General features: G+C 34.5%; 64 protein-coding genes, 5 pseudogenes and 2 riboswitches (2 of these 71 running past the window's edge). Of the genes and pseudogenes, 10 read left to right on the top strand and 59 right to left on the bottom strand.

The features are described 5' to 3' along the window. The 33 genes and pseudogenes from AC1Q8N_RS23670 to phaZ form a co-directional block, all read right to left on the bottom strand. On the bottom strand, positions 1 to 596 hold the 5' portion of the coding sequence (locus AC1Q8N_RS23670) for an SMI1/KNR4 family protein (RefSeq protein ID WP_404519667.1). 61 nt of this gene lie to the left of the window's left edge; 596 of the gene's 657 nt are visible here — the first part of the coding sequence; it begins with the start codon at positions 594 to 596; its stop codon lies beyond the left edge, outside the window. 307 nt (positions 597 to 903) lie between these two features. Continuing rightward, positions 904 to 1320 carry a hypothetical protein gene (locus AC1Q8N_RS23665; protein ID WP_098069154.1) on the bottom strand — a complete coding sequence of 139 codons (417 nt, stop codon included), beginning with the start codon at positions 1318 to 1320 and terminating at the stop codon, positions 904 to 906. Between the two features lie 137 nt (positions 1321 to 1457). Then, positions 1458 to 1853, bottom strand: a complete 396-nt coding sequence (locus AC1Q8N_RS23660; protein WP_098069155.1) for an immunity 22 family protein — start codon at positions 1851 to 1853, stop codon at positions 1458 to 1460. Between the two features lie 105 nt (positions 1854 to 1958). After that, positions 1959 to 2237, bottom strand: coding sequence for an immunity protein Imm33 domain-containing protein (locus AC1Q8N_RS23655; RefSeq protein ID WP_098069156.1), 279 nt, complete (start codon positions 2235 to 2237; stop codon positions 1959 to 1961). A gap of 99 nt (positions 2238 to 2336) precedes the next feature. After that, positions 2337 to 2751 (bottom strand): annotated as a pseudogene (locus AC1Q8N_RS23650) (SMI1/KNR4 family protein). A 153-nt stretch (positions 2752 to 2904) separates the two neighbouring features. Next, positions 2905 to 3360: an immunity protein YezG family protein gene (locus tag AC1Q8N_RS23645; protein ID WP_098069157.1), complete on the bottom strand. Its 456-nt coding sequence runs from the start codon at positions 3358 to 3360 to the stop codon at positions 2905 to 2907. A 226-nt stretch (positions 3361 to 3586) separates the two neighbouring features. Further along, entirely contained in the window at positions 3587 to 4057 is a 471-nt protein-coding gene (locus AC1Q8N_RS23640) for a DUF6985 domain-containing protein (protein WP_000700046.1), read from the bottom strand. A 400-nt stretch (positions 4058 to 4457) separates the two neighbouring features. Next, positions 4458 to 4973, bottom strand: a complete 516-nt coding sequence (locus AC1Q8N_RS23635; protein ID WP_170957022.1) for a SecY-interacting protein Syd — start codon at positions 4971 to 4973, stop codon at positions 4458 to 4460. A gap of 441 nt (positions 4974 to 5414) precedes the next feature. Beyond that, positions 5415 to 6422: a DUF7018 domain-containing (lipo)protein gene (locus tag AC1Q8N_RS23630; RefSeq protein ID WP_404519665.1), complete on the bottom strand. Its 1008-nt coding sequence runs from the start codon at positions 6420 to 6422 to the stop codon at positions 5415 to 5417. A 570-nt stretch (positions 6423 to 6992) separates the two neighbouring features. After that, entirely contained in the window at positions 6993 to 7205 is a 213-nt protein-coding gene (locus AC1Q8N_RS23625; RefSeq protein ID WP_098079962.1) for a polymorphic toxin type 15 domain-containing protein, read from the bottom strand. A 244-nt stretch (positions 7206 to 7449) separates the two neighbouring features. Next, the gene (locus AC1Q8N_RS23620; protein ID WP_098079964.1) at positions 7450 to 7917 is read right to left on the bottom strand and encodes a DUF6985 domain-containing protein; all 468 of its coding nucleotides are present in this window, start codon (positions 7915 to 7917) and stop codon (positions 7450 to 7452) included. Positions 7918 to 7934: 17 nt separating this feature from the next. Beyond that, positions 7935 to 8735, bottom strand: coding sequence for an HNH endonuclease (locus AC1Q8N_RS23615; protein WP_141520063.1), 801 nt, complete (start codon positions 8733 to 8735; stop codon positions 7935 to 7937). Positions 8736 to 8970: 235 nt separating this feature from the next. Further along, on the bottom strand, positions 8971 to 9480 hold the full coding sequence (locus AC1Q8N_RS23610) for an Imm6 family immunity protein (protein ID WP_000526867.1): 510 nt from the start codon (positions 9478 to 9480) through the stop codon (positions 8971 to 8973). Positions 9481 to 9495: 15 nt separating this feature from the next. Then, on the bottom strand, positions 9496 to 10008 hold the full coding sequence (locus AC1Q8N_RS23605; RefSeq protein ID WP_016118296.1) for a hypothetical protein: 513 nt from the start codon (positions 10006 to 10008) through the stop codon (positions 9496 to 9498). 92 nt (positions 10009 to 10100) lie between these two features. Continuing rightward, entirely contained in the window at positions 10101 to 11336 is a 1236-nt protein-coding gene (locus tag AC1Q8N_RS23600) for an IS110 family RNA-guided transposase (protein ID WP_404519664.1), read from the bottom strand. 158 nt (positions 11337 to 11494) lie between these two features. Then, positions 11495 to 12214 carry a recombinase family protein gene (locus tag AC1Q8N_RS23595; RefSeq protein WP_493521398.1) on the bottom strand — a complete coding sequence of 240 codons (720 nt, stop codon included), beginning with the start codon at positions 12212 to 12214 and terminating at the stop codon, positions 11495 to 11497. 585 nt (positions 12215 to 12799) lie between these two features. After that, positions 12800 to 13294: a hypothetical protein gene (locus AC1Q8N_RS23590; RefSeq protein ID WP_000873545.1), complete on the bottom strand. Its 495-nt coding sequence runs from the start codon at positions 13292 to 13294 to the stop codon at positions 12800 to 12802. Further along, the gene (locus tag AC1Q8N_RS23585; RefSeq protein ID WP_493521402.1) at positions 13291 to 13803 is read right to left on the bottom strand and encodes an AHH domain-containing protein; all 513 of its coding nucleotides are present in this window, start codon (positions 13801 to 13803) and stop codon (positions 13291 to 13293) included. The genes AC1Q8N_RS23590 and AC1Q8N_RS23585 overlap by 4 nt, the downstream gene beginning before the upstream one ends. 77 nt (positions 13804 to 13880) lie before the next feature. Continuing rightward, complete coding sequence (locus AC1Q8N_RS23580) at positions 13881 to 15116, bottom strand: IS110 family RNA-guided transposase (RefSeq protein WP_098079966.1); 1236 nt, start codon at positions 15114 to 15116, stop codon at positions 13881 to 13883. A 158-nt stretch (positions 15117 to 15274) separates the two neighbouring features. Beyond that, positions 15275 to 16057 (bottom strand): recombinase family protein, encoded by a 783-nt coding sequence (locus tag AC1Q8N_RS23575; RefSeq protein ID WP_098635548.1) that lies wholly within the window; start codon positions 16055 to 16057, stop codon positions 15275 to 15277. Positions 16058 to 16672: 615 nt separating this feature from the next. After that, the gene (locus AC1Q8N_RS23570; protein WP_001233226.1) at positions 16673 to 17161 is read right to left on the bottom strand and encodes an SMI1/KNR4 family protein; all 489 of its coding nucleotides are present in this window, start codon (positions 17159 to 17161) and stop codon (positions 16673 to 16675) included. Beyond that, positions 17158 to 17985 (bottom strand): HNH endonuclease, encoded by an 828-nt coding sequence (locus AC1Q8N_RS23565; protein ID WP_404519662.1) that lies wholly within the window; start codon positions 17983 to 17985, stop codon positions 17158 to 17160. The genes AC1Q8N_RS23570 and AC1Q8N_RS23565 overlap by 4 nt, the downstream gene beginning before the upstream one ends. A gap of 122 nt (positions 17986 to 18107) precedes the next feature. After that, a complete protein-coding gene (locus AC1Q8N_RS23560) occupies positions 18108 to 18821 on the bottom strand; it encodes a pentapeptide repeat-containing protein (protein WP_048544639.1) in 714 nt (237 codons plus the stop codon). A 19-nt stretch (positions 18822 to 18840) separates the two neighbouring features. After that, on the bottom strand, positions 18841 to 19620 hold the full coding sequence (locus tag AC1Q8N_RS23555; RefSeq protein ID WP_048544637.1) for a hypothetical protein: 780 nt from the start codon (positions 19618 to 19620) through the stop codon (positions 18841 to 18843). 42 nt (positions 19621 to 19662) lie between these two features. Beyond that, positions 19663 to 21540 carry an ADP-ribosyltransferase gene (locus AC1Q8N_RS23550; protein WP_404519659.1) on the bottom strand — a complete coding sequence of 626 codons (1878 nt, stop codon included), beginning with the start codon at positions 21538 to 21540 and terminating at the stop codon, positions 19663 to 19665. Positions 21541 to 21573: 33 nt separating this feature from the next. After that, entirely contained in the window at positions 21574 to 21900 is a 327-nt protein-coding gene (locus tag AC1Q8N_RS23545; RefSeq protein ID WP_001198193.1) for a hypothetical protein, read from the bottom strand. Then, positions 21900 to 22619 carry a DUF5081 family protein gene (locus AC1Q8N_RS23540; RefSeq protein WP_404519657.1) on the bottom strand — a complete coding sequence of 240 codons (720 nt, stop codon included), beginning with the start codon at positions 22617 to 22619 and terminating at the stop codon, positions 21900 to 21902. The genes AC1Q8N_RS23545 and AC1Q8N_RS23540 overlap by 1 nt, the downstream gene beginning before the upstream one ends. Positions 22620 to 22641: 22 nt before the next feature. Then, complete coding sequence (locus tag AC1Q8N_RS23535; RefSeq protein ID WP_098078221.1) at positions 22642 to 22947, bottom strand: WXG100 family type VII secretion target; 306 nt, start codon at positions 22945 to 22947, stop codon at positions 22642 to 22644. 26 nt (positions 22948 to 22973) lie between these two features. Beyond that, on the bottom strand, positions 22974 to 23396 hold the full coding sequence (locus AC1Q8N_RS23530; RefSeq protein ID WP_098078218.1) for a hypothetical protein: 423 nt from the start codon (positions 23394 to 23396) through the stop codon (positions 22974 to 22976). Positions 23397 to 23703: 307 nt separating this feature from the next. Further along, positions 23704 to 23904: an NETI motif-containing protein gene (locus AC1Q8N_RS23525; RefSeq protein WP_000166305.1), complete on the bottom strand. Its 201-nt coding sequence runs from the start codon at positions 23902 to 23904 to the stop codon at positions 23704 to 23706. Further along, positions 23888 to 25084, bottom strand: coding sequence for an MFS transporter (locus AC1Q8N_RS23520; RefSeq protein WP_404519655.1), 1197 nt, complete (start codon positions 25082 to 25084; stop codon positions 23888 to 23890). The genes AC1Q8N_RS23525 and AC1Q8N_RS23520 overlap by 17 nt, the downstream gene beginning before the upstream one ends. A gap of 114 nt (positions 25085 to 25198) precedes the next feature. After that, a complete protein-coding gene (locus AC1Q8N_RS23515; RefSeq protein WP_098078214.1) occupies positions 25199 to 25432 on the bottom strand; it encodes a hypothetical protein in 234 nt (77 codons plus the stop codon). A 61-nt stretch (positions 25433 to 25493) separates the two neighbouring features. Then, positions 25494 to 26411, bottom strand: coding sequence for an intracellular short-chain-length polyhydroxyalkanoate depolymerase (phaZ, locus tag AC1Q8N_RS23510; protein WP_116443062.1), 918 nt, complete (start codon positions 26409 to 26411; stop codon positions 25494 to 25496). 174 nt (positions 26412 to 26585) lie between these two features. On the opposite strand from phaZ, the gene AC1Q8N_RS23505 reads away from it, so the two are divergent. The 3 genes from AC1Q8N_RS23505 to AC1Q8N_RS23495 all read left to right on the top strand — a co-directional run bounded on the left by AC1Q8N_RS23505 (position 26586) and on the right by AC1Q8N_RS23495 (position 29578). Further along, positions 26586 to 27002, top strand: coding sequence for a MarR family winged helix-turn-helix transcriptional regulator (locus tag AC1Q8N_RS23505; RefSeq protein ID WP_000343678.1), 417 nt, complete (start codon positions 26586 to 26588; stop codon positions 27000 to 27002). A gap of 15 nt (positions 27003 to 27017) precedes the next feature. Beyond that, the gene (locus AC1Q8N_RS23500) at positions 27018 to 28217 is read left to right on the top strand and encodes an MFS transporter (protein ID WP_098069028.1); all 1200 of its coding nucleotides are present in this window, start codon (positions 27018 to 27020) and stop codon (positions 28215 to 28217) included. Between the two features lie 101 nt (positions 28218 to 28318). After that, the gene (locus AC1Q8N_RS23495) at positions 28319 to 29578 is read left to right on the top strand and encodes a serine hydrolase domain-containing protein (protein ID WP_048544621.1); all 1260 of its coding nucleotides are present in this window, start codon (positions 28319 to 28321) and stop codon (positions 29576 to 29578) included. Positions 29579 to 29998: 420 nt separating this feature from the next. Here AC1Q8N_RS23495 and AC1Q8N_RS23490 read toward each other — a convergent pair whose 3' ends face one another. The 3 genes from AC1Q8N_RS23490 to AC1Q8N_RS23480 are packed head-to-tail and all read right to left on the bottom strand — an operon-like array spanning position 29999 to position 31925. Beyond that, the gene (locus AC1Q8N_RS23490) at positions 29999 to 30787 is read right to left on the bottom strand and encodes an ABC transporter permease subunit (RefSeq protein ID WP_048544619.1); all 789 of its coding nucleotides are present in this window, start codon (positions 30785 to 30787) and stop codon (positions 29999 to 30001) included. After that, the gene (locus tag AC1Q8N_RS23485; protein ID WP_098047980.1) at positions 30784 to 31689 is read right to left on the bottom strand and encodes an ABC transporter ATP-binding protein; all 906 of its coding nucleotides are present in this window, start codon (positions 31687 to 31689) and stop codon (positions 30784 to 30786) included. The genes AC1Q8N_RS23490 and AC1Q8N_RS23485 overlap by 4 nt, the downstream gene beginning before the upstream one ends. Continuing rightward, entirely contained in the window at positions 31686 to 31925 is a 240-nt protein-coding gene (locus AC1Q8N_RS23480; RefSeq protein ID WP_000690908.1) for a PLD nuclease N-terminal domain-containing protein, read from the bottom strand. Before AC1Q8N_RS23480 ends, AC1Q8N_RS23485 begins: the two co-directional genes overlap by 4 nt. Before the next feature lie 122 nt (positions 31926 to 32047). Here AC1Q8N_RS23480 and AC1Q8N_RS23475 point away from each other — a divergent pair, with 122 nt between their 5' ends. After that, positions 32048 to 32593, top strand: coding sequence for a transcriptional regulator (locus AC1Q8N_RS23475; RefSeq protein WP_098069027.1), 546 nt, complete (start codon positions 32048 to 32050; stop codon positions 32591 to 32593). 97 nt (positions 32594 to 32690) lie between these two features. Here the strand turns inward: AC1Q8N_RS23475 and AC1Q8N_RS23470 are convergent, their stop codons facing one another. Both AC1Q8N_RS23470 and AC1Q8N_RS23465 read right to left on the bottom strand, forming a co-directional pair. Then, entirely contained in the window at positions 32691 to 33152 is a 462-nt protein-coding gene (locus tag AC1Q8N_RS23470) for a hypothetical protein (protein ID WP_493521401.1), read from the bottom strand. A 17-nt stretch (positions 33153 to 33169) separates the two neighbouring features. Beyond that, on the bottom strand, positions 33170 to 33841 hold the full coding sequence (locus tag AC1Q8N_RS23465; protein WP_098631502.1) for a hypothetical protein: 672 nt from the start codon (positions 33839 to 33841) through the stop codon (positions 33170 to 33172). 262 nt (positions 33842 to 34103) lie between these two features. On the opposite strand from AC1Q8N_RS23465, the gene AC1Q8N_RS23460 reads away from it, so the two are divergent. Further along, on the top strand, positions 34104 to 35450 hold the full coding sequence (locus tag AC1Q8N_RS23460) for a short-chain fatty acid transporter (protein ID WP_098078209.1): 1347 nt from the start codon (positions 34104 to 34106) through the stop codon (positions 35448 to 35450). Positions 35451 to 35490: 40 nt separating this feature from the next. On the opposite strand, the pseudogene AC1Q8N_RS23455 reads toward AC1Q8N_RS23460, so the two are convergent. The 6 genes and pseudogenes from AC1Q8N_RS23455 to AC1Q8N_RS23430 form a co-directional block, all read right to left on the bottom strand. Continuing rightward, positions 35491 to 35690: pseudogene (locus AC1Q8N_RS23455) on the bottom strand (hypothetical protein); the annotation flags it as partial. 141 nt (positions 35691 to 35831) lie between these two features. Beyond that, on the bottom strand, positions 35832 to 36944 hold the full coding sequence (locus tag AC1Q8N_RS23450; RefSeq protein WP_098047982.1) for an RNA-guided endonuclease TnpB family protein: 1113 nt from the start codon (positions 36942 to 36944) through the stop codon (positions 35832 to 35834). A gap of 253 nt (positions 36945 to 37197) precedes the next feature. Further along, positions 37198 to 37338, bottom strand: a pseudogene (locus AC1Q8N_RS23445) (group-specific protein); the annotation flags it as partial. Further along, the gene (locus tag AC1Q8N_RS23440) at positions 37335 to 37910 is read right to left on the bottom strand and encodes an NAD(P)H-dependent oxidoreductase (RefSeq protein WP_098069024.1); all 576 of its coding nucleotides are present in this window, start codon (positions 37908 to 37910) and stop codon (positions 37335 to 37337) included. The gene AC1Q8N_RS23440 and the pseudogene AC1Q8N_RS23445, both read right to left, overlap by 4 nt. A 23-nt stretch (positions 37911 to 37933) precedes the next feature. Then, positions 37934 to 38323, bottom strand: coding sequence for an SWIM zinc finger family protein (locus AC1Q8N_RS23435; RefSeq protein ID WP_098047983.1), 390 nt, complete (start codon positions 38321 to 38323; stop codon positions 37934 to 37936). 253 nt (positions 38324 to 38576) lie between these two features. Next, complete coding sequence (locus tag AC1Q8N_RS23430) at positions 38577 to 38894, bottom strand: hypothetical protein (protein ID WP_002096439.1); 318 nt, start codon at positions 38892 to 38894, stop codon at positions 38577 to 38579. A gap of 40 nt (positions 38895 to 38934) precedes the next feature. Beyond that, positions 38935 to 39033, bottom strand: a riboswitch (SAM riboswitch). A gap of 122 nt (positions 39034 to 39155) precedes the next feature. On the opposite strand from AC1Q8N_RS23430, the gene AC1Q8N_RS23425 reads away from it, so the two are divergent. Further along, positions 39156 to 39347, top strand: coding sequence for a hypothetical protein (locus tag AC1Q8N_RS23425; protein WP_000545003.1), 192 nt, complete (start codon positions 39156 to 39158; stop codon positions 39345 to 39347). A gap of 168 nt (positions 39348 to 39515) precedes the next feature. Here AC1Q8N_RS23425 and AC1Q8N_RS23420 read toward each other — a convergent pair whose 3' ends face one another. The 6 genes from AC1Q8N_RS23420 to rraA all read right to left on the bottom strand — a co-directional run bounded on the left by AC1Q8N_RS23420 (position 39516) and on the right by rraA (position 46170). Next, positions 39516 to 40217, bottom strand: coding sequence for an ECF transporter S component (locus AC1Q8N_RS23420; RefSeq protein ID WP_048544603.1), 702 nt, complete (start codon positions 40215 to 40217; stop codon positions 39516 to 39518). Next, positions 40190 to 41845, bottom strand: a complete 1656-nt coding sequence (locus tag AC1Q8N_RS23415) for an ABC transporter ATP-binding protein (RefSeq protein ID WP_098633694.1) — start codon at positions 41843 to 41845, stop codon at positions 40190 to 40192. The genes AC1Q8N_RS23420 and AC1Q8N_RS23415 overlap by 28 nt, the downstream gene beginning before the upstream one ends. Next, positions 41824 to 42702: an energy-coupling factor transporter transmembrane component T gene (locus AC1Q8N_RS23410; RefSeq protein WP_098047986.1), complete on the bottom strand. Its 879-nt coding sequence runs from the start codon at positions 42700 to 42702 to the stop codon at positions 41824 to 41826. Before AC1Q8N_RS23410 ends, AC1Q8N_RS23415 begins: the two co-directional genes overlap by 22 nt. A gap of 22 nt (positions 42703 to 42724) precedes the next feature. Next, a complete protein-coding gene (locus AC1Q8N_RS23405) occupies positions 42725 to 43540 on the bottom strand; it encodes a DUF4430 domain-containing protein (RefSeq protein WP_493521397.1) in 816 nt (271 codons plus the stop codon). Between the two features lie 57 nt (positions 43541 to 43597). Further along, positions 43598 to 45352 carry a DUF4430 domain-containing protein gene (locus AC1Q8N_RS23400; protein ID WP_098847446.1) on the bottom strand — a complete coding sequence of 585 codons (1755 nt, stop codon included), beginning with the start codon at positions 45350 to 45352 and terminating at the stop codon, positions 43598 to 43600. A 338-nt stretch (positions 45353 to 45690) separates the two neighbouring features. Beyond that, positions 45691 to 46170 (bottom strand): ribonuclease E activity regulator RraA, encoded by a 480-nt coding sequence (rraA, locus tag AC1Q8N_RS23395; protein WP_098069020.1) that lies wholly within the window; start codon positions 46168 to 46170, stop codon positions 45691 to 45693. A gap of 200 nt (positions 46171 to 46370) precedes the next feature. Here rraA and AC1Q8N_RS23390 point away from each other — a divergent pair, with 200 nt between their 5' ends. Continuing rightward, positions 46371 to 47801, top strand: coding sequence for a YfcC family protein (locus tag AC1Q8N_RS23390; protein ID WP_098847448.1), 1431 nt, complete (start codon positions 46371 to 46373; stop codon positions 47799 to 47801). 142 nt (positions 47802 to 47943) lie between these two features. On the opposite strand, the gene AC1Q8N_RS23385 is transcribed toward AC1Q8N_RS23390, so the two are convergent. The 7 genes and pseudogenes from AC1Q8N_RS23385 to AC1Q8N_RS23355 form a co-directional block, all read right to left on the bottom strand. Beyond that, positions 47944 to 48771: an endonuclease I family protein gene (locus AC1Q8N_RS23385; RefSeq protein WP_048544587.1), complete on the bottom strand. Its 828-nt coding sequence runs from the start codon at positions 48769 to 48771 to the stop codon at positions 47944 to 47946. Between the two features lie 473 nt (positions 48772 to 49244). Further along, entirely contained in the window at positions 49245 to 50123 is an 879-nt protein-coding gene (locus AC1Q8N_RS23380) for a 5'-methylthioadenosine/S-adenosylhomocysteine nucleosidase (RefSeq protein ID WP_404519645.1), read from the bottom strand. A 175-nt stretch (positions 50124 to 50298) separates the two neighbouring features. Then, positions 50299 to 50402, bottom strand: a riboswitch (purine riboswitch). A 195-nt stretch (positions 50403 to 50597) separates the two neighbouring features. Then, positions 50598 to 50933: pseudogene (locus AC1Q8N_RS23375) on the bottom strand (alpha/beta hydrolase); the annotation flags it as partial. Then, positions 50932 to 51063 (bottom strand): annotated as a pseudogene (locus tag AC1Q8N_RS23370) (helix-turn-helix domain-containing protein); the annotation flags it as partial. The pseudogenes AC1Q8N_RS23375 and AC1Q8N_RS23370, both read right to left, overlap by 2 nt. Positions 51064 to 51412: 349 nt before the next feature. Beyond that, complete coding sequence (locus AC1Q8N_RS23365) at positions 51413 to 51871, bottom strand: DUF2262 domain-containing protein (protein ID WP_048544578.1); 459 nt, start codon at positions 51869 to 51871, stop codon at positions 51413 to 51415. Positions 51872 to 51998: 127 nt separating this feature from the next. Then, entirely contained in the window at positions 51999 to 53219 is a 1221-nt protein-coding gene (locus AC1Q8N_RS23360) for an MFS transporter (protein WP_098048035.1), read from the bottom strand. A gap of 49 nt (positions 53220 to 53268) precedes the next feature. Next, positions 53269 to 53844: a TetR/AcrR family transcriptional regulator gene (locus AC1Q8N_RS23355; protein WP_048544577.1), complete on the bottom strand. Its 576-nt coding sequence runs from the start codon at positions 53842 to 53844 to the stop codon at positions 53269 to 53271. Between the two features lie 215 nt (positions 53845 to 54059). Between AC1Q8N_RS23355 and AC1Q8N_RS23350 the strand changes: the two genes are divergently transcribed. From AC1Q8N_RS23350 to AC1Q8N_RS23340, 3 genes are all read left to right on the top strand, one after another. Then, positions 54060 to 54203, top strand: a complete 144-nt coding sequence (locus AC1Q8N_RS23350; RefSeq protein WP_001183897.1) for a hypothetical protein — start codon at positions 54060 to 54062, stop codon at positions 54201 to 54203. A 65-nt stretch (positions 54204 to 54268) separates the two neighbouring features. Further along, positions 54269 to 55027 (top strand): MerR family transcriptional regulator, encoded by a 759-nt coding sequence (locus AC1Q8N_RS23345; RefSeq protein WP_000581359.1) that lies wholly within the window; start codon positions 54269 to 54271, stop codon positions 55025 to 55027. A 12-nt stretch (positions 55028 to 55039) separates the two neighbouring features. Further along, on the top strand, positions 55040 to 55696 hold the full coding sequence (locus AC1Q8N_RS23340; protein ID WP_048544572.1) for a GAP family protein: 657 nt from the start codon (positions 55040 to 55042) through the stop codon (positions 55694 to 55696). A gap of 194 nt (positions 55697 to 55890) precedes the next feature. Here the strand turns inward: AC1Q8N_RS23340 and AC1Q8N_RS23335 are convergent, their stop codons facing one another. Together AC1Q8N_RS23335 and AC1Q8N_RS23330 are read right to left on the bottom strand one after the other, a co-directional pair. Then, positions 55891 to 56850, bottom strand: a complete 960-nt coding sequence (locus AC1Q8N_RS23335) for an alpha/beta hydrolase family protein (protein WP_098653445.1) — start codon at positions 56848 to 56850, stop codon at positions 55891 to 55893. 16 nt (positions 56851 to 56866) lie between these two features. Continuing rightward, a protein-coding gene (locus tag AC1Q8N_RS23330; RefSeq protein WP_098078191.1) for a helix-turn-helix domain-containing protein crosses the window boundary here: on the bottom strand, positions 56867 to 57671 show its 3' portion. Its footprint extends 320 nt past the window's final position; 805 of the gene's 1125 nt are visible here — the last part of the coding sequence; the start codon falls outside the window, past its right edge; its stop codon occupies positions 56867 to 56869.

Raw genomic sequence — 57671 nt, 5'->3', positions numbered from 1 at the left:
TCCGTTATTTTCTTTCCTTCTTCCTTCATCTTTTTTACTTTTATCTCCATTGTTTGCTCATATTCTTCTGCAATATCAAATAATGGATTTAATAAAGAGTGCCATATTTCAAAATCAGTAAATTTATTTCTTTCCAAAAACTCATTTAGCAATATTTCCAATTCTTTAGTTTGTATCATTCTTTTACCTTCTAACACTTGTTTCTCAGTAAGAAAATCGCCTATATCTTTCATAAAATTAATAAATGAGTCCATGGAATCTGCAAGAAAATCGCCACCACTCCAACTGTCCATTCCGTGCATGAGTGAAGATATAGGGTATCCTTCCTCACTTAAATCAATAATAATTGGATCTCCACACATAGTTTCATATGCAATAACAATCCAATTTGCGTCCCAAGTATCTTCCTCATCGGTTACAAGGGAGTTTCCATCGGTGTCAATACTGTATCCTACTTGAAATTCATCTAATTGCTCAAAAGAACATACATCAAAATTTACATACTCTCTAATTTTTTTATGTTCTAAGTTAATAAGTTCTAAATTTCTCTTTATCTCTACTTTTTGATGATAAGAATTAAATTGTATCATTGTCATTTTTACTACATCCCTATTCATACTTTATATGTATTCTTTTGTATCTGGTTGTTTACTAACAAACTAAGCCAAGAATATTAATAATAGATATTGTTATTTTTTCTTTACCTCATATGAAGATTCTGTATATACAGTCAAAATAAAGTAATTTATATCCGAATATGTATTTGCAGGACTACTATGCCGAGGGTATAAATAAATTGTTTATAAGATCTGTGAAACCTCCTTTAATATTTCATCTTCCTAACTTAGAAACTCCCGATATCATTTTAAAATCCTTCAATTTAGTCGATTGGAGATTATTTCATTAACTCTTTAAAAAAATCAAATACTCTCCATCCTCTGTACTAAAACATCTACCTCTAGATTTCTTATTAGCTATCTCTAAATACCCTCTAGCTTTAGAGAAATCTCCTACTTCATAAGCCACCTTGCCAGCCCAAAATTCTCGTTCGCCTGTATCTCCTCTTTCAGGATCTGCGACAAATATTTTATCAACCCATTTTTTCATCCGTTCAACATCACTTAATAAAATCGAGATATCTAAAATACCCCATATTATTAAAAAACTTTCATCATAAGTTATTTTATCATTTGGAAGCTCTCCCCATGCTTGCTCCAATAAAAAAACAGACTCTTCTAAATTCCCTTTATCAAACTCTTCATTACTCTTATCCATTAATTTTTGTATAAAGATACCTTTTTCACCTGTTACATAAGCCATTCCTATCTACCTCCAAAATTACCTATGTAAAAAAGCACCTTTTGTCTTTTGAAAAGAAAGGCTTTTCTTTACTTCAAAAAATACTTTAATACATTTAATCCGGTGTAATATATATACGTGGTCATTACATTAAATTTCTAATCTTCATAAATTACCGATCCTATATACTTAAAGTTCCTACTATCCAGTTTTGCTTCTTCAACAAGTTCTTCATACTCAAAATCATATAACCTAATGACAGTATTGTATTGTTCTTCTAAATTTTCACCATAAAAATCTATAAGTTCACTTATAATTAATTCAGAATACGAAGCATTCTGTAGTAATTCAGACAAAGACGATGTAACATGTTCATTATATGTACATTCTAATAAGTCTTGGTTATACTCAATGAAATCTATTTGAAAATCAGTCATAAAACGCGAAGGAATCCTGTTCCCCTCATTATCATATTTTATTTCTACATACTTTCTTAACACCATTTTGCTAGTACAATTTCCAGACCAAAGAGAAACAACTCCTGGACTTTCCATATTAATCCTCCTTTCCAATTTTTCTATGTTCTAATAGTAATAAATTAGGCACACTGTTACAGATATAATGTAATCAGCTTCTTAAATTCTTTTTTAATGTTTCAATTATTCACCAGTTAAATTATTAATAAATCTTATTTTTCCATTTTCAGAAACTAATTGTAAATCACTACCTATTGGTAGCTCGTATATTCCCAGAATGGCCAGTTCAATATTTGCTACGGCATTAAAATCACACAACGCTAAATTTTCAGAATCATCAATGGAATTATCATCATCAAATTCCGAAACGAATTTCCAACTATCATCTGCTGCTTCTATTAAATTCTCTCTCAATATCCGTTTCAATTTTCCTGTTTTATTAATTATATTTTTTGAAACAATACAGGCACCAGTTTTTTAATAATTTAATAGTTTTTTTTGATTCATTTTTCCCCATTCCTCTAATTAATTATGATATAACCCTTTCATTTTAACTTTCTATTAATCATGTAATTTACTTAAGAACTCTGTGAACGTATTAGCAACAAAAAATACATTTTCCCTTGCAACTTTCTCTGCTTCTTCTGTTGTAATCCCTTCACTTTTTATTAACACTTTTTTCTCCCATGCGCTTTCATGCTCCCAATAGATGACAATTGGATTTTCTTCATGATTTTTATAATCAAAACAGATCAAATTTCCTGAAGGATCAATTGCAAAAGGAATAACCTGATTAGGAATTGTTCCTTTATAATTTTCATAAATCTTTAATATATTCTCTATGCGTTTTTCATCATAAGAAAGTAACGAGCCAAATACCCGCTCTACTTCGTTTACATCAAAAGCTTCGGGCTACCTCTAGCACATAATGCCGACTAACAAGTTTATCTGGGTTATCCCATTCTATATGACTCATCTAATACCATCTCCCCATAATTTATTTTCATCTAAGTGGTTGATACCAATTGCACTTTATCTGGAATTTGGTATTATCGCTATTCTACAAATGAATGCTCAAACTTTCATGAGTTATTAATTCAATTTAAATATATCTATTAATTTTGATTTTTTAAAGGTTATTATTTTTCACTTCCTCAAACCACTCATCAGCAAAATCATCCGCCGTTTTTATATCATCACTTGTATGGATTAAATCATACTCATATTCAGCTTTAAACTTACCACTCTTAGCATCGTATATTAATTTCATCTCAGTTGGCATATCTTTTTCGTATTCTTTGCATAACATTTCAATTCCTTCGATATCTTCACTTATAATTTGTAGAACCTGAAACATTTGTTCTGGAGATACATCATATCTTTTTTCTCCATTTTCCAATGCATCATTAACCTTGTGACACTCTACATACTTATTGTTAATGAAATAAAAGAAACTACTAGAAATCATATCTTCTTCACATGAAGCGTACACATATACTTTATCCGCTCTATCTTTAACATATTCCATGCATATGGATACCATATCAGCTTGCAATTCACTAAATCTATCTTCAAACTCTTTCATACTACATTTCCCTCCTTTTATAAAATTTTTAATTTTGCATTACCTGGCTTACCATCTATATTGTAAGTAACTATAAATTTGTATAGACTCATATCATTCCCAAAGTATATTACATCAACCTTAACTGTTACTTCTTTTGGTGATTTTACTTTTAAAGCTGCAGCTCATATATTACGAATGAATAATTAAACAATATTATTGTCTCTATAAAAATAGGCTTCAAAATTTAAAGTACAACATCCTGATAACCTACCTCTGTTACTTCACCTTTCATAAGACAAAGACCTAATCCATTTTCCATATCCCACGTACAGTCAAATGTAAGTCCAATATCAAGAAAATCGATAAGATCATTATCCGGAATAAAAATTCCAACTAAGGTTATTTTTTCAAGAACTTGAGTAGCTGTTTCTATTAAAGGATAACTTTCGTTAGGCTCAACATCGTAACCAAGTTCATCTCTTTTTTGTTTATAATAATCTAATATAGACTCTAAAATACTTTGTTGTAATTGTAGCCATCTTTCTATTAAAAAGTTATATGCCGTATATTGTTCTTTCTCAAAATGACCATCATCTTCTCCCCTAACTATTAACGTCACCTTAACTTCGTTCCCAAAAAAATCAATGTTTTTATATCCAATCCAATCATAATTATTAAACTCAAGTTCGCCAAAATCGGCATCATTTATTTTCATTACATATCTCCTTTATTGTTTACTCTTTCTCCCGAAGTTCGTTCCACCCTATTTACGTGTACTTCCATTAAGTAATGTTTCTTGATCTTTTATGAAGAATGGGGTATTTTCCATGTCTTTTGCTAATATATTTTTAATTATATAATATTAGCAAATTTTGTTAACTTGAATTCATATAAAATAATTTTATAGCATTGCATGCACTAATAAAAAAAGCACTTGTTGCCTTAAGTAGACAATCAAGTGCATTAATTTCATATGTTTTTTAAATAGCATAAATTTTGTAGGTCTTAGCTTGATCTTAATCATATCTTTCTATAAAATACTGCAGTCCAATTGTATCTAACACTCGGTCTACACTTCATATCAGACATTTTTTCATATAAATGTTCTTAGTATATTATTTTTGTAACTTTAAATTAGAAATTAACTCATCTAGACTATCCGAAAGCGCTTCAAACGAACCTCGTTCAAACCCCTCCAATTCAACCTTACCACTTACATTATCTAATACAACTATTAAACCGTTCCCTTCTACACCTATTGGAGTCTTATCAACCTTATTATGATTGTTTTTATACCCTTCTAAATTACTTTCGAAGGAATCCAATTCGATATTTGGTAATACAGGTTCTAACCTAATATAATGATTATCAATAAATCCATCTAAATCAGCAAACCAATAAGAATTAAAATAATCATCAATTGAAGTGTGCAATTTAATTTCAAATTTTTCCTCAATCGTCGTTAAATCATTCTTATTATTTTTTTCAATAGGTTTCCATGAAATTTCTTCTTCATCATCCATTTCACCTATATATATAAATGAATCCACTTCTTCGTTATATGGCGTTTTAAATAAAAAATCTAACCCTTTATCAAAATATTCTTTTCTTAAATTAAAATATTTGCTCATAGCATCCTTCATTACCAAAATAATCACCCTTACTTTTCTAATAGTTCAGCATATTTTTGGTCATTTCCCCAAAGTCTTGGTTGAGGAGGAATCCCATTTAAATCGGGTTTATCACTTGATATTATCACAACAGGACTGCCGTTTTTCGAAACGATTGTTCGTTTCTAGTACCAACCAAAAACATACTTGGGGCGTTACCATAAGGTGGCATGAATGCTAGAGCGTCAAACTTCCTAGCGATAGACGAAAAGACCTAGCGTCCTAACTCAAGCCCCCACTGAAATGTTTCATCTCAGTGGGGGTAGTTGATAATCTACAGCTACTTGCAAACTATCAGTCTTCTTTTCTTCTGCAATGTCTTTGCTAGAACAAGCTACTCCTGACAATGACATGATTGGAACAACTAAAGATAACAATTTACGTTTTATTTACATATTCCCTTTATTGTTTTGATTTATCTGCAATACCCTTTGTTGCTTCATCAAATATCTTTGCACCTATATGCGTCTTACCCATTGACTCATGAAGTTTAGCTTGGTCTTCTTGCTCTATTGCATCAAATAGAAGTTGGAAAGCATCTTCATAATATTGCATGGATTGTTTTATCTCGTTTTGTTCTCCCTCAAATCCTGAAGGTGCTTTTAATTCCTTTAGTTTCTTAGCATTTGCTTTTGCTCCACCTACACTTAGTTGGATTTCACTTTTCTTCTGTACATAAGCCTTGATGTCTGAACCTGCTATTCCTTCAATTAAGTGCATTGTATCTGCAATTGCATTCGAACTGTCTATAATGTCTTGCTTATACTTCGTAACTTCTTCTAAATTAGATACATCGTTTGACTTAGGGGCATCATCTGTTCTTTTTATCGTGTCAGAGTCTGTATCCCCCAATGCACTCTGCTTATCCTTTACAGCTTTATTTGCATTCACAGCGCCTACTCTAGATGTTTCGTCTTGGACAGGTTGGAATCCTGATATCCAATACTTATTACCTCGTTCGATTAACTCTGTGATTTCCTGTTTCTTATCAGGGTCTATATCCTTCTCATTTGCTTTAAAATACTTAGCTTGTTTTGAGTAAGCTTTACTATAACAATCAACTGCTTTTAGTAAATCTTTATGTGATTTTGCATACTCTTTTGGTGGTTCAATCTTATCAAATTTAGCAATGATTGTTTGTAACTCAGATTCTTGTTTTAGGACTTCTTTCTTTAAAGTTTTCTCATCCTTTTCTTTATTCATTGCTACTTCTACTATATTCGTGATTTTTCCCATTAACTCAGATGATAAGCTAGTCATACGTACTGGATAAATGTCTTTCGATAACTTCTCTTTTGTTTCTGCTTTAGACTCTACTTTATCCTTCGCTTTTGAGTCTACTTTATCTGTCCCACAACCTACTAATAACATAACTGGAATTGCTAACATTACGAGTTTCTTTGCTTTCATTATGTATACTCCTATTTAAAAGTTTTTTAATTGACTACCATATGGAACTGTAACATAAAATAAATAAACAAATATAAGCTCATTTTTGCTCTTAAAGGAAATTTTAGGGATTTTAATAATATGATAACATGTATTACGGTTGTAGAGAATCCCCCTTTGTATACCTTTATTCCAAATTTATCCTTATTCATCCCGAAACAAAAATATATGTGATTTTTAGAATGGGTTGTTATAAAAATCTTAAGTCGATGGGCTTGGACTTAGACTTCCAAATATTGTGCGTTCTCATCAAATAACAAACATAAAAAGGATAAATCCTCTCCAAACTTCTCGCCATTATTCATAACGTATTCTTCATTTAATATTTTATCTTCCAAATTTAGAAACCTCCGATATCATTTCAAATTCCTTCAATTGCTCTTCATTCACACTCGAAGATATTTTTCAAATTTGTTCATCTAGAACATTTATTCAATCCTCCATTGAGAACATAAATACTAAATCTCCCCAGCGACTTGACCTGGATTATATAAGACCGCTTGAGTTTTCATTCATTCACTTCTTTAAGTGTTAATCCTTATTCAATTTATCTCTTAATACTCTTTCTCCTGCTGCTTGTTGTGCTACATTTCCTCCTATTGCTCTACCTTCATCAATAAATCGCTTCCGATTTTGCTGGTACTCATATACATTTAATGCATTCATACCTTTTTCTTGATCCTTTAACTGTCTTGCAAATTCTTCTGAATCTAATTTAGTTTTATAATTACAGTTTACTTCCATTTCATCAATTCGCGGAACGTTATGTAGGTCCTTTACTTCACACGTACCCTTATCAGATGGATTTACAAATAGGAAAAGACCTCAATGGTATGTACGATAGGAATAACCTTCAATATTAATTCTTCCATTTGCATAAAAAAACAGCAGAGATTTCTAGTACCTATCTCTACTGTTTTTTCATTAACTTCCAAAACGAACTAATTTTTCATACTCTGTTATGTGTATTTATAACAAATAGTAATGCTTAAATTGCAACATCTTGGTATCCTACCCTAGCTACTTCTTCATTTATTAGACGAATACCTACCCCATTTTCCATGTCCCATGTACAGTCAAATGTTAGTCCAATATATCTGCCTTCAAAGCGTCTAGCAGATGGGACATAAATCTCCACTAGCCTGATCCTTTCAAGAAGCTGATCAATCGTTTCAATTAAAGGATAATTTTCATTATATGAAACATCATACCCAAGCTCATGTCGTTTTTGCTTGTAATAATCTAAAATTGGTTGCAAAATACTTTGTTGAAGATGCCCCCAATTTTGTATTAAAGAATTATACGAAGCATACTGTTTTTCACTAAATTCACCATCTTCTTCACCATCTATCATCAAAGCAATATCGGCTTCTTTGCCGCAAAACTCAATGGTAGTATCTCTACTCCAGACATAATCATATTCAAGCTCACCAAAAACTTCATCATTTATTTTCATTTTAAATTTTCCCCTTTCTATTTATTGGCAAATTCCCCTGACTTAAACGCTCCTGCATTTATCTCTCCTACGCCGCCAAGATGTCCAAATTTGCCATTTATTTCTGATGGTACAAGTTGGATAGTCTTCACATCATTTAATTCGTGCCACGTTAACTTGTATTCTTCTCGATAATCTGCAATGTCTCCCGCTTTAATTTTCCCAGGAGTCATTCCAAATTTGCTTGCCAACTCTGGTGAATTGTTAAGCTGTTCAGCCAACTTTTGATCTGCTTGTTTAAAATTAATAGTTCTAGCTTTTGTTCCGTGCTTGCCGGTCCCGCCTAACATGTATTCAATTTCAAATTGCGCTTTTGCTACTGGTGAAAAATCAGGAACTCCATTTTTATACTCAATTCCATTAATACCAGCTTCATTTAAGATTTTCTGTAACGTAGGATCTGGTGGTGGTTTTAGGGTACATAAAGACTCACCTCTAACCCCTTCAAAAACGACATTTGAATTCGTTTCTGCGGGTGTTTGCTTGAATCTTGATTCATATGTACTGGCAAATTCCTCTTGCTTGAAGGCTGGTGGAACTTCAGCCTCTCTATTACCCGTACCCTTAGTACCACCACTTCCCCGTATCTCCGCAAGCGAAGCTCTAACACTATCAATCTCATCTTGTATCTTCTGATTACTATCAATGCAGTGCCCATGTACCCAGCCTTCTACGTTAGTTCCAACACGTTCGAGAGTTCCGTTATCATTTGTTCTGTAAACAGGAACCTTGACACTTGCTAAGACAAAATTAAAAGGAATGAATCCTACACAATACAAGATTCATTCCTCACTAGATGCTTATAATATTTGTCTAACTTTTTGGGTTCACTTCACAATCAAGTGTTTTTTTAAACTTTAAGTGCAGTTTAACAAAAAAATATTAAGAAACCTATATCAATTTATTACAAATAGCAATGCTCTATATGTCTAATATATGCAAACTAGCTTAATTATTCTTTATAAACAAACCAAGAGCTAAATATTATAAAAAATCCCCAAATTTATTACTTACTTAAAATATATTTATAAAATCTTCTCTTTTTGTTGGAATTTCAGTATTTGTACTCGAGTAATTATTAATAACTGTTTCCATTTCTTTGATTTCCTCTACAGTAATAAAGCTGGTTTCCACTGCACTATTTAAGAAAATTGTAATACTATCGGTAGTAATACTTTCTAATGACTGTGGTAAATATTTTACTTTTTCATTTTTATAGGCTTCCCAAGAAGTATAAGCGACAGCATCAACTAATAGTGACCAGATCCTAGCAATATTCAAATCTTCTTCTTCCTCTGCAAATTCTGAAATTCCTGTAAAGTCTGCGTTATCAATAAGCTCATATAATTCATCCCCAGTAACAGCATGAGATTCAATCCATAACCAACATTTGTCCAAGGCTTCCCTTCCATCCGGATATCTTTCATCATCCTTGCTGATTATAGAAAATACTCTTTCAGCAACTGCTAAAACAAAGCCTACTTTAACTTCTTTTTGTAAATTCTCGATTAATATATTACCCATGATTTCCTCCTTAAATTATTCAATGATCTTTCCATCTTTTAAAACAAAAGATAACAATCCATTAGTTTTAACACTGCCATCAATCTCCGATGTTACTTCTATTGTTAAGTTAGGATATTTTTTGCTAGCTTGATAAAATATACCACTCTTTTCAATAGGATGTGGTTTCAGTAATCCTTTGCTACACTTATTACATACACCTCTTGGGTTAGATTGATGAATTCTAAGTGTACCCGTTACTTCCGTTGGTTCGATTCCTGCTTTTTTTATAGCATAATCAAACTCATTTAAAACTCCTTCTTCAGCATGTCTTGTAAACTGTGCTAACTTAGGATTTTTTAAATGGTCATATGGAGCCCTAATCTCCCTATTTGGTAAGATTGTATCCAATGAAGGCAGTCCAGCTTCTTTTCTAACTTCTGGAGACCCTCCTTCAAAAGCCAAATCCCTAAGGCCTTTTACATCTGTTTTACCAACTGCTATTGTATTAGTCTCTGGAACATTCCACTTTTTCCGTAAAGCATCCAAATCTTCTTTACCTAATTGGATTTTACTATTACCCGTACCCTATGTTGTAATCTTAAACCCTCACAATAAAAAAACAAACCACGTAAACCTTATTAAACTTCTTCTTTTTCTTCCACTACCGGCAATTCATAAGCTGTTTTATATTTCATCATGCCATAAACAATGTTTACAAGCCTTCTCATAATACATACCAATGCTTGTCCCTTTGTTTTTCCTTCTTTTAGTTTCTTCTGATAGTACGCATGAAACACTGGATTTCGTGGCATCTTACTTCTTTTCGCTACTTGCACTTGCTGTACAGCTAAATTATAAAATAAAGCGTGTAACGCCCTGTTTCCTTGTTTGCTTTTATGTGTCTTACCTTTTCCGCCAGAACCAAAGTAAACCGGCGCAATCCCCGCAAATCGTGCTAATTTATTGGCATTTGGAAATCGTCTTACATCCCCAATTTCTGCAATTAATGCTGATGCCGTCACAAGTTCTATTCCCGGCATCGTCTCTAATTGATAATCTAGTAGTTTTACTAGCTGTTTTAATTCTCTTTCGATGTATTTCATTTCCTTCTTTTTAAACTCAATGTCCCTTACAATACTTCTTACTAAAAAATCTCGCGTTTCCTGATACTCTTTCATTGTTTGTCTATCTTCTTTTACAAGTTTTAATATGTCGCTTGCTTTCTTTACTGAACATGTATTGTTGCTAACATCTAATAAAAAAGCTGTTAATTGCTTTATATTCGTCCCCTCTAAACAAGAGGATGACGGATATTGCTGCCAAAACGCTAATGCTGTTTTCCCATCTAACTCTGAGAAAAACTTTTTATAGCTTGGATAATGATGATTTAATTGAATATGTAGTTGATTCTTTAACGCACTTTGTGCTTTTACTAATGCATTCCTTCTTGATACTAGTTGTTGTATCGACCAAAATAAATCGTTTGGCTTTGCATCTGGCAATTGATTAAATTTGTTTACCAATATGCGTGCTACACATTCCGCATCCCAACTATCACTTTTTTGTGTCGTCACATGGCTTTTTCGCTCTAAAAATGATAAAGCTGGATTTACTTCTTTCACTACTTGTTCATGATTTACTAAATATTTCGCTAACGCTCTTCCGTAACCACCAACATCTTCTAAACCAAATACAACAGTTATCCCATCACACACATATGTCTCTACTTCTAATAAGAACTTCGAAAATGCAGATGGTTTATTCTCAAATTGTATTTCTCCTAGTTTCTCTTGCCAACAATTAATAATAACAGCCGTATGATGCTCCTTATGTAAATCTACTCCTACATACAAATAGTTCTGTCTATTATGCATAACTCATCCCTCTATTCAATGATTTAGTCATATATAAAAATGTCGGCAACCTTAGTTCGAGCGTTCATCTTCCGATGCGCATAGGTACGCAAGCCTATCCATTTTCATAATTTCATAAGTACTTATAGTAAAATGAGCGATTTTTTTAAGTACGACTGTTATATAATTGCTGCATGTTGTCCTTTTGTTTGTATTTTCCCGTATTTATACATGCCACGATAAAAATTCTCTCTATCTAACATGCGTTTCACTTGTACTTTCGTAAATTGTTTACCTTTCGCTGTGCAGTATCCTTCTACATTCAATTGTTCTGCCAATTGGGTAAGTGACCAATGTTTAAAAATGTGTCTTAACTCAAATAGTCTACGTACAACTACTGCTTTCCCAGCATCTACTTCTAACACCTTTTGTCCTTTTTTGGCCTTGTAGCCAAAAAGTACGCCACCACCTGCATATCCACCTCGTTCAGCCTTCTTCTTTCTACCTCTACTTAACTTCAACGCAATTTCAAGTCGTTGATATTGGTCTAATAGTTCTAACATGCCATTCACCAAAAAGTCATTTGGATCATGTGTGTAAATACTATAGCTTGATTGTTCAATTGCCTTCACATCCACTTCATGTTTCTTTAGTTCTCGTTGTATTAATACTTTCGCCATATCCGACAATAGCTCTTGTAGTCCATCACGTTCAACTGTTAATCCCTCTTCATCAACAGTCGCTCCGCTTAATCCTCTATCTTCATACACACGAAGTAGTTCTAAATTATTTTCGTTACAGTAACGTTCAATCTCTTCTATTTGATACACTAAACTATACCCATCACGTACTTGTCCTTCCGTTGAAACTCGTATGTAACCAACTACTTTCTTTCCCATCATAAATCCCCTCCCGTTACAGTAATTTGAGTCCCTGTAACGTTTATCCGTTTTTTTGCGGATAACGTGTTCGTAACGTAAATCCGTTAAAACGTACTTTACGATGACTTCAAAACATAATACAACCCTTTATTTTTACAATAGTTTTTTCTCTAGTAGTGTCGTACACTGTACAAAGCCACTACAGTTTATAAAATTTAACACTTAATACATTTATAAAATTATACGTTTACCAACTTATTTCTACTCTAAAATGCAAAAAGCACTTGTTGCCATAATTGACAATCAAGCGCTTTAAGTTCATCTGTTTTTAAGTAGCTTTAATTTATAAGTTTTATAATAATAGTATGACACCTTATATATATCGTGACAAATATTAATTTAAAACTAACGAGCTTGTACGAGTTCGTTAATTTTATGTCTCTTCCATGCGTTTATATTCATCTTTCGGTAAAATGTCATCTCACCTAAGCTCGCACCTCGTTTTCTGTTCTATCATTGTACGTAATACTCCATGATGGTACAACCATCATGGGTCTCTACTTTTAAACCACTTATTGTTTTTCTTTCCACTACAAATATACTTTATTTTTTATCTGGTGAATATACAATTATTCTCCCTTGTGGATATTCACCTTCCCATCCACAAGGCCATCCCCCAAGCTTATAAACCTCAAAGATTCTTTCATAAAAATTATCAACTTTTCCATTTACTAAACGATTTAGTGCACACATATGTAAATCTCCAATTATTTCTTCAAAAATATCAATATATTGTAATACAAAATCACCTGGATAGTTCTCAGATGATTGAATAATCTCCCTTATAGGACGCTCCATAGAGTTTAAATCATGCTCATATAATTGTCCTATTATTTCCCCACCTTCTGAGGATTTAATATCTTCCCAAACGTTTTCAACCTCATCCAAATCTTGAGACCATGCCAATTCTTGTGCTCTTTCATACTCATTAACCATAACAACATCACGATTTAGAAGGTTTTCATTATGAAAAAGTTGTAAATTTGTAATAAAATTAATAACCTCTTCGACTAATTGAGTGTTTTTTCCGTACTTCATTTATTTATCCACCTTTCCCAAAGTTCTTCAGTAGCACCGCCACCTCTTTGCCAAATCTTTATTTCTTCATTTAATTTTGTTTTGTAAAACTTCTCAATACCAATTTCTAATACCTTTGATTTGTATAATGGCAAGCCACTTTCTGTACCTTTTTTTAATTTTTGTTGCAATTCAAATACTTGTTGTTCCAACTCCTTAATACTTTGATTGATATTTAATTTATCTAACTGATCTTTAACCACATTATTATATACACTATGAAATCCTCTATGCCTAGACAAAGCACTTGGATCTTTTGCTGGTATCGGTAAAAATATCCCGTTATCAGCATGATCCATATCCATTCCAATTTTCTTTAATACCGGATGATTTCTTAAATTTTTAGGTATTATATGTTGCGCCTGATATCCTTTCCGTGATGCAGAACGTGGAAGCCCCATGGATTCCAATAAATTTTGCCCTAATTTTGTAGAACTACCTCCTGTAACCTTTCCAGGGGGACCTGGAATAAGTCTAGTAGCTTTACCCGTACCCTATGTTGTAATCTTAAACCCTCACAATAAAAAAGCAAACCATGTAAACCTTATTAAACTACTTCTTTTTCTTCCACTACCGGCAATTCATAAGCTGTTTTATATTTCATCATGCCATATACAATGTTTACAAGTCTTCTCATAATACATACCAATGCTTGTCCTTTGGTTTTGCCCTCTTTAAGCTTCTTTTGATAGTATGCATGAAACACTGGGTTTCTAGGTAACTTACTTCCTTTCGCTACTTGCACTTGCTGTACAGCTAAATTATAAAATAAAGCGTGTAACGCCCTGTTTCCTTGTTTGCTTTTATGTGTCTTACCTTTCCCACCAGAACCAAAGTAAACAGGCGCAATCCCCGCAAATCGTGCTAATTTATTGGCATTTAGAAATCGTCTTATATCTCCTATCTCAGCTATTAATGCTGATGCCGTCACAAGTTCTATTCCCGGCATCGTCTCTAATTGATAATCTAGTAGATTTACTAGCTGTTTTAATTCTTTTTCGATGTATTTCATTTCTTTCTTTTTAAACTCAATCTCCCGTACAATACTTCTTACTAAAAAGTCTCGTGTGTCTTGATATTCCTTCATTGTATGTCCATCTTCTTTTACAACTTTTAATATGTCGCTTGCTTTCTTTACTGAACATGTATTGTTGCTAACATCTAATAAAAAAGTTGTTAATCGCTTTATATTCGTCCCCTCTAAACAAGAGGGTGACGGATATTGCTCCCAAAATGCTAATGCTGTTTTTCCATCTAACTCTGAGAAAAACTTTTTATAACTTGGATAATGGTGGTTTAATTGAATATGTAATTGGTTCTTTAATGCACTTTGTGCTTTTACTAATGCATTCCTTCTTGAAACCAATTGTTGTATTGACCATAATAAATCGTTTGGCTTTGCATCTGGTAATTGATTAAATTTGTTTATCAATATGCGTGCTACACATTCCGCATCCCAACTATCATTTTTTTGTATCATCACTTGACTTTTTCGTTCTAAAAATGATAAAGCTGGATTTACTTCTTTTACTACCTGTTCGTGATCTACTAAATATTTCGCTAATGCTCTTCCATAACCGCCAACATCTTCTAAACCAAATACAACAGTTATCCCATCACACACATATGTCTCTACTTTTAATAAGAACTTCGAAAATGCAGATGGTTTATTATCAAATTGTATTTCTCCTAATTTCTCTTGCCAACAATTAATCATAACAGCCGTATGATGCTCCTTATGTAAATCTACTCCTACATACAAATAGTTCTGTCTATTATGCATAACTCATCCCTCTATTCAATGATTTAGTCATATATAAAAATGTCGGCAACCTTAGTTCGAGCGTTCATCTTCCGATGCGCATAGGTACGCAAGCCTATCCATTTTCATAATTTCATAAGTACATATAGTAAAATGAGCGATTTCTTTAAGTACGACTGTTATATAATTGCTGGATGTTTACCGTTTACTTGTATTTGCCCGTATGTATATATCCCTCGATAAAAACTCTCTCGGTCTAACATGCGTTTCACTTGTACTTTCGTAAACAGCTTTCCTTTCTCTGTACGATAGCCTTCCGTATTCAGTCGCTCTGCCAATTGAGTAAGTGACCAATGCTTAAAAAAGTGTCGTAGCTCAAATAGCCTACGTACAACGATTGCTTTACTAGCATCTACTTCTAACACTTTTTGTCCTTTGTTTGCCCTATAACCAAACATCACACCGCCCCCTGCATATCCACCTTGTTCCGCTTTTTTCTTTCTGCCTCTACTTAGCTTCAACGCAATCTCGAGACGTTGATATTGGTCTAATAGCTCTAACATGCCATTTACTAAAAAATCATTTGGGTCATGTGTGTATATACTGTAATTGGGTTGTTCAATTGCTTTCACATCTACCTTGTATTTCTTTAGCTCTCGTTGTATTAACACTTTTGCCATATCAGAGCGCCATAACCGAGATGTATTTAGTACAATCACGTGGCTCACTTGATGATATGTCATATCTGACAATAATTCTTGTAAACCTTCACGTTCAACTGTTAATCCATCTTCATCTACTGTCGCTCCGCTAATTCCTTTATCTTCGTATATGTGAAGCAGTTGTAATTCATTCTCGTTACAGTACCGTTCAATTTCTTCTACTTGATACGCCAAGCTGTACCCTTCACGTACTTGACCTTCTGTTGAAACTCGTACATAACCAACTACTTTCTCTTCCATATTGAGTCCCTTCCCGTTACAGCAATTACAATCCCTGTAACGTTTACCCGTTTTTTGCGGATAACGTGTGCATAACGTCCATCCGTTAAAACGTACTTTACGATGACTTCAAAAAATAACACAACCCTTTATTTTTCCCTCTACTATCGTCGTACACTGTACATAGCCATTACAATCTATAAAACAACAATAAAAATTTAACACTTAATGCACTTATAAAATTATAATGCTCTTTTAAATTTCTACGCTAAAACGCAAAAAAGCACTTGTTGCCTCTAGTTGACAATCAAGTGCTTTAAGTTCATCTGTTTTTAAGTAGCATTAAATTTGTAAGTTTTATGGCAACAGTATGACACCTTTTATATGTCGTGACAACTACTACAGTAAAAATTACGAGCTTGTACGAGTTCGTTAGTTTTATGTCCATTCCATGTCTTTGTATTCGTCGCACAGTAAAATGTCATATCGCCTAAGCTCGTACTTCGTTTTCTATTCTATCATTGTACATAGTACTCTATGATGGTACAACCATCATGGAGTATCTATTTTCAAACACCCTATTATTTTTTCTATCCACTTCACATAAAATTTATTTTTCATTCATCATTATATTTTTTAATCGTGTAATTTACTTAAAAAATCAGTAAATGTATCTGCAATGTAAAATACATTTTCTCTTGCGATTTTCTCTGCTTCTTCTGCCGTAATCCCTTCACTTTCCATCAGCGCTTCCTTTTCCCATGCATCTTCATGTTCCCAAAAAACAACAATTGGATTTTCTTCATGATTTTTATAATCAAAGCAAATTAAATTTCCTGCTGGGTCAAATGCAAATGGAATTAATTCTTTAGGTAATGTATCACTAAAGTCATTATATACTTCAACTATATATTCGTCACTATTTTCATCAAAAGATAATAAAGTCCCAAAAACTCTCTCATGATTATTCACATTAAATATTTCTGGTTCCACATTAGCACCATTATTCACAGCTACACATTTTATATAATCGTTTGGAAATTTAACACCTATTTCATTACCAATTTCCCCTACAAAATCTTCACTTACAGTTGCATCAGCAAATTGCCACTCTACTTTTCTCATCTAATTCCATCTCCCCATAATTTATTTCCACCTAAGTGATTTACTTTATGTACTTTTGAAATAACTAATTGCATCTTGCCAGGGACTTGATGGTGATGCCAAGTTAATCCTTTTATTCTTGCCTTACCAGCATTTATTTGAGCTAATTGATCTGGAGAAAACAATTCTTTTGGAATCTTGCCTGAATCAATCGCTTCTTTTAATTTCCTTGTACATTCCTTAAACTGTGCCTCATCTGGACTAATATGTAAATTCTTATCTAGTCTCATTGTAAATTTAACATCGTCCCCTTTAAATATTGGGAATCCTAAAATATCAAAATCTACTCCTTTTTTCACATGTGTTCCTCCTGCTAAAGGCTTATTTAATATATTATTTTTCGTTTTAGTATTCAAATATGTTTCTGTTAGTCCCACGACTTCTTTAAACTCTTCAACACTATCATACCCAAATTCTTTGATAGTAGTATCATCTACTTGTTTTAAGAAATCTTCAACACTATCATATCCCTTAGGCACAATTGATCTATTAATCAAATTTCCGTCTTTATCGTAATTATTTTTAATTACTTCGTCAATTTCAGATCTATGAACAGTATTACCCGTACCCTTAACCCCACCACTCTCCAAATTCGAGATCCTACTCTGAATACTCGCCTTTGAGGCATCATGGGCTTCTTGGAATTTCCCGCTATAGTTCGTTCCAGATCTAACGACACTTCCATCTGGCATGATTTCTACACCTTTAGCGAATGGGGTTACGGAGTCCACACCTTTTACTAATTTTTCAATTATATAATATTCACGACTTAATCTATCTAACAATCCTTAAAAATAATCTATATTGATTTTTACTTATTTATCAATCTCTAATATCTCTAAGAAAAAAGCACTCGCTACCAATCATAGGTTTTCGAGTGCTTAAATGTATATACTTCCCATCATATTTAAATCATTTTTAAGACTTGTTCCTTAACATCTTCGTCAAACTTGGCTCCTTCTACCTTTGCTCCCTTCCAAACTACATTGTCAAGTTTAGCACCGGTAAAATTCGCATCCGTGAAATTCCCATTTAAAAGGATTGCTCCTGTTAAATCTGCGTTTGTAAAATCAGCATTTCTAGCATTTACTTCTGATAAATTTGAATTTCCTAAATATGATTTTTCAAAATGGCCTTCTGTAAGATTCGCGCTGCTGAAATCCGTTCCCGTACAGTCGGCCTGTTTTGCATCTATTTTATATAAATTTGCTCGTCGAAAAGTAGCATGATTTAATATCGTTCCAACTAATTCTCCATATGAAAAATCAACTTCATCAAAACATGTTTCAAAACAACTACTTATATTTACCTTTGCATATTTCATATTGGCTTTAGAGAAATTAGCTTCACCAAATCTACAATCTGCAATATGTATTTCCTCTAAATTACAGCTTCTGAAATCAGCAAACTCAAAATCACAATCAAAAAACGATGCTCTCATTAGTGAAGAAGCTCTTAAATGGACTTGTTTTGCCATGATACCCTCTGCCATCACCTCTGACAAATCAGAAAAAGTAAGGTCTAAATTGCTCATATCTAGCCCATCTATAATTTCATCATTGTATTGAGATTGATTTAATATTTCCATGACTCTTATTCTATCATTATTTTTCTCATCCATGATTAAAAATTCCTTTCATTTAACTTTCCAGATACTCCTTCCAAGCAACATTTGGAGAATAAGTTACAACCATTCGACTTTCATGAAAACTTGGCATGGCCATTACTTGAGCTGGTTCTAAGTATTTCATTACATGTAACCAACTATCAAGTAACATATCTATATCGGCTTCTAATGGATTTTGTAAAAGATCTATACAAATCCCACCCCAATCCAGCTCTGATACGACAGCTGGGCTATTTAGTAATAATTCCTTATCAAACATGTCTAAAATATGACCACTCAAATATGTTCTAGCGCCTATCCCCAAAGGACCGTTAGGAAGAAACCTTACCGGTATAGGTAAGGCAGACATATTCATCCACATATGTAACCGTTCACGTTCAGTATTCCATGGATAAGACGCTTTCCAAAAAATTTGCGACACCCCAAAACGTGGTTTTACAATTTCTGCGATTTGATCGGATAGCTCAAAAAAAGCAGACCATAAACTTTTAGGTATTGATTTATGAAACTCAAACTCAAGATATGACCTATGACTCCAGTTAACTTTAAAGCTTCCTCTATAGTGCACTGCTTTATCACGATACAAGTGTACTTCTGATACTTTACGTTCCAAAATCACCTTTTCAAGAATTTCCCCACGATTATATTCTACACGTACGGTTTCACTGTTACCCCAATGAGTAGGAGCAAATTTTTCATTCGAATCAAACACGTCCAAAAGACGACCTAGTATCTCTTCCTGATTAATCGATACTGTAGGATACATTGCAATTGTAAAATAATTAGGTTTCATTTAAATCCCCCTTAATACTAAAAAGTAAAGTTACATACTTATCTATATTTTTATCCATATACCTCCACCTGGGATATCTGGGTGTGTTTCCCACTTATGTGTCACTTTACCACTATTCGGATCAGTATAGAAAATGTCACTCTCCTTCGCTAAAGGTCCACTTGGTCTTGGATGAGGAGGAATTCCATTCAAATCGGGTTTATCACTTGATATTGTCACAATATGACTTCCACTTTTATCTTCGAGCATCTCTCTTTCAGCACGCATTTGACTGTCATTATGAATAACGTGTTCTTTGTCACTTATTTTGTGTTTGTGATCATGAACTAAATCGATTTCATCCTTAGCATTACGACCTATACTATCTGGACGCGTAAGATGCCCTTCACTGGATGTATACGTAACAACCTTGCCAGAGTTATTGTCCTCTAATGTACGATTTAGGTGTTCTCCCAAAGCTTTTCTCCCTTTTATTTCTTCTTCTCTTCCACGCTCTTGGCTCTTTCTTAAATTTTCAGTCCTAGCATCCCAATCTTTACGCTCTAAAGGTTGTCTCGTTTCTTCACAATGACGATCATATCTAATATCATCTGCTGCTTTATAATCTCCTCGCGCTTTAGCTTCATCTATTTTCTTTCGATAATATTTTTCTCTTTCCTGAGTTAGCGTAATTTTATTTGGGTTTACGTTACTACCCGTACCCTTAACCCCACCACTCTCCAAATTCGAGATCCTACTCTGAATACTCGCCTTTGAGGCATCATGGGCTTCTTGGAATTTCCCGCTATAGTTCGTTCCAGATCTAACGACACTTCCATCTGGCATTATTTCTACACCTTTAGCGAATGGGGTTACGGAGTCCACACCTTTTGCCACTAGACCTTTAATGAAGTAGTCTGCATCATTAATCTTACCTACGGTTTTCCAGCCTTGTATTTTTAAATTTTTTAATAGATTATTTTCCTTAAGCGATTGTACCACATTTCCACCCAAATTTGGATTAAAACCAGGCATTCCTTCTTTGTATTTTAATAATTTCGCTAAATCAGCCAATTCACTCGTGTCTTTGAATGCTTTTACTCCTTTTCCTACTGCTCCAACAACTGGGATTGCGTCTAATCCGCCAAAAATGATGTTTCCTACCCGCTCTTCTTGGCTCAATTTCCGGTGTGTTCCCCAGTCTTCTCCGTCGATACCACTTTTGATTTGTACAGCGCCGTATACAACTGCCGCAGCGGTTCCGAGTGGTGGGCAAAGGATTGTTGTGATGATGATTCCTACGCCTATTCCTATGTCTCGCACCATTTCTAGTTTTTTCTGTTCATCTTCTATCGATTTGTATTCAAATCCTCGTGTGGATGGGACTACTTTCTTGTATTCTTCATAATTTAATTTTGCATCTGGGTTTTGTTTTTTTAGTTCTTTGTATTCCTCTCTCAGTACGTTATCAAATGCAGGTGAATCTCTAAAAATATCTTCTACTGTTATTTTATCTTTTTTTGTTTTTATTGTTTGTGGTACACTTCCGTACCCTGCGTGCGCATCTGGTAATACTGTCGTTGTTGTGGAGCCAATTCGGTTATCTGTTTCGAAACTGAGAATAGATGTATCTCTCATTTTTTGAGCGAATTTATCCATTTCTACTAAAAAAGGTTTATCTATATGTTCAGAGACCAATCGCCCTGCTTCTCCGCAATATCTTTGTAATGTCGAATAGCTATCAAGTAATTCCCCGATTTTTTGCGATTGATCTTTTGGGTTAAAATGTATACTGCCATCTGAGTCTAAATCTCGTATTCTTCCATCAATTTTTTTCAATAATTCATTTGCGCGCTGTAATTTTATGAGTGCATCTTTTGTAATTCGATTCATACCATCCCCCATGTTTTGCCATGGTTCAGGTCTATATTTCACATCCATTTCGTTTTCATCCCCCCAGCCGTATGGTGATTTCTACAACTTACTTAATATTTCACGTAATTGTTCGTCCTTTTCAAGCATTTCTACACATGCGACCCTTACAAGTCTCGCCGACCTAGAATAGTGTTCAGCAAATTCAAGTGTTTTGTGTAATATATCAGGATATTTTTCAATTACTCTCATCGCTTCACCTTTTTGATAAAAATCACTGCTTAATAAACTCTCAATATTCGTTCCAATGACGTCTACATGGATTTTATATATATCTTCTAATTTCATTACTATATCAAGTAGTTCTTGAAAATTAACTAATACTTCTTCTCCACCACCAGAACCACCGTCTCCCATTGATACTTGCATTATTCAATACCTCCTAACGAAAATTGTCTCGGGTCAATTAATTTTTTATACGGCATTTTTAACACGTCATACAATTTCTTATTCACCGCATAGAGGCTCACCCAGTCATATCGATTACGTTCTACATCTATTTGAACGTAATCTTCTCCTTCAGTGAAATATAAGAAACATTCCCATTTTCCTCCTCTATTACTACGAGGCCTCTTATACGTTTCTATCGCTATAACATCTTTATTTGATAAATCTTTTTCCTCAAATGTTTGTTGTTCTGTTTCTGTCATTCTCTTTGAGAAAAATGTATCTTCTATGTCCCTCGGTTCTCTCAATAAGAAAGGGATGCGTGTTAATAAGGAAAAATATACGTCTGGCTTTGGTATGTAGTCGATCTCGTATTTTTTATTTGGTTCTATTTCTGTTAATACAGCCACTCGGTCTTTATCATCTTTCAAAAAGCCAATTAATACATTATTCATTCTCGTGTATTCATGACAATTTTCATATTCCTTTAATAGCTCAATTATTTGAAAAGCTGCAGGGGTAATTCCATTTTCACTTGTAAGTAAGCCTTTTTCTTTTAAACTCGTAGTTGCTTTCGTGACACATTCTTCATCAAGTAAAATAATTACGTCACGGTTTGGCAATCCAAATATATCCGTAACCCCAGCTGCACCCGCGAGAACATATAATTCAGCAGGTGCAAAAACCATTTCTTTTCTCATTCTTTTATCCCTCATTTCTCCATCACAATTTTTTTATCGCCCTTACTTCCGATATATCGCCATACGTTTGAATACTTTTCTCTAACTCTTTCAAAGCTTTCGTATGTCCTTCAAATGCCTCTACCATTTCTGAGTTATATTGAATGATTAAATCTAGATAACTTAAAAAGGCATCTCTCGTTTTTCCATTCCAGTTCGCACATGTAACGTACGCTTTTAAGTTTTTCGCTTGATTTAAAGAATCCTTCATACCATTTTCAATATTTTGCGCGTAAGAAATGGCACTTGCTGTGTTACTTCCTATAATTTCAACCTCTTTACCACTCATGTGGATTCCCTCCATTCTTCTTATGCTTAATGGATAAAGTTTTCAAATTCCTTTTTCTTTTCTTCAAAAGCCTTGTTCGCTGCAGCGTATGCTGACGCTTTCTCCGCTTCTGCTTTCGCTTTATATTCCAAATACTTTGCATAAGCTGTACTTTTTGCAGATCCAACATCGCTTAATGCACTTTTAAAATAGGATAATACTGTATGTAAGTCTTCATCCTTTTCATGACGTTTTTGTTCAAATTCAACTGCCGGAATTTTATTAGCTTCTAAGCCATTACTTTTACTCTCATAATCTCTTTTCGCTGATTCAGCCTCTTGAATGAATTGTTTTAACTCTCTTTCTTGATCTTTTAAATAATCATGTAAATCATCATATCGATCTCGTTTCCTCGCGCTTTCTGTAAAACCCGATGCATTTAAAAAAGCATTGTACAATTCATCTAACATCTTTCTCCCCCTTTAGCACAATAACTACGTAGTTAAATTCGTATATTTAAACATGAATATTCATTACATTGAGAATTTATAAATAATTATTTTTGCATATTGCTATTTTATCAAAGGGGTTTTAACATTTCCATATTTTATAAAAAGCTTTCGCATTTTTCTTCAATTTTATGTAGTTAATTCCTATCTATACTACCTTTACAAATGAAGATCGTTTAGCCTAGTCTTTCATTAGTCAGTTAAAAAAAGCCACCCAACTCAAATGAATTGGGTGGCTCTATACTATAAAGAGAATTTGCTATTCGGATTACTTCAATTTCCCCTCAAAGACAATCTTTCTACCGCACGGTTCAACTTCTGTTTTGCCGTTTTTCTTCACTTCATGAAAGATTGGTTCTTCCATACGACGAGATGGTGCATAGCCTTCTTGTTCCATACGTGCTAAGCAGTCTGTAATTGTTTCGTTTTCGAGTACTTCAAATTTCTTTTTATTAGGTTGTTTTGTCATGCCCTAACCTACTTTCTATTTTTCTTGATGCGAATTGATTCTTCATGTAGATCATATATACCATTGCGAGAATTCCCATTATAATCATAACCGCAATAAAAAAGCTTGTATACTGTATTTTTTCTATAAATACGCCTCCTAATACAGGTCCCAGTATACTTCCTAAACTAAAGGCGATTCCAGATAATATATTACCTGCTGGCAATAAGTGTCTCGGTAATAAATCTGTCATAAATCCAAGCCCTAAAGAGAAGCACGATCCAATGACCATACCCGCTAACAACATGCAGGCAAAGACGATCCAGTAATATTGATCAAATACGGCTGCCAGCAAGAAAATGCCCGTACTTACGCTGAACGTCCACGTTAAAATACGGTCCCTTCCGTATTTATCACTCAATATCCCGAGCGGAATTTGTGTAATAATGCCCCCAACTGCAAATGCTGGTAATAAGAAGGATACTTCTGAAACAGACCATCCTTTACGAAGCGCGTATACTGGTAAGTTACTGTTTAGCATTGCTTCCAGTACGCCATATGCAAGTGGTCCCAGTAGCGCAATCCATCCTAATCCAACAACTTGTTTATAACGAGAAAATGATGATTCGCTCTTCACTTCTCTTTCATCTTGCGCTGGGAATGCATTTTTCGTTGGAAGTAATAGGAGCCAACCTATTAAACAAAGTATAGTAGATATAATAAACGGCGTTGCAAGACCATACTGCACAGTGCTTGCTAAATACGGGCCGACGGCAAAACCAATTCCGAAGAATACACCGTATATCGATACTTGTCTACCTATTTTACTTGGGTCTGATGTTGTCGTAATCCATGTTTGTGTTCCGACATGAAGCATATGATCTCCGACTCCAACTAGAAATCTAAGTACGAACCATACCCAAAATGAAAAAATTTGTGTAAAGAAGAATAATGAAATAATAACGAGAAACCCACCAATAACGATAATTGGCTTCATTCCAAACTTTTGCATCGGTTTTTCAAGAAACGGCGAAATAACTAATATCCCAATGTATAATGCCGTTGCATGAATACCATTAATACTTGAGCTAACCCCTTCTTGTTCAAAAATCATTGCAATGGCCGGTAAGAGCATCCCTTGTGACAAACCCGAGATTGCTACAATCCCAACCATAATCCAAAATGTAAAACGCAGTGACATCCCTTTCCCTCTCCTTCTCACGCTTTCCACCTTTCATTATAAACTGTTTCTTCAAACGCGTGTACGAATATTCAAAATAAAAAAAGAAGCTAAAAGAATGATTCTTTTAGCTTCTTATCCTTCCCAAACTTGTGCTTTCACATTGTTATGGAATTGCTTGAAATATGGATGTTTATAAAAATCCGTTTCATACACGTATTGCTGTGCACTAGCAATTGGTGGCTGCGGGTATTGCATTTGTAAAGGAACTACAGCTGGTGAAACTTGCATATACATCGGAGCTATCATTATTTTTGTATATATATGATGATTATATGGCGAATAAGCGATTAAAAATGGTTTATGCATTAATACTCTCCCCTTTTACATACAAATGTTATAGTATATGCAACATTTCTCATTTCGGGGATTATTTCTCTTCTAACCAATCCTCCACATGTTTTATAAATACATCTAAACAATCAATAAACGGTGAATGACCGCAATCCTCTAACACTTTCAACTCTGCATTCGGCAAATGTTTTGCTAATTCCTCACCGACTACTTGCGGTACGACGTAATCTCTGTCACCTTGTATGACAAGTGTCGGCGCTTTAATATGATGAATTTGCTTATTTCCCTCTACAACCCCGTTATGTTCATCCGAAATGTTAAATGTAATGAGCGCATAATTTACATCTACGAAATTACGCTGTGTTAACATATCATCTAAATACTTTTCGTAACGATCCGGTTCAGGTTGATTATGTGTATATATTAATAAATTCCATATTGTACGGTAATATAATTTATTCATATTTTTTATCGCGTCTAGTACTGGAGCAATTTGTACGGGATCTTGTGCGACCTCTTCTTTCGTCTTTACTAAACTTGATACGATCGGCTGCCCGTTAATATCTTTTTTAAAAATTGGATATCCCTTCATGCCCACTGATTCTACTAAAATTAACTTTTCGACAAACGTTGGATGATTCGCTGTAAATTGCATCGCAACACCACCGCCCATTGACCAGCCCATTAATGAAAATTTTTCTAGTTTTAATTGATCAATAAATAGTTTTACATCTCTTGCAAAGTCTTGTAATGAATCTATCGATTGATTATACGTTGATTGGCCAAATCCTCTTAAATCAAGAGCGTAAATATGGTATTGATCTTGCAGCTTTTCAATTACTAAATCCCAATGTTGTGACGATGTCATGTTTCCGTGAATGAGTACAAGACTTTCTGCATTTTGCCTTCCAACTTCCTGATACGCAATCGTTTCTCCATTCGATAGTGAAACAAACTCCATTGTTGCAGGCTTAATCATCACAAGTTCCCCCATTCTATTTAATAGAAAGAAAATTCTTTACTTACTTAAAGAATAGCATGCAGAATATATGTTCGCAACATAAAACCTATACGAATTTTTTACATAAATCAACATGTCTATTACTAGACAATTATAATGAAAAAGTATATAGTTAGCTAGGTAACTAATTTGAAAGGATCAAAATACATGGACGAAAAACAACATTTTTTTCACATTGTCAGCCAGACTTCTCGAAAATTCACAAAGAAATTTAATGAACGCGTATCTCCAACTGGGTTATTTAGTGCGCAATGGGCTGTTATTTTCCGCATCAATCAAACTGGTTCTTGTACGCAAACAGAATTATGTCAGTATTTAAATGTTGAATCACCAACGATGACTCGTACGTTAACACGTATGGAAACGATGGGATGGATTATTCGTACAGAAGGAAAAGATCGCCGTGAAAAGCTTATTTCTTTATCAGAAACAGCGATAAAAATGATTCCGGTATGGCAAGAAGAAGTTGATACTTTTGAAGAAAAGACGCTAGAAGATATTAACGAAGATGAGTTACATCAAGCATTTCAAGTGTTACAACAAATTATTAAAAATTTAGATTAAATTGGAGGGATGACGATGCAAAGTGAGAAACTTTGGACGAAGGATTTCCTCGGAACTTGTTTTAGTAGTCTATTTCTCTTCTTAACATTTTATATGCTTATGACTACTTTGCCTGTCTACGTTATAGACAACCTAAAAGGAAAACCTGAGGAAATCGGTTTAGTTGCAACTGTATTTCTTATTTCATCTGTTTTATGTCGACCATTTACAGGAAAATGGCTCGATGATTTAGGAAGAAAGAAAATATTATTTATTTCACTTTCATTATTTTTAGCCGCTACTGTTATGTATTTCGGTGCGCAAAGTTTATTTTTATTACTTTCCCTTCGCTTCTTACATGGTATTGGGTTCGGTATGGCAACGACAGCAACAGGTACGATTGTCACAGATGTTGCGCCAGCTCATAGACGCGGCGAAGCACTTGCCTATTTCGGCGTATTCATGAGTCTGCCGATGGTAATTGGTCCTTTTTTAGGTTTAACAATTATTTCTCATTTTTCATTTACTGTATTATTTATCGTTTGTTCCGTATTTTCATTACTTGCATTTTTATTAGGACTACTTGTAAATATTCCGCATGAAGCACCAATAAAGAAACAAAGACAAGAAAAAATGAAATGGAAAGACTTACTTGAACCATCTTCTATTCCGATCGCTCTTACAGGATTTGTTTTAGCCTTTTCTTATAGTGGCATTTTATCCTTTATTCCTATTTATGCAAAAGAGCTCGGTTTAGCTGACATTGCAAGTTACTTCTTTATTTTATACGCACTTGTTGTTGTAATTTCTCGTCCATTTACAGGTAAGATTTTTGATCGCTTCGGTGAAAATGTACTTGTTTACCCAGCTATCCTTATTTTCACAATTGGGATGTTCATTTTAAGTCAAGCACAAACTTCATTTTGGTTCCTTGGCGCAGGTATGCTAATCGGTTTAGGCTACGGGACATTAATTCCTAGCTTCCAAACGATTGCAATTTCTGCCGCTCCAAACCACCGACGTGGTTCTGCGACAGCTACTTACTTCTCATTCTTTGATAGTGGTATTGGCTTTGGTTCTTTCATTTTAGGTATCGTCGCAGCGAAATCCAGTTACCATAACATGTATTTTATCGCAGCTATTATCGTTGCCTTCACTTTACTTCTATATTATGGATTACACGGACGAAAACAAAAATTCAAGAAACAGCATACAGATGGAAAAGTTTCCGCTTAACATGAATAAGGAAAGTAAACTTCCCCGTTTACTTTCCTTATTTTGTATTTCTTTTAATAGAAGCGTATACTTATAATAGAAATAAAAAAGGAGGGACCGATATGAAACTTAAAAAATCTCCCCTACTCTTACTCATAATCACATTCATATTTGTAATTACAGGGCTCGGTTTTACATACTTCAAACATAATAAAACAATCCCGTCGAAAAATAACGTGACGAAGAAAAATTGGTTAGATGATCCTTACTTACGTTGGTCGTACACACATATGAAAGAATTCACTTTAATTAACGAGGTAAATAATAACCCGGATCACGTTTCCCACTTCTCTACCGCATCACAAAACTTAGACGATTTTGCTGTGGAGCGTAGATTTGGACATACAACTCCTCTAAAAAAACTTTTAGACGATAATAAAACGGATGCTTTTGTCGTTGTACATAATGGACAACTTGTTTATGAACGATATTTCAATGGATATAACGAGAGTGAACCTCATGGCATGGCATCATTAGCAAAGGTTTTTACCGGTGCAATTATACAATCTCTCGCTGAAGAAAATCGTATTGACTTAGAAAAAACAGCTGACACATATATAAAAGAATTAAAAAATACACCGTTCGGTAATGCCTCGCTTCAGCAATTATTGGATATGCAAGTTTCTGTAGAATACCCTACTCACGGATACGAACATCCAGCGTTAGAAAATCAAGATGCACAACTATATTTAGCGAGCAATATTTTACCTAGAGGTAAAAACTACGACGGTCCGATGAAAATTTATGATATGTTACGAGAAGCAGAAGAAACTGCACCGCCTGGTTCCGATTTTTCTTACGATAACGGATCAGCTGAAACACTCGCTTGGGTGATTCGAAAGATCACTGGTAAATCATTAGCTGAAAATGTTAGCGAGCGCATATGGTCTCAAATTGGTATGGAAGAAAATGCTTATTATGTCACCGATGAAACAAAAGTTGAACAAGCTAGCGCTGGTTTAAATGCAACTGCTAGAGATATGGCTAGATTCGGGCAATTACTATTAAACAACGGGGAATATAACGGAAAACAAATTCTCCCTTCTACTATTACTGAAGATATAAAAAATGTCCAAGAAGGTGAACTTGCAGTTGGCCCTGGAGCTTCCATTTCTTATCATAATCAATGGTGGATTCCGCACAATGAACAAGGTGCTTTCGAAGTGTTAGGCAGTTATGGACAAACACTTTACATCGATCCGAAAGCAAATATGGTCATTGTCCACTTCTCTTCTAACGCTACACCAAGTAATGAAATCCATTCAATTTACTCAAATATGTATATTGATATTGCACATCATTTAGAGAAGCTTCCACAGTAGTGGAAGCAGGAGTTTAAACCTTACATTTATGACTATTTGATTGAACACACGATCTGTTGTGTTGAAACATCAATATCTCTAAAAAAGGAGCTCTCTTGATAAAGAGAGCTCCTTTTTTTATTTCTTCTTCTTTTCTGTCGGTTGACTTTGTTTAGCGAAATTAGATGAATCATCGAAATTTGGTTGCTTTTTACCAGCATTATTACTTCTACCTTTTCCCATATGTAATGCACCTCCCCTCATCCTTACTATTCCCAATAAAAAAATCCTCTTGCATCCAGAATTTTTTTATTGCCCCTTATTCATAAGGCACCACTGTTCTCGTAGTACTTCCAACACTTTCAATTCGAAAAGCTTCCACAGTAGTGGAAGCTTTTTCTTGTTGGGGTGTTTTACTTAAAACCATTACCCTCATCACGGTTATTCATCATTAAACTTTTTACTAGCAATCCAATAATACGTTACGAAGAGTGTAAATAAAATCCAAACTATAGTTAGTAATCCAGTAATTATTGCGTTTGAATTTACTCCCCCCGTAACTAACGTTTCCATTGCATACTTACTCATACTGGCTGGATTAAGCTGATCCATTATTGGATTCAAACCGACGATTACTCTACAGGCTAAAAGGAAAACAATTGAAATTAACGCAATCATACCTTGACTGTGAAAAATAGCACTTATCATTGTTGTGAAAGATACGATAAAAAGAACCCAAATTAGATAAAATAGTAATCCAGTAATTAGTTGTGCAAATGGAACAGCAGTAAAAAGATAATTTACATATAGATAAGAAGTAACGTATCCAATTGTTACACTAAACGCTACCATTAAATAGTTCGACACTATTTTCCCACCTACATATGAAGTAACAGTAACGGGTCTTGTTAAAATAAAAGCCAACATACCATTTGCTTTATCTGTTTGAATAGTACCCATCATAGAAATCACTAGAATCATAAGTCCAAGCTGATCAAACTGAGATCCCAAAGTACTCGCTAATACTTCACCCCCTTGTTGCGCTGCCATATTCGGATCAATAGTAATTCCCTGTCCTCCACCTAACGCTTCTAAAATTGATGGCAAATAATGAGTTACTATCGGTTGTGTTGCGCCTAAAAATATAAAAACAATTGGTAGCCAAATAATCTTAAAATCACGTAACATTTGAACACATTCTTTTTTTATCAATACAATTGAGTTATTCATTTTTGCACCACCAATTTCAAGAAAATTTCTTCTAAAGTATCGTTGCTCATTTCAAATTTAACGATGTCCACTTTATGTTCGAGTGCATTTTGCAATAACATATTTTTATTTATTTCAATACTTTCAACCTTCACTTTGATTTTAAGCCCAACCACTTCAACGTCCTTCACATACGGTAATTTTTTTACAACTTCAATCCACTTTTGATCTTTAGCTGTTATTTCAATCATTAATTTATTTTCACTATTCCGGTGTAAAAGTTCAGTAATTGTTGTATCTTCTATCTTTGTTCCATCTTTAATCATGACAAATCGTTCACAGATTTCTTCTGCATCACTTAATATATGGGTTGATAATAAAATAGTCGTATCTTTTTTTATTTCTTCAATGAGATTTAATACTTCCCTTCTACCGATTGGATCTAATGCGGATACCGGTTCATCCATGACAATCAGCGAAGGTTTATGCAGTAATGCTTGTGCAATACCGAGTCTTTGTTTCATTCCTCCAGAAAAGGTACTCACCTTTGAACCTTCTTCTCCACTTAATCCAACTTTCTCCAAAATTTCTGGTATAGACTTTGACAACACTTCTTTTTTCACCCCTGAAAGTTGCCCCATAAACATAAGGGTTTCTCGCGCCGTCATCCAATGAAAAAAATTAGGGTATTGCGGTAAGTAGCCAATTTCTCTTTTCATTTTTGATATTTTTATCCCATTCAATAACACTTCACCAACATCTGGATTAATAATATCCGAAATCACTTTTATTAATGTGGATTTCCCTGCTCCATTTGGTCCGATTAACCCTACACATTCCCCTGATTGCAGTTCCATCGAGAAAGTATTGACAGCAATTTTCCCTTTAAATGATTTTGTTACATTTCTAATCTCTAATTTCATAATTTCTCACTGTCCTTTCTCCCTATAACAAAGTACAGAATAGGTCCCAATACGTTAACAAAAATAATAATTAGCGTCCATACAAGTACATTTTTTCTTGTTTTTCTATTTCGGTATAAATCAATTAATGCAATGAAAACTAAAAGTGCCCCGACTGCAATAACTGGCAATATAATGGGTAGAAAAGCCATAATATCAATGTCTTTAAGATCATTCAATCCATAATGTATTTTCATTGTCATCACTCCTTTCAAATCTCATTATCATTATTGATAATGATAAAATAAAAACGGATGGATTGCAATCATTATTCTCATTATTTATAATGAGAATAAAAAACAATACATAAGGTGATATAATGAGTAATAAAGTTGAAATTTTAATGCATCCTGTAAGAATGAAAATTTGCCAAGTGTTAATGAGAAATAAGGACGATGGGCTAACACCATTAGAAATGGTAAAAATCATTAAAAATGTACCACAAGCAACACTATATAGACAGCTACAAACTATGGTTGATTCTGGTATCGTCCATGTAATTAAAGAAAAAAAGGTGAAATCTGTTTCTGAAAAATATTACGCAATCAATGAAGAAGATGCAAAAATTGAAGGAAGTGAATGGAAAGGCTTATCTGATGATCAAAAGTTAAACTACATTTCCTACTACCAGTTATCACTTATGACACAATATCAAAGTTACCTTAAGAAATTAGAGGAACAAAACAGTCAAGAAGATAAGGCTACTTTTTCTGTAGTAGAATTAAAGCTAGATGAAGAACACTTTGGAAAGTTTCAAAATGAACTTAACGAATTAATGATTAAATACTACAATAGCCAAAGTAAAAACGACGAAATTGAGGCTTCGATTCGGACCATCGCTATTACAATTATTCCAGAAACGTAAACTACATACCCCCATTTTGCCTGTCTAACTTAACTTAGTGCATTCTTCTAAATAAAAGTGAGCTATTTAACACTAACATGTTAAATAGCTCACTTTTTCAATCTAAATTAATACTTTTAATAAAATCAAAATGATTTTCATCAGCTAATTTATCGATATAACCCGTTATATACAAATTCGCTTTAGTCACTTCTGTATTCTTAAATTCAGAATAAAAATCAGGAGAAAATGATACTTCCAAAACAACACTATCCCCAGGTTTAACATTTAATTTATTACCTTTAGCTAACACTTTAAATGGATTAGTTGTTTGAGCAGATTTTGTTGGGGATTTAGGAAATGAAAACATAACATTATTTTGCGCAATAACATAATCGGTATTATTCGTCATTTTTATTTTATAAGATATTTCAGTGTTCGTATTTGTATTTTTAGAAAGTAATTCATACACTATTCCCTTTTCAATATCTGCTTGTTTAAAAGTATTATTATTTTCACTAGAACAAGCACTCAAAATAAAAAACAAAACCAATATGATTATTCCACTTTTTTTTTTCATCAATTTATTACCACCTATTAGTAAACACTATATTCTCTTTGAATTGTCATACCATTTGAAACGTACGTAACACTAGTAGTACTAGTACTACTAACTGAAAATCCTGCAATCCCACCACTTACTCCACCTGAATTACTAACTGTTGTAAAAAATTTACCCGTTACTCCCAATGTCACACTAATCGTTGGATATGCCGTTGTCTTCCAAGAATTACTTTGTGCCCATGTAGCAGAATATTTACCCGCAGAAAGAGAAGAACCAACAGTAGAGCTATTAATTTGTCTAAAAGATCCAGAAGAATAAATTTCAAAACTACCTTCTAAATCAGCTTTAAAACTAGAATTTCCAGAATAAGTTTGTGTCCAAGAAGCTTGTCTCCAAATAACATTACTACTAGCTGCTGCAGTAGGATTTATTTTACTTAAACTTTGAACAGTTCTAGCAGAAACAAGTTTATCAGCTTCTTTATATGAGATATTTTCATTCTTTGCTACGTTTTTAACATATTGTTCTCTAGTAATATCAATAATTTTAACTCCAGGAATTTCCTCGTTTGATAATAAATTAATTGGTTTTTGTTGTTGTGTAATATCATTTGTAACTTGGGAATCCGCGGAAGCTGGAAAAGCTGATGTGCTTAACATAGCAATCATTAAAGAAGATCCAATAAACAATTTCGTTTTGTTCATTACAACACCCCCTTTTTCCAAAATTAAGAATATTCACCACTATTTTACAACTGATATTATTTCAAATCAGTAGTTATTTTGAATTCCCTTTGTGTTTTTTGGTGTAAATGCTAGACATTTATATACTATATTAGAAATTCGCAATAATCTTGCTCTTATTTTCTCTACTTGTATAATTATCTTATTTTTCAGTATATTAAAGGTAATCCCAAAAACAACCTCGAATAATTGTAATACATATACATAAGGAGGTTGATCTATTTTGTTTCGTTCTTTTACAAATGGTTGCGTTGCCTTAGTGCAACGTTTCTTGCCCGAACCGTTTATTTTATCATGTTTATTAACTGTTTTTGTTATCTTCTTCGGCATGTTTGCAACGCACCAAACACCTGTGGAAATGATTAATCACTGGGGTAATGGCATTTGGGGACTACTCGCCTTTTCTATGCAAATGGCACTTGTACTCGTGACAGGATCTGCTTTAGCAAACGCGCCTCTCATTAAAAAAGGATTAACGAAAGCGGCAAAACTACCGAAAACGAATGGACAAGGTATTATTGCCATTTCAATCGTAAGTTTACTAGGAGCATACATAAACTGGGGATTTGGTATTGTTGTATCTGTTTTATATGCAAAAGAAGTGGCAAGGCAGCTTGAAGGATTAGATTATAGACTAGCAATTGCTTCTTCTTACTCTGGATTTCTCATTTGGCATGCGGGGCTTTCTGCTTCTATTCCTCTTACGTTAGCAACTGGCGGCGAAACGTTAATTAAAACGACAGCGGGAAGTATAAAAGAAGCGATTCCAATAACAGAAACATTATTCTCACCATACGCTCTCGTTCCAGTTATTATTTTTCTCGTTACGATGCCTCTCATTAATAAAGCGATGCATCCAGATGAAAAACATACGATAACGGTAGATCCTAGCGTATTTCATGAAGAAGCTGCCGCTCAAGAAGTAGGGAACAATACGTTCGCTGAAAAAATGGAAAATAGCATCATTATTACACTTTGTGTTGGATTGTTAGGTCTCATTTATATTTTCAATTACTTTTATACGAAAGGCTTTAACCTTACTCTCGATATCGTGATTTTTATGTTATTAATTGCTGGACTTATTTTCCACCGTACTCCGATTCAATATATTCGCGCTTTTTCGGACTCTACGAAAAGTGCTTCTGGTATTTTACTTCAATTTCCGTTTTATGCTGGAATTATGGGAATGATGATTGGAGCAAATAGTGACGGACTTTCACTTGGAGGAGCTATTTCGAATTTCTTTATTAGCATGTCAAACGAAACGACTTTCCCACTCTTTACTTTTTTAAGTGCTGGCATCGTTAATATTTTTGTTCCATCTGGTGGCGGTCAATGGGCTGTGCAAGCACCAATTATGATTCCAGCTGGTGCCGAACTTGGTGTACCTGCTGCAAAAACAGCAATGGCCATTGCGTGGGGCGATGCTTGGACGAATTTGATTCAACCATTCTGGGCATTACCGGCATTAGCGATAGCTGGTTTAGGTGCTCGTGATATTATGGGATTTTGCGTTGTTAACTTACTATATGCAGGATTTATCATTAGTCTATGCTTCTTATTTATTTAAACGAAAAGCTAGTTTTATACTAGCTTTTTTACATAATAAATCACTTATTTCCCACGCAATTTATTACGTCCTCCCACTCCATAACGCCTCAAATGCAAAAAATTCTTCACATACTTTTTCAATTAAATGTGGATTGTTTTTAAGGAAATTCCACTGTAATGCTTTAGGAAGAAAATATGTATCATACTCTTTACTTCCTCTTACTACCTCATCCACTTCACTTTCACAAATTCCTCTTAGTGAACTACCCACCACTTAGTACCTCTTACGAGCTTACCCCGAGTGGGGGCTTCTCGGTTCATCGCTACTTTTGATAGCTAACGAATTTGCCCTAGGACAGCCGAGCTAACTCCCTTGTTCCAAAGGTTCTTTTGTTACTATTTATGCCAACACTAATAAGCGGATGGCTTCCTTTTTGATATTGATCGCTGCGTTATAGTCACGACTGATTGTGAGTCCACACGAACACGCATATGTGCGTTCACATAATGGCATTTCTTTTTTATTTCCACAACGACTACACATCTTTGTAGAAGGAAACCATTTATCTATTTTTACAAGCTGTTTTCCTTGTTCTTGTAGCTTATATGCTAAAAATGTCGTGAACATCCGCCAACCGTTATCCGCTACACTTTTACCAAATCTAAGTGCTCGTGACATTCCTTTCATGTGTAGGTCTTCGATTGCTACAACGTCAAAAATCGTAGCTAATTCTTTAGACTTGTGATGAAGGAAATTTTTACGTTGATTGGTTACCTTTTCATGCAATTTCGCTACACGAATGCGTTGTTTATTCCAGCGCTCTGAACCTTTCATGCGTCTTGATAATACTCGTTGCGCTTTTGCTAATCTGTCTAACATCTGACGATAAAAGCGAGGATAATTGGCTTTCTCATCTTCGCTACTCACATACAATTCAGCCATTGCGAAGTCTAATCCAACTACACTTTGTACTTCTTTTTGTACAATCTCTTTTTCATATTCAGTCAAGATGGACACATAGTATTTACCAGTAGGTGTCATCGAAATCGTACACGATTTAATGATATGATTTAGCGGGATTGCCCTATGTTGCTTCAGTTTCACTATTTTCAGTTTCGGTAATTTGATATAACCATGAAATAACATAATATTTCCGTTTACTCGATTCGTTGTATAAGATTTTCTACTCTTTTTACTTTTGAATGTAGGAAAATCATTTTGACCACTAAAAAAATTCTTATACGCAGCTTGCAAGTTTAATTGCGCATTAGCCAATGCTAAAGAATCGACTTCTTTCAGCCATTCATACTCTACTTTGTATTTCGCAGGAGTAGGGAATTTTTGTTTCTTCAGTTCTTCCTGGTTCTCTTTATACTTTTCATATACTTCTTTTCGTTCAGCCAGCATTTTGTTATACACAAAGCGTACACATCCGAACGTTTTACGTATGAGATGTGCTTGTTCTTCTGTTGGATACAGACGAAATTTGTACGCCTTATTATACTTTGCCATATCCACTCACCTCATTTTCTGCTTCATTTCCCATAAGCTATGATGGTGATCACACAACCTGAACACTACAAGATTATTATCTACTTTCATTGTTATACCAAAATCCCCCTCTTATAAGACTGATTATATCAGAGGTGAAATAAATAGGAAAACCAAATGTTTGGCTACGCCAAACCGAAATTCATCTCCCACCTGCCGCTAGACTATCGTCTTTCACATGCCTGAGGAAAGAGACTTCTTTCGGATAATATGTTAAATAATCATTTCTTAATTGTATTTGAATTTGAAGAAACGTTTCACTACATTTCTTCAATTGGATTAAACAATTAATATATGTACGAAAAAGTTCATTATCATAATTGCAACACTTTATTATACGTTCGATTTCACTCATAATGTACGAGCCTTTTCTTCTATTTGTAATAACCACTTTTCCCGCTTCTCTACTTTACTCGTTTTCACAGATTGAAAAACTGATCGTTTTATATGGCGAATGCCGCAAAAACGTAACACACCTCTCTTCATCATAATCCAATCCGCTGATCTATATAGTAGCGCGACATACCATAACGGTGAGTCTAATGTATTAATTACCCATGCCTTCTTACCTTTCAATAACCCTTTCGGCAGGGCCCCTTCATATTTATAAGCAAATCCAGCTACAAAAATACGATCAATAAATCCTTTTAAAATAGCAGGCATCCCCCACCACCATACTGGATATATAAAGAGAAGAGTATCTGCTTCTTCCACTAACGTTCTGTACCGAGCTGTTTCTTCTTCATTTACTAAATCACGTCTTTTCTTCTCTTCATTAAATACAAGGACTGGATCAAATTGCTCCTTATATAAATCAAGTACCGTAACCGAATGATTAGTTTCTTGTAATCCTTTTTGCACATGCTTTAATATCCCCGCATTAAAACTGGAAGGACTAGGATGAGCGTATACAATTAGTACATTCACTACAAAACAACTCCCTCTATAAGTTAAAGTTTCCCCTTCTTTAACATCTTCTCTACAATTTGTACGTTTTTCGAACTTTGTAATAAACGATTTAATACTGTAAGTAACTCTTCCTTTTCTAAATCTTTCAGTTTCTCTTTTACCGTACTTTCACCAGCACCTTGAATATCATAAACAACTGCCGCCATATGCTTGCAAAGATTCTCATAAGGACACTCGCAGCTACTTTCTGTAAAATCTTCAAGGTCAATAATTACTTCATAATTTCCTGCATTTCCAGTAACGAAAGCAAATATTTTCTTATCGTGTATTTCAACATCTTCTACATGTCCATCTTCATAATATTCGTATCCTCTATCTACAATGTATTTCGGAATCCATTTCGTTATATCCTGTAATAAATAAGCGTACATAACAACACCTCTTCCTTTAATTCCCTTTTGACTTCCACAACCCCTGCATGTTATTCTAATAACTGTCAAATAGCAAGTCTATATGACAAAACGACTGACACCTATTCGGCGGAGGTGTCTCTTTTCATTTGCAGCCGATATGAAGTGCCTCTTTCAGGCACATTCAATCTTTGACACTACACACTCAACACCATTCCCTTGTATCAGGCTGCTTAAGCAGTCTTTTACTCTACATACTTCAAAAAAAGAGAGCTTAGCTCCCTTTTCCCGCCTTATAAAATACCCCTTTTTCAGTATAGAGATATTCATCAGCTAATGTAATTTTCCCATCCAGTTTCAGTTCATCTAATAGTCTTGATAAATAAAATTGATGTAACATCTTTTTCGTGAATTTTCCTTCATGATGCGAAACGATATGTTCTTGAATATCTAACAATGATATTGGCTTATCTTGCTCTATCATATATTCATAAACTGTACTACGCAGTTTTACGTATTTTTCGAGTGTCACAGTACTTCGCAACCCCTTTCTTCTTAATATAAATTTTCGTAATCGGTTTTTTTGCAACAAAAAAACCTCTCCGATAAGAAGAAGTTACGTATATATCTTCGTCTTATCTCCCAGAACAAATATGTTCTGCTGGAATTAGCACCTGCATCGCGGTTGCTGGGTTTCATCGGGCCAGTCCCTCCACCTCTCTGGATAAGAAAATATTCACTTAATTCTTACTATACGTAATTTCATTCTAATTGTCAAACAAATATAACAAATTATATTTTGTTCCTTACTGTTCATACTATACATATATGAATATGCAAGGAGGATTATGAAATGCACGAAAATGCTCGCGGATATGTCCAAAATTCTTTTCAATCATTACAAGAAGCAAAACATTGTTTAGAAGAAGCGCTACAGACTGTTGAAAAAGATTTTAATCGCGCTCGTATTGAACAATCACTTTATGCGATCGAACAAGCTATTCAACGTTGTGATTACACGGTTCATATTTTAGAACAAGATTGAAAAAACTTCCCATCATAAGGTGGGAAGTTTTTTCAAATGGCATACTTCATAATTATTACCGTTATAATTAAAAAATATACAGAAAAATGCTCCTTACAATATGTAAGAAGCATGAAAGAGGCAAACGAATATGTAAGTCGCGACCCTACCTTATATGAGTATGCTTTTCTATACCATGTTATGCTTATCTAATATGCCGTATTTCTTTTTAAATCTCGTAAGAATCGTAATCCAAGACGTACTAAATAATAGTAAGAACACAACATTTGAAATTGCATGGCTCAAATCGAAATAAAAACTTGCGATATAATACGAAATGACTGTTTCCCACGTTGCTTCACGTATAAAACCGAGAAGCCCCCAGAAATTCATGATCCAGCCAAATAAAAAGCCCACGAAGAACCCGTATAGTAGTCTCCCCCATAACTTTTTCATTAAAAACGTATTACGAAGTAAGCCTGCTATAAAACCAATCATACCCCATGAAAACATTTGCCACGGCGTCCACGGACCTTGCCCTAAAAAGATGTTAGACACAATCGCCGCTGTTGCCCCGATCATAAATCCAGTTTCGCTTCCAAACACAATTGCAGAAACGATAATAACAAAAGAAGTCGGTTGTACACTTGGTAAAAGAGAAAACGGTACACGGCTAACTGCTGCAATTGCCGCTAACACGGCAACGAGAACAATTTCACGTGAAACAAACACCTTCCTTTCAAAACGGATATAGAAAGGTAACATAATAACGACTAATAAAAACAAACTACTTAACATGTAATAACCATCCATGATAAGTGTAGTAAAGAGTAATGTACCTATTATAACTGCAAAAATACATATTATGAATGCAACATATCGTTTGGACACGCTTCGTACACATCCTCCCACGTTAATGCATATGGCAATTCTTTTCGAATGAATCGATTGATAGATGTTGTATAAAAGAAGTTTCCACTAAAAAATTCTTTCGGTGCATCATTCATAATGACTGCTCCGTCAAATAACATCATACATTGATCAACGTATTTCGCTGCAAACTCAATATCATGCGTTGCCATTACAATTGTTGTACCTACTTTTTGCAGTTTTCTAAATAGCTCTCCTACTCTTTCTTTCTTCCACGGATCTAATCCTTTTGTCGGTTCATCAAGTAGTAATAAAGTTGGCTTTGTTAATAACGTTGTACATAATGCAAGTAGTTGTTGCTCTCCCCCGCTACAATCATGTGGATGGCGTTCTTTAAGTGCATATAGCCAAAACTTTTTAAGCTGATGTTCTGCTATTTCTTTTCCTTGTTCTCCGTATAATTCACGTGCACGCTCATACACTTCTTCCCACACTGTATCAAATGTAAAATGATAATACGGATGCTGTGATACATACCCAATACTTTTAAATCGTTCTTTCGAATCAATTTTATGTATCACTTTCCCATTCCACTTTACTTTCCCTCTTCTCGCTTTTTGTAACCCCGCCAAAATCGTTAACAGTGTAGACTTCCCTGTCCCATTTTTCCCAACGAGTGCTACCCATTTTCCTTTTTCAATCGATACGGTTAAATCTCGTAAAATAAGTGGACTATTTTTTTCATATTGAAAAGATATATGCTCTGCACTTAAAATAACTTCGTGCTTTTCACTTTGTGCTATTGGCTCATTCACATAGGATATCTCTGAAAAATTATTCAGTTTCATTTGCGCTTCTCGCACTGTAAACGGAATATCTTCCACGTTCCATTCTAAAAATAATCTTGGAATTTGCGGAATAAATGGACGGAATTTTTCAACTTCCCACATGTTCGCTATAACCGTTTTAGGATTTCCATCATACACGATTTGACCATTATTCATACAAATAACACGTGTAGCAAGTGGTACCACCTCATCTAAACGATGTTCACTTAAAACGATCGTAATGCCAAGTTCTTCGTTAATTCGTTTTAACAATCCTAAAAACTCTTTCGCAGCAATTGGATCTAACTGCGCCGTTGGTTCATCTAATAATAATAATTTCGGCTGCATAACTAATACCGCAGCTAAATTGACAAGCTGCTTTTGCCCGCCAGATAACGTATGAACAGATTGATGCAATAAATCTTGAAATCCTAAGAAGCTAATAAGCTCTGCTATTCGTTTTTGAATAATCTGTGATGGTAACCCGATATTTTCTAAAGAAAATGCTAATTCTTGAATGACCGTATCCATTACGAGCTGATTTTCTGGATTTTGAAATACCATACCAATTTCTTGGGCAGATAACAAATCCGGTACATTTTCTAATAAAGTACCATCATAATATGTATCCCCAGTACGCTTACCAATTGGAAGTAATTCTTTTTTAAAATGTTTTAATAAAGTCGTCTTCCCGGATCCTGATCCTCCAGCAAGTGTAATAAACTCTCCTTTTTGAATAGAAAGAGAAATATGCTGTAACGCATATTCGTTTTCATCAGCATATACAAATGATAAATTGTTCATTTCTGCATGCGCCACCATATCCACTCCCTTCCTTCCATTATAATTGGTAGACTAATAAACATCGTAAATACGCCAAACATCATTCCATCGTATTGCTGAAATAGAATAGATTCGACTTTCGGATAAATGATTAACTTTCCTCCGCCATACGTACTACATATAATAGCAATGATAAGTAGAATACTTAAATAACTGAGCGTGTACCAATCTCGTCTTTCCATTCTATACCGAATATATGTCGTACGCTTCGTTACACCAAATCCACGGGCTTGCATAGAATCTGCTGTTTGCAGCGCATCTTCTAATGAACAAATTAATAATACTTGCAGCAATTGCATACCATTTTTCACTCGTTCCACAATTGAGCCTGCATCTACTTGTACACCTTTTGTCTTTTGAACGAGTGTTATTTTCTGTAATCGCCTCATAAACAAAGGAACAAATCTCACTGTAATCATCGTTAACAATGCCACTTTCGGTGAAATTCTAGAAAACAAATATAAAAATTTATGACTTGAAATAATATCATTATACGAAGCAAACGTAAACATAATCGCAACTAGTAATAACCCCATTACTACTCCAAACATAATCGCCTCAAGCTTAATACGGCTATCACCTAACCAAAATAATGTAGTTCGACCTCTATGTGTTAATAATGAATTAAATAAAATGACCATAAAAAAGAAAACGATTGTGCTCGGTAACATCTTTCTTATCTTTTCGCTATTCCCTTGCATCACATTGATTATAACGATTAATAGTATTGCTCCAATTAAAAAAAGAGGATGAAGACACATCATACATAGTATCATCACCCCGATATAATAGAAAAAATTCACAAAAGGATGTAAAGAAGAAAAACTTATTTTCATAGTCCTTTACCGAATGCCTTTCTTATTTTAATACATACACCCACTCGATTGTATCTCCTGGCTTCACTGTCACTACACCCGCACTATGGTTTGGAAACGAACCGTTCACACGATATTTCCATCCACTAGTAGCTGTAATATCTTTTTCATATAAATCATTAATCCCTTTTACATAAACATCGCCTTTAGATCCACTCGCATCCACATCTAAACCTGTACGCTGCAATACTTTATAAACAGTATCGCCTTCTTGTACATCCATTTTTTTCGCACCTAATAAGTACCCTTTATCACCTTTTACTGAGATAGTGACTTGTTTTGCTTGTGGTTTAGGTGGTTCTGGCGGATTAGGTGGCACTGGTTTCGGTGGTGTTGGAAGAGTTACGTCTTTTCCACCTTTATTCGGATCCTCTTTTTGCTCCTGCTTCGGTGTTTCTTTCGGTTGATTCACAACCTTCGCTTCTTCTTTTACTTCTGGTGCTTTCGGTTGCTCTTGTTGTTTCTCTTCTTGTGCTTTTTGCTGTTCTGGTTGCTTAGCAGCAGGCTGTTCCTGAGGTTTCTCTTCTTTCTCTTCTTTCTTTACTTCCGGTTGTGCCTGCGGCTTTTCTTCTTTCGGCTTCTCTTCTACTTTTTGCTCTTGTTTCTCTTTCTGCTCTTGTTCAGCTTGTTTTTCCTCCGGTTTTTCTTCCGGTTTCGCTTCATCTTTTTTCTCTTCTTGTTTTGCTACCTCTTCTTGCTTTGGTTCTACTTTCTTCTCAGGCTTTACAGCTGCCTCTTCACATCCAGCAAGTAGCCCAAGTGAAAGCATTAAAGAAATAAACCACTTCATCTTACTCATGTTGTCTCTCACCTTTCATATTAAAAATTAGGAGCAAATGATTGCTCCTAATTTTTGTTAAGCTGCTTTACGTCTCCATAATACATATGCAGAAGCAATACATAATACACCCATACCTACTTCTGTAGCTGCACTATGAGAAGATGCTCCTGTTTTTGGTAACGTACTACCGTTTCCTGACTTTTTGCTTTTAACCGGTTCATTATCGACAACAACTTTTAGAGTGTCATCTTTCGTTTCTTGTTGTACTTGCTTTTGTTCTTCTGGTTGTTCAATAACTTCTTTTTCTACTACAACATTTTCTGAATCCACATTTGGTTTCTTATCGATTTCAGGAACAGATACAGTTGACCAGTCATAAATCGATTTTTCAAGATCTTTAAACTGAAGTAGTGCTAATAACGCTTGCTCTGTAGCCATTCCGCTACCGTTTTGATCACTTGGTAACCATTTGAATTCACCATTTTGAAGTTGATATGACAGTAGATTTTGCACTGCCTTATGTAGACGGTTTTGATCTACATCTTTCACAAGTGATAGTCCAATAATTGCTTGCGCAACACTATTAGAGTTTTCTTGTCCATCAGCAGAAAAACCGCCATTTTCTAGTTGCTCTTTATATAAATAGGCAACAGCTTTTTCTACAGCTGTCTTCACATCTGGTCGATCTTGATATGGAGCTAATGCTGATAAAACCATACCTGTTACATCAACGCTACTAGCACTGTCTTTACTGCTTGCGCTATCGTAAGTCCAGCCGCCATCTGTATGCTGTGAGTTTAAAAGCGCATCTACTAAAGCAACTCGATTCCATTTTGAATTCACTGGCACTTCATATTTCTTCGTATCAAATGCAAGTAAAGCAAATGTATAACCTGTAACAGAATTTACTTTATCTGATTCATACAATTTTTGAACTAAATTATGTTCGCCAACCTTTGTAGGGTCTGCTTGCATTGCATTCATCATAATAATCGTTCTAGCTAAATCTGTCGCTGAAAAACGGTTAATGCGCTTTTCTACTTTTTCAGTTACTGACTTAACATAATTTAATTTCGCCTCAATTGGAACATTCTTTCCAGAAAGAGAAAGGCCTAAAGCTACCCAATCACTTTCAATTCCATCTTGTAACATCTTTTCAGATGTCTTAGAGATCGCGTCATTTACTTTCGCTGCTGGAACTTGAATGTTCTCTTGCTTTGGTTGTTCTATCTTTTCATCATTTGTTTTTGGTTCTTCTGGTTTTGGATCATCTGTCTTTGGTTCTTCTGGTTTTTCTTGTTTTGGATCATCCGTTTTTGGATCATCTGTTTTTGGTTCTTCTGGTTTTGGGTCATCTGTCTTTGGTTCTTCTACAGTTTTACAAGTACCAAATTTATCTAATGTTTGCTGTAATGTTTCCTGGCTCATATTGCTCCAGTCTGCAACAAAACGAAAGACAACAACATCTCCAGACTTTAATTTATAACTATCTGCTCCAACTTCTGCAGATTTATCATTTACATCATACAACCAGCCGCTTGTGTCCCCAGCCATTAAGCCGTCAATGCCTTTAACATACGTTCCAAACGACATCGTCTCTGCTGTTACTTTGTCCCCCATGACTTTTTGCAGCAAACTTAAAGCTGTTTCCCCATCTGTAATTTGCTCTTCTTTCGGGCATAACATAATGCCCTTTTGTGATTCACCAATAATTGCAAGTTTTGCTGTATTTCCTTCAGCAAACGTAATATGTACTGTATTCGCAAAAGAAACAAATACGAGTGTAACTGCCATTAACGACGTAAGCAGCCATTTTTTCAACATTGCCATCCCAAAATTTCCTCCCTTACTACTATTCACACAAAAAAAGACCCTTCAAGGGCGTGCAATTGACACTCTTTTTTTGTAAGTGTCGAACAAACTGTGCAACACCTCCTACCCACATCATTCGCGGCTATATTTGTATAGGAAAAATAATTTTGTTTATGAACGTATCATTGTGATAACATTCACTTTTCTAGGCACTACTTACTTCCATTTCAGTTATCGTAAAACGATAAACCTATACATTCTGTTAATTATAAATTTCTGTATTATTTTACTATTGACAAAGAATTTTGTCCATGCTTTATCGGATTTATTTTCTAAGAATAGTAACTTACTAACCATTAACGATGCAAACTCTTTTCACTAATAATGACGCCATCTTCATCCACATACACATATTCATTCGGCTTCCATTCAACTTGCCCAAATTGCAATGAAATATTTCGTTCTCCTTTCCCTTCTTTTACACTTCTATTCGGCATTGTCCCTAACGCTAAAATACCTATATTAATGTTCTTTAGTTCACTAGAATCACGAACGTATCCATATACAATAATTCCTGCTAGCTTTCTTTCCTCCGCAATAGCTGCCAAATTATCACCGAGTAACGCACAATTCGTAGACGCTCCGCCATCAACAACTAATACCGTTCCTTCTGGTAATGTTTGCAACCCTTCCTTCACTAGTACATTATCATCCTTCACTTTCACCGTTGCAATTTTCCCGTGAAATTGTTCTTTCTTCCCAAAAGATCGAAAAGACTGGCGACATATTTGTAATTCTTTTTCAAACTCATCACATAGATCCGTAGTTTTCCACATCTTTTTCCCTCTTTTCCTTTTACTTTCTATTTAACATATTCTTGGATTATTTTCGTTTCCCTGTCTATTGTTGCGATAATTTATATATGCAGGAAAAGGACACAAAAACTATTGCCTTAAGAAGCCACCTTTATTATAATCTATTTCACAGATAAATTTCAGAATATTAAAAATTAATTAGGTGAAAAAGGAGGGGTTTTATGCAATTACAAACTGAAGTAAAAAAACAACCTAGTAAACGAAAGTTTAAAATGCCTGATGCGTATGTACTACTATTTTTTATTGCTTTACTATGTGCAATAGCTACTTATTTCGTTCCTGCTGGAGAATTTAAAAGAGTTACAAACGGGACTGTTACGACGACAATACCAGGAAGTTATCATTCTGTTCCACAATCGCCAGTAGGGTTTGTTTCTTTTTTTACTGCTATTGAAAAAGGAATGACACTTGCTGCTCCGATCATCTTCTTAATTTTATTTACGGGTGGCGCTATTGCGATTCTTGAAAAAACAGGTGCTCTTGACGGTTTAATCTATCATGTTATTAACAAATTTCGTAATCAGCAATTACTTTTCATATGTATTGTCGCCGCACTCTTTTCCATTCTCGGAACGACTGGCATTATCGTTAACTCAGTTATCGGCTTTATCCCCATTGGCATCATCGTGGCACGCACATTAAAATGGGACGCTATCGTTGGCGTAGCAATTATTTATTTAGGCACTTATGCTGGTTTTAATGCTACTATTTTATCTCCCTCACCTTTAGGCATTTCACAAAAAATCGCAGAACTTCCGATGTTTTCGGGAATTGGTTTACGTACGGCAATTTATATCTCTTTTTTTATGGCTACCATTCTATATATTAATTGGTATATAAAACGCTTAAAACAATCGAATAAAGGAAGCCTACTCGGCGACAACTGGTTTCCAAGTAATGCTCTTTCAAGTGAGAAAGAACTAGAGAAAACTGAAGTTCCTTGGACAATACGTCACAAATTAATTTTACTCGTTTCGGCTTTATCGTTAATTGCATTTTTAATAGGCGCTTTTCGTCTCCATTGGACGGACGCAGAAATGACCGCTACTTTTATTTTCATAGCAATTACAGCTGGAATAATAGGTGGTATGAAAGCGAACGATATCGCTTCTACTTTTCTAGCAGGCTGCCAAAATCTCATATACGGTGCTTTGATCGTCGGAATGGCTCGTTGTATTTCAGTCATCTTAGAACAAGGCAAATTACTTGATACAATCGTTAACCAACTCGCACAGTCTCTCGAAGGACAAAGCCCTGTATTTGGCGTTATCGGCATGTATGTAAGTAGTGCCGCATTACATTTCCTCATTTCATCGGGGACAGGAGAATCTGTTATTTTCATTCCGATATTAGCTCCATTAGCTGATTTCATGCACATTACACGTCAAGTTACAGTACAAGCTGTTATGCTTGGAGAAGGTGTAGTAAACTGCCTCAATCCAACTTCCGGTGTTTTAATGGGCGTACTCGCAGCGAGCGGCATTTCTTACGGCAAATGGATTCGCTTCATGGCTCCACTTGCATTCATTTGGTTTATCATCGGACTTATTTTTCTTATTGTTGGTGTGAATATTGAGTGGGGACCGTATTAAAAGACTCATATTATACTTTACTTAATAAAATATCGATTCTATTCTCCAATCCTATAAAGATCACTTATTCTAGTATAGATATAAACAGGGATTGATCATAGTGATCAATCCCTTCTCTCAAAGTAAAATACCTTTAAGTATTTTACTTCCAAATTTTATTTACCCATTCCGGATGATCAATAAAGGGATTACGATTATGTTGATATTTCGTAAAAATCACTTCATTACGCTTTCGCTCTAAATCATCTACAGGGTCTTGTTCATTCCATTTTAGTAAAACGGATAGTTTGCCCATGTATGGATCTTTATTATTATTCACCTTTTCATTTAATTCTAAGTCTATTTCTCCGTTATCTCCTTCATAACGAACAGCCATGTAAAATAGCATTCTAGCGATATCTCCTTTTACACTATCACGAGGTTCCCAAGAATCACTATCATATTTACATTCTGTCGCTTCCGAATGATTCACACCACCATTATCAAAATCCAGATTTCCACGTGAGCTATTTACAGATACATCCGTCGCTCTTAAATGATGCAAATCTGTTCCAGCTCCTGCAGTCGTTCCAAAATCACCGTGAGATTTTGCCCAAACATGCTCTCGGTTCCAATTATCAACTCCTGAACCATTCGTAAGTTTCCCTTGCGAACGCCCAGTATATAAGAGTATCACATTGTTTTTATTATTTGGATCTTCATCAGTATCTCTTAGTGCTTCCCAAACCGCACTGTATGATAACTTTGTATGATCATCAATAATATTATGAAGTTCCTTCTTTAACTCTAAACCCGTTTTTCCTATTGCATTATTATAATATGTATCATCATAGCTTTTTACAGTAATCTCTTGTGGTGATGCAGAAGCTACTTCACCGTGTATGATATCTGTGAATGATAGAGATGCAGTACTTAAAATAAAAAATGAAGATAGTGTAACCATAGCAAGCTTTGTATTTCGAAACTTCATATACCCATTTCCCCTTTAAAATATAATTTGAAGCTATTAACTAAAAAATGCTTTCTAACCCCAAAAAACTTTTAGAAAGCCATACCCATCCTTTTCTTTTTATTTAATACAAAACTCTATTGAGTCTGTATTATTTCCACACTTTTGGTTTATCTACTTCTCAACGAATATCCTTCTCTAGTAAAGATTATTAAAATATTCTTTACAATTAAAAAGTAGTTTAATGTTAACTTATAAATTTCAATTTTTTCATGCAATTATGCATATTTGATCAATCGTTCGACTTTTCCTTTTTCTATAATTGTCTTTATTTTTTGGTGTAAAACCCTTCTTCCTCTGAAAAATAAGTACAAAAATAGATTGGATACCATGTAAGGCACCAATCTATTTTAATTAAAGAAACTTTGGTAATTCTGAGTTCACAACACATTGCGCAGTAATGATAACATTTTTATATTGAGACAGAACTACTACTATTTATTTGGTATCGAATCTATATACTTTTTAACTACTTCATATACATATTCTTGATTTGCCGCCGCTGTATTTGGATTGTATTTTCCGCCGTTTGTTTTATTGTTAGATAATACTCGAATCCCTAAAAATGGTACGTCATAAGCTTTTGCGATTTGCGCTGCGGCAGCACCTTCCATTTCTTCAACAGATGTACCGTATTTTGTATGGAACCATTTAATTCTATCAACTTCATTATTCCAAAGATCTGCTGAACCTATAGTCCCTTCAACCACTTTACCTTTTGTATATTTATCTTTTACCGCATTAGCTGCTGCAAGTAAATCCTTATCTCCCTCGTAGTATCGGATTTTCTCAGCATTTGGATCTTCTCCTGCACTTCCTTCAGAAGCCATTAAGTCCATTGAAATCCATTTTGTCGGTTCAATCCCTTGATTCTCATCCATATTTGTTGTTTTTAATGAACCTATGTTTGCTACTTGTTTTCCTAAAACAATATCAAATACGTTTAAATTTGGATCGTGTCCACCTGATGTTCCTTGGTTAATAATCGCCTTAGGCTTATATTTTTCAATAGCCACTGCTGTAGCAGCTGCTGTATTTTCCATTCCTTTACCTGTTTTCGCTACGATTACAGGATAATTATCGACAGTGCCTTTATAAAATACGAAAGTTCCAGACTTTTCTTCTTTCACATTTTTCAACTTTTTTGCAAACTTTTCAGCTTCTATCGGCATTGGCCCTTGAATTAAGATTGGTTTTTGATTGTTTTTTGCCTCAACTTGTTTCGGACTCGCATTACATCCCGCAAGTATCGAGAATGACAATGCAACAGTAGTTACTAGGGCAGCACATTTTTTCAACGTATTCTTCTTCATAAATAATCTCCTCTTTCTCTTGTTGTTTTCTATACTCGATACTTTTGGTCCAAACAAAAAAGTTCTAGAAATTGTAGAAGAATCTCTACTTTCTAGAACTACGATAGTCAAAGTTAATTAAGCATAAGGTAAAACAAATGCAAAATTATAGATCGATAGCGCTCATTGAACAGCACGGCCGAACACTTTAACCCGTAGTCCAGTTCTTTCATTGGGAACTAGGTAGAAACGCTCGGACCATATTACCGAGTATATACGAGTGATGATGTGTAAAATTATTATATTGGTAATATATCAAACTTTTAGTGTGCACGCAATCTAAAAGTGAACATTTTTATTAAAAATGTTTTTAATGTTCGTTTTTAATAGGTTAATTAATCATATCCCCCATTTTAAAATGGAAAATATCACAAAAAACTTACAACCCAAATACTAAACTAAATCCGCCTACAACAACAGACCTTGTACCAACAATTAATCTTCCTCACTTCCGCCTAATATTGAGCTGGAAGTCTTATTCCCCTCATATTGCGAGATAAAATTCGCACTTATCCAATTCACAATTATTTCTTCTAGCATCGGGTGAAGTGGCTTTCCCGCTCCCTCTTTATAGTTCTTTTGAAGCTCTAATACTTTAAAATCTCTTTCAAAACTTTTTAAACTATGATCCATATTTTTTGCTACATGTACCTCAGAATCACCTTTCACATAATGACCAATTCGCTTCGCTTTTTCTGGATCAGCCTGAATGTCTTTATCACCAGCGATTGCTAGTACTGAACATGTTACTTGTTTTAAATCTTTATAAATATAGTTCTTTCCGTTCAGCCAGCATTTTATTATACACAAAGCGTATACATCCGAACGTTTTACGTATGAGATGTGCTTGTTCTTCTGTGGGATACAGACGAAATTTGTACGCCTTATTCTGCTTTGCCATATCCATTCACCTCATTTTTCGCTTCATTTCCCATAAGCTATGACGGTAATCACACAACCTAAAAGATTATTATCTACTTTCATTGTTATACCAAACGTTACCTCTTATAAGACTGATTATATCAAGGGCGAAATAAATAGGAAAACCAAATGTTTGGCTACACCAAACCGAAATTCATCTCCCGCCTACCGCTAGACTATCGCCTTTCACACGCCCCAGGAAGGAGACTCCTTTCGGATAATACGTTAAAACTATGCAACTCTCTACCTAGTATTTCACCGTTATCTTATAATAATGACAAAAAAGATTGATTATAGTAATCAATCCTTTTTACTTTCACCGCTCAAAACTAAATCTCTGCATCTAATAAATTGTACTCATTGTCAAAAGAAGCATGGATTCTATGTCCACCAAATACATCTCCATCATTATATTCGCAATATATATCATTTTCTCTAATTACAATGTCCATAAGAGTAATAGATTGCTCAAATGTTTCTTTCGTCATATCATATTCGCCTGCATCTACAGCATCCCAATCTAAATGTTCATCATTCTCATCATATTCAGGCCAAAAATCATTTTTATACTCTATTAATTCTTTCGCTATAGCGACCTTAGCTTTTTTATCAAATTCTTCTAAACATACATAAAGCTTTTCTGCTCTTTTCATCATTTCATGTACATGTACAAGCTCTTTTCCAATATCCAATCCCCAATGTACTTTTCCTTCGTTTTGTTCATATGTATGAAAAGTTTCATTAAAGATAAACATTCCAATTAATTCACTTTTTATTGATTTTTCCATGATTTCATTTCCTTTCTATCTGTGAAAAAGAAACTTTAATTAGCTTGATAGGCATGTGAAGATCCCCTTGCCTATCAAAGGTATCCCAAACTAGATTTTAACCCTGACTTTTTAGAGACATAAATAGTCATGATATGAACTCACTTTTGGTTTTCGATAATTTTTTTGTATTATTCTTTATGAAATGAACAAATAAGGCGATTAAAGGAAAAGCTGCTCCAATGAGTAAAGTTACTTCACTATTAAATTTATAGTACGTATAACTTCCAACCCATGAACCAACGGCTCCCCCCAAAAAGAAGATGGTCATATATAATCCATTCAGTCTGTTTCTTATCTCGGGATTCAAACTAAAGATAACTTTTTGACCTAATAATAAATTTCCTGCTACACCAATATCGATGCAAACGCCTGAGATAAGTATTAATATCATACTAAATAGTGAATGATCTTGAACAAAAAATAATAGTATGATTGATAATAATACAAGCGCCATTGATACATTAGTCATTGTAAAAATATAACCTTTATCTGCTATTTTACCAATAGTAGGAGTTAATAAAGCTCCAGCTATTGCAACAAAGCCAAACAATGCAATTTCATTATTTGAGTAATGTAATGGTTCTGCCCTTAATAAAATTGGAATAACTGTCCAATAAAGACTGAATGTCGCGAATAAACATGCGTGATAAAAAGCTCTTTGTTGTAACGATGAAGTATGTATTAATAGTTTTACCATAGAAGCTATTAAATTTTGATATCGCATGTTACTAGTTGATACCACTTCATAGTCGGGTAAAAATTTTATAATTAACAGTAAGATAACAACTAAGACTATTAATGAAAAAACGAATACCATTCTCCACCCGAACCAGTCAGCTATTCCGATAGATAATGGGCGAGCAATCATAATGCCAATCAATAAACCACTCATTACTTTACCGACATATTTCCCAGTCTCTTCAATAGGCACAATCCTCATTGTTAGCGGAACTAACATTTGAGCCGCACAGGCTCCAATACCAATTATAGTGGTTAATAGTAAAAAAATAATTCCATTTGTCGAAATTAGCGTACCAATTAATGAAAGAATAGTTAGCCCGATAAGAATCCCTATTATTTTCTTACTTTTAAATAAATCTGCCATTGGTACGATAAAAAACAATCCCAATCCATACCCAATTTGCGTCAAAGTAGTGAGCAATCCAGATAAATCCGAGGAGATATTCAAGTCTTTTGCAATGAATTGTACAATTGGTTGTGCATAATAAATATTTGCAGCAAGTGAGCCACAACTAATCGCCAAAATAAATATTAGAAAATTTGTCTTGTTATTCAACTTTACCATTCCTTTCTTTTTCGGAACGTCCGTTCCGAAATCATTAAAAAAAGAAAGACTATAGGTCTGCAATAGTCTTATCCACTAGACGATAGGCTAAATTTTTCTCTTTTTTATATTTGGACATTACATTCAGGCTATGATTTAAACTTAATAAAGAATATGCAACTAATTCAGTATCAGCCTCTTGTGAAATTTCCCCACTCCTTTTTCCTTCTTCAATGACTTGCTTAAATACGTTTTCAAGTTCATTAAAATCATTTATAAGTATTTCTTCTATGGCAGGATCAATTTGTCCAATAAGCAGTGAAGAATTTGTTATTATACAACCTTTTGGAATTTCATCTGAATAACATTTTTCAATATGTTGATAAAAAAAGGATGTAAGTGATGCTTTCGTGTTTATCCCACTAAAAAGTAAATTTCTCTTTTGAGAGCCATAGTTTTTATAATGTTCCAAAACTAGTTTAAATAGTGCATCCTTATCTCCAAAACTATCATAGAGAGTAGATCGACTTATACCCATCGTCTCAATCAGATCTGATATATATGTAGCATCATAACCTTTCTCCCAGAATAAATGCATCGCTTTATTTAAAGCATGTTCTTTGTTAAAACTAATCTTTCTACCCATTTAACAACACCCCCTATTATATAATTTAGTATAAATATTCCGGAACGGTAAGTCCACAAAATATTTCAAAATTAACTCTTCCGTTAGAAGGTTTTATAAATTTATTAATACAAATCAAAAACACTTGAAGTTGACGTTGGGTCATTTTATATACTGTTAAGTAGCTACTATTTCGCAATTTCATAAAAGAAATTAGAAAAATAGGAGGTTTTTAGATGCAACAAGGCGATATTATTATTTATGGATGTGTCATTATAGGTGCAGGGATCGGACTGACATTGGATTATGCATTTCCTGGTGTACTAATTGGATTAGGATCAGGTTACTTACTTAAAAATCTTTTTAGTAAAGAAGAATAGATGTGGTATGAAGAAAATAATCGTTAACGATAAAATCTTAACGTTCAGAAAGGTAGGTTTATCAGTTGATACACATTAATAAAGTTGGAGAACTGGCAGGCGTTACAGTAAGGACACTGCGTTATTACGATAAAATCGGATTATTAAAACCAGCATCAAAAACAGAAGGTGGCCATCGTTTATATACAAATGAAGAAATAAAAAAACTACAGCAAGTTCAATTTTTAAAAAAAGTTGGATTTCCGTTACAAGAGATTAAAAATATGCTCGACTTCAATGAATGGGATTGGTCGGATAGTTTACAGAATCAATTATCTTATGTAATAAAAGAGCAGGAACATTTAAAGAAAATAGAATTATCCTTACGGGAATTGATAAATGGAATTGCGATAGAAGGAGAAGAAAGCTGGATTGCGATTCAGAAGATTATGCAATTATCCAGCAAAGATAAAGATATACAACAGTATTATCGCGAATCTGTATTTAAAGAAAAAGAAATAAAATTATTGGAAAAGGTTCCTAAAATGTCAAGTGACTGTTCTGATTCACTTGAATGGATTGCTCTCATCGGCCAGTTAAAACGTTATATGAAGGACGGTCCAAAGGCAACAAAAGTTCAAAATATCATGAGAAGAATGGAGGAAAAACGCTTAGAAGAATTTGAAGGTGAGGATGAATTTCTAAATAAGCTTTGGGAGATAAGGATGTCTCCCAAACAATCAGAGAAACTTAGTTTATACCCAATTGATCAAGATGTGCTTCAGTTTATGAACGAGGCATATGCCATTTTTATGAATGAAAAAAATAAGCCTGAGCCGAAATAAGGGGAAATCACGATGGGTACAGAACAACTTCTCCTAATAGGCGGATTAGCTATATTGGACACGCTAAGCCCTACTACAATAGGAGTAACAATATATCTACTTTTAACAGATAAAGAGCGTCTCACGAAACGTTTATTCGTTTATTTATTGACGGTAGCTGGATGTTATTTTGTTGTTGGAGTTTCACTCATGCTAGGGTTAAATTTTTTATTTGAGATTATTTCTGGCGTATTTCAAAACCGAATCGTAAGCTGGACATTATTTATTATTGGAGCCCTATTATTCATCGCAAGCTTTTATATTCCACCAAAGAAAAGTTCAAAGCTCCCTTCACCAAAATCAAATAGCATTCTTTCAATAATTGCACTCGGATTCACTACTACATTAATTGAAGCGGGAACTGCCTTTCCTTATTTTGCAGCAATTGGCATACTAACTACTTCTAATCTATCATGGGTAGAATGGTCTTCTATTTTAGCTGGATACAACTTTATTATGGTATTGCCCTCTCTCGTGCTATTTCTCTTCTATCTCCTGTTTGGTCGGTGGATGCAAAAACCTCTCGAGAGGCTCCGAATGAAAATCGCTAATAGTACAGGATCAGCTCTGTCATGGATTATGTGTATAGTTGGCTTCCTCTTAATATTAAATAGCCTGGATTATTTATAGGGTGTTTTACCAAAGTATTAGAAAAGATCTTATTAGCTCAAAAGTGATGTTAAACGAATTAGAGAATTTACAATAAGGAAGGGATTATTATGCTCGAAATTACTAATGTAGAAGAACTTACACCTACAAGCCTAGCCTGCGCCAATCCGTCTTTTACAGGCAGTTACTCTCCCTTCCATCTTCCTCATATTCATCTAATTTTGATGCAGGATAAAATTCGTATTCATCCAATTCGTAATTATTTCTTCCAGCTTCGGATGTAGTGGCTTATCTGCTCCTTCCACATAAATCTTTTTAAATTCCAACGCTTTAAAATCACCTTCGAAATATTTCAAGGTATGATCCATATTTTTTATTACATGTACTTCATAATTACCTTTCACATAACCACCAATTCTCTTCGCTTTTTCAGGATTTGCCTGAAAGTCTTTATCACCAGCAATTGCTAGTACTGGACATGTTACTTTTATTAAATCTTTATAAATGTCATGCTGAAAATGCTCTCTAAGCCATTTGGCATTCATTGGCTTAAATCCAATTTTAACAATATCTTTTTTGGAGTTTATCATTTTCTCTGTTGCCTTTTGTGCCTGCTTTTCTCCCCGTTTCTCAATATTGAGAAGACGCATTAACTTTCCTTTTATTCCTTTTTGCTCTTTTAACTCCTTATAAATAATCTCCCTTTGTCTTTTAGTAGCTTCTTCTAACGATTCCGCAGCTCCTGTAAGAAGTATGAGTCCATTAACTGGGGTTCTTGCGTTTACTACAGTCGCTAACATACATCCTTCACTATGACCAGCTAAAATGATATTTTCCGGATCAACAAATGGTTGTTCTTTTAAATACGTAATCATAGCCTCTATATCACTAACTAAATCCCACATCCCAGTCTTCAGAAATTCCCCTTCACTCTTTCCTACTCCGCGCTTATCAAAACGGAGCGTCACTACTCCAAGTCTCGCCATTACATGCGCTAAACCTTTATAAATATTCGATTCAAGCTTTAACGGTACGATCATTCCATCACGATCAATCTCTCCAGATCCAGCGATAATAACAACCGCAGTATACTTCCCGTCAGCTTTCGGTTTAGTAATCGTACCGCGCAAAGTAAATTCACTATTTATCGCTACTTCATATTCGTCAAAAGTCATTATATTTATCCTCCTTCTATTCTTTTATATCCAATTTAAATTTCAAACTCGCTATTATATTTTTGTACTCTCTTACATCTTTCATAGATGCGAAAATGGGGTTCTCTGCAATACTTTTTAGCATGCTTCGCTTTATAATCTCTTCATTTCTAACCGTTTTAGCACCAAGCGGAAATTCTGCAAACCATTCATCAATCGCATCAAAATAGGAATCGCCGTGTAAATGCAGGCTATTTACTGTGAAACTAGCTGCACAAACTGCTACATATTTCTGCAACATTTCTAATGCTCTTTCAAAATTGCCTTGCATACAATATACTTGTGCAGCAGCATAGTATATTTTTAAAGTCATATTAGGATGTAATGTTTCTATTTCATATATATCTATTAACATGAAAGCTCTATTTAAGATTATCTCTACCTTTTCAGCGCTTGAGGCATTTACTACTACATAATTCGGTATTGTGGCAACGAGTTGTATTAAATGTTGGTACATACTAATTTGCATCATTTCATTCGCCTTTTCAGCATTTCCAAGCATTTGATACGCTTGTGCGATTAAATCCTCTTCTGGAAAATTAGGACGTATCGTTTCGCCAAGTAATTGAAGCACCTCATTTGGTCTATTGAGTATAAGATAGCAAGTTGCTTGAAACGATACCGCCTCTTTCACAAGAGAAACATCATCACTTTCTTCCTGCACCCTGCTAAAAAGAGACATTGCTTCTTCTAAAATTTCAATTCTTCTATCCATATCCGCTGTTAACATGTGATGATTAATAAAAAGTAGTCCCATTTGAAGTAATAGCGGAAAACAAGAA

The organism is Bacillus sp. GW823-FHT06B01 (assembly GCF_058952315.1).
Note: the sequence above shows the minus strand (reverse complement) of the source record. Positions and strands in the feature narration are given on the sequence as shown.

Excerpts from the sequence above, each read along its gene's own strand:
- AC1Q8N_RS23665 (WP_098069154.1), bottom strand. The coding sequence starts at position 1,320 with ATGGCTTATGTAACAGGTGAAAAAGGTATCTTTATACAAAAATTAATG.
- AC1Q8N_RS23660 (WP_098069155.1), bottom strand. The coding sequence starts at position 1,853 with ATGGAAAGTCCAGGAGTTGTTTCTCTTTGGTCTGGAAATTGTACTAGC.
- AC1Q8N_RS23645 (WP_098069157.1), bottom strand. The coding sequence starts at position 3,360 with ATGAAAGAGTTTGAAGATAGATTTAGTGAATTGCAAGCTGATATGGTA.
- AC1Q8N_RS23640 (WP_000700046.1), bottom strand. The coding sequence starts at position 4,057 with ATGAAAATAAATGATGCCGATTTTGGCGAACTTGAGTTTAATAATTAT.
- AC1Q8N_RS23635 (WP_170957022.1), bottom strand. The coding sequence starts at position 4,973 with ATGAGCAAATATTTTAATTTAAGAAAAGAATATTTTGATAAAGGGTTA.
- AC1Q8N_RS23630 (WP_404519665.1), bottom strand. The coding sequence starts at position 6,422 with ATGAAAGCAAAGAAACTCGTAATGTTAGCAATTCCAGTTATGTTATTA.
- AC1Q8N_RS23625 (WP_098079962.1), bottom strand. The coding sequence starts at position 7,205 with ATGGAAGTAAACTGTAATTATAAAACTAAATTAGATTCAGAAGAATTT.
- AC1Q8N_RS23620 (WP_098079964.1), bottom strand. The coding sequence starts at position 7,917 with ATGAAAATAAATGATGAAGTTTTTGGTGAGCTTGAATATGATTATGTC.
- AC1Q8N_RS23610 (WP_000526867.1), bottom strand. The coding sequence starts at position 9,480 with ATGGGTAATATATTAATCGAGAATTTACAAAAAGAAGTTAAAGTAGGC.
- AC1Q8N_RS23600 (WP_404519664.1), bottom strand. The coding sequence starts at position 11,336 with ATGCATAATAGACAGAACTATTTGTATGTAGGAGTAGATTTACATAAG.
- AC1Q8N_RS23595 (WP_493521398.1), bottom strand. The coding sequence starts at position 12,214 with ATGGGAAAGAAAGTAGTTGGTTACATACGAGTTTCAACGGAAGGACAA.
- AC1Q8N_RS23590 (WP_000873545.1), bottom strand. The coding sequence starts at position 13,294 with ATGAAGTACGGAAAAAACACTCAATTAGTCGAAGAGGTTATTAATTTT.
- AC1Q8N_RS23580 (WP_098079966.1), bottom strand. The coding sequence starts at position 15,116 with ATGCATAATAGACAGAACTATTTGTATGTAGGAGTAGATTTACATAAG.
- AC1Q8N_RS23575 (WP_098635548.1), bottom strand. The coding sequence starts at position 16,057 with ATGGAAGAGAAAGTAGTTGGTTATGTACGAGTTTCAACAGAAGGTCAA.
- AC1Q8N_RS23570 (WP_001233226.1), bottom strand. The coding sequence starts at position 17,161 with ATGAGAAAAGTAGAGTGGCAATTTGCTGATGCAACTGTAAGTGAAGAT.
- AC1Q8N_RS23560 (WP_048544639.1), bottom strand. The coding sequence starts at position 18,821 with ATGGATGAGAAAAATAATGATAGAATAAGAGTCATGGAAATATTAAAT.
- AC1Q8N_RS23555 (WP_048544637.1), bottom strand. The coding sequence starts at position 19,620 with ATGAAACCTAATTATTTTACAATTGCAATGTATCCTACAGTATCGATT.
- AC1Q8N_RS23550 (WP_404519659.1), bottom strand. The coding sequence starts at position 21,540 with ATGGATGTGAAATATAGACCTGAACCATGGCAAAACATGGGGGATGGT.
- AC1Q8N_RS23545 (WP_001198193.1), bottom strand. The coding sequence starts at position 21,900 with ATGCAAGTATCAATGGGAGACGGTGGTTCTGGTGGTGGAGAAGAAGTA.
- AC1Q8N_RS23540 (WP_404519657.1), bottom strand. The coding sequence starts at position 22,619 with ATGAGAAAAGAAATGGTTTTTGCACCTGCTGAATTATATGTTCTCGCG.
- AC1Q8N_RS23535 (WP_098078221.1), bottom strand. The coding sequence starts at position 22,947 with ATGAGTGGTAAAGAGGTTGAAATTATAGGAAGTAACACAGCAAGTGCC.
- AC1Q8N_RS23530 (WP_098078218.1), bottom strand. The coding sequence starts at position 23,396 with ATGTTAGATGAATTGTACAATGCTTTTTTAAATGCATCGGGTTTTACA.
- AC1Q8N_RS23525 (WP_000166305.1), bottom strand. The coding sequence starts at position 23,904 with ATGACAAAACAACCTAATAAAAAGAAATTTGAAGTACTCGAAAACGAA.
- AC1Q8N_RS23520 (WP_404519655.1), bottom strand. The coding sequence starts at position 25,084 with ATGTCACTGCGTTTTACATTTTGGATTATGGTTGGGATTGTAGCAATC.
- AC1Q8N_RS23515 (WP_098078214.1), bottom strand. The coding sequence starts at position 25,432 with ATGCATAAACCATTTTTAATCGCTTATTCGCCATATAATCATCATATA.
- phaZ (WP_116443062.1), bottom strand. The coding sequence starts at position 26,411 with ATGGGGGAACTTGTGATGATTAAGCCTGCAACAATGGAGTTTGTTTCA.
- AC1Q8N_RS23505 (WP_000343678.1), top strand. The coding sequence starts at position 26,586 with ATGGACGAAAAACAACATTTTTTTCACATTGTCAGCCAGACTTCTCGA.
- AC1Q8N_RS23500 (WP_098069028.1), top strand. The coding sequence starts at position 27,018 with ATGCAAAGTGAGAAACTTTGGACGAAGGATTTCCTCGGAACTTGTTTT.
- AC1Q8N_RS23495 (WP_048544621.1), top strand. The coding sequence starts at position 28,319 with ATGAAACTTAAAAAATCTCCCCTACTCTTACTCATAATCACATTCATA.
- AC1Q8N_RS23490 (WP_048544619.1), bottom strand. The coding sequence starts at position 30,787 with ATGAATAACTCAATTGTATTGATAAAAAAAGAATGTGTTCAAATGTTA.
- AC1Q8N_RS23485 (WP_098047980.1), bottom strand. The coding sequence starts at position 31,689 with ATGAAATTAGAGATTAGAAATGTAACAAAATCATTTAAAGGGAAAATT.
- AC1Q8N_RS23480 (WP_000690908.1), bottom strand. The coding sequence starts at position 31,925 with ATGAAAATACATTATGGATTGAATGATCTTAAAGACATTGATATTATG.
- AC1Q8N_RS23475 (WP_098069027.1), top strand. The coding sequence starts at position 32,048 with ATGAGTAATAAAGTTGAAATTTTAATGCATCCTGTAAGAATGAAAATT.
- AC1Q8N_RS23470 (WP_493521401.1), bottom strand. The coding sequence starts at position 33,152 with ATGAAAAAAAAAAGTGGAATAATCATATTGGTTTTGTTTTTTATTTTG.
- AC1Q8N_RS23465 (WP_098631502.1), bottom strand. The coding sequence starts at position 33,841 with ATGAACAAAACGAAATTGTTTATTGGATCTTCTTTAATGATTGCTATG.
- AC1Q8N_RS23450 (WP_098047982.1), bottom strand. The coding sequence starts at position 36,944 with ATGGCAAAGTATAATAAGGCGTACAAATTTCGTCTGTATCCAACAGAA.
- AC1Q8N_RS23435 (WP_098047983.1), bottom strand. The coding sequence starts at position 38,323 with ATGTACGCTTATTTATTACAGGATATAACGAAATGGATTCCGAAATAC.
- AC1Q8N_RS23425 (WP_000545003.1), top strand. The coding sequence starts at position 39,156 with ATGCACGAAAATGCTCGCGGATATGTCCAAAATTCTTTTCAATCATTA.
- AC1Q8N_RS23415 (WP_098633694.1), bottom strand. The coding sequence starts at position 41,845 with ATGGTGGCGCATGCAGAAATGAACAATTTATCATTTGTATATGCTGAT.
- AC1Q8N_RS23410 (WP_098047986.1), bottom strand. The coding sequence starts at position 42,702 with ATGAAAATAAGTTTTTCTTCTTTACATCCTTTTGTGAATTTTTTCTAT.
- AC1Q8N_RS23405 (WP_493521397.1), bottom strand. The coding sequence starts at position 43,540 with ATGAGTAAGATGAAGTGGTTTATTTCTTTAATGCTTTCACTTGGGCTA.
- AC1Q8N_RS23400 (WP_098847446.1), bottom strand. The coding sequence starts at position 45,352 with ATGGCAATGTTGAAAAAATGGCTGCTTACGTCGTTAATGGCAGTTACA.
- rraA (WP_098069020.1), bottom strand. The coding sequence starts at position 46,170 with ATGTGGAAAACTACGGATCTATGTGATGAGTTTGAAAAAGAATTACAA.
- AC1Q8N_RS23390 (WP_098847448.1), top strand. The coding sequence starts at position 46,371 with ATGCAATTACAAACTGAAGTAAAAAAACAACCTAGTAAACGAAAGTTT.
- AC1Q8N_RS23385 (WP_048544587.1), bottom strand. The coding sequence starts at position 48,771 with ATGAAGTTTCGAAATACAAAGCTTGCTATGGTTACACTATCTTCATTT.
- AC1Q8N_RS23380 (WP_404519645.1), bottom strand. The coding sequence starts at position 50,123 with ATGAAGAAGAATACGTTGAAAAAATGTGCTGCCCTAGTAACTACTGTT.
- AC1Q8N_RS23365 (WP_048544578.1), bottom strand. The coding sequence starts at position 51,871 with ATGGAAAAATCAATAAAAAGTGAATTAATTGGAATGTTTATCTTTAAT.
- AC1Q8N_RS23360 (WP_098048035.1), bottom strand. The coding sequence starts at position 53,219 with ATGGTAAAGTTGAATAACAAGACAAATTTTCTAATATTTATTTTGGCG.
- AC1Q8N_RS23355 (WP_048544577.1), bottom strand. The coding sequence starts at position 53,844 with ATGGGTAGAAAGATTAGTTTTAACAAAGAACATGCTTTAAATAAAGCG.
- AC1Q8N_RS23350 (WP_001183897.1), top strand. The coding sequence starts at position 54,060 with ATGCAACAAGGCGATATTATTATTTATGGATGTGTCATTATAGGTGCA.
- AC1Q8N_RS23340 (WP_048544572.1), top strand. The coding sequence starts at position 55,040 with ATGGGTACAGAACAACTTCTCCTAATAGGCGGATTAGCTATATTGGAC.
- AC1Q8N_RS23335 (WP_098653445.1), bottom strand. The coding sequence starts at position 56,850 with ATGACTTTTGACGAATATGAAGTAGCGATAAATAGTGAATTTACTTTG.